Below are 57,671 nucleotides of genomic sequence, written 5' to 3' on the forward strand. Positions count from 1 at the left end.
GCAGGAAATCGCCGACAACGAAAAGGAACTGGAGGCCATCGGCAACGAACTGGCCAAGGCTACCCGGCAGCGGGAGCTTTCCACGCTCACGTCGCCGGTGCAGGCCATGGTTCTGGACATTCAGAAGTATCCGAGCTCCAGCGTGGTGAAATCCGGCGAGCCCATCCTCGTGCTTGCGCCCATGCAGTCGCCCCTTGAGGCGGAGGTGTACATCGAACCGCGCGACATCGGCTTCATCAGGGCCAACGACCCCGCCGCGATGAAACTGGAGGCTTTCCCGTACCACCGCTACGGCATCATGTACGGCAAGCTCAGGTCCGTGGGCGAGGATTCGCTCGTCAAGGACTCCGCCGGACACGGCCAGACCGCCTACTACCCCGCACGCCTGGAAATCAGCGACATCACGAAGCTCAGGAACCTTCCCGGCGACTTCAGGCTCATTCCGGGCATGACCTTGGAGGCCAACATCACCGTGGGGCAGCGCAAAGTGATCACCTACCTGCTCTACCCCATACTGCGAGCCATTGACGACTCGATCCGCGAACGCTAGCCGACACCCGAGGAGCGCATGATGGACACTTCCGCCAGCCACTCTCCGCACGCCCCAGGCCATCATACCCAACCCCGGCTCGTGCCGGAGTTGAACCTCATCCCCTTTCCGCAAGGGCGCTACCTCGTCTCCATCGCGCGTCTGGACCATCCCCCGAGGGAAATCGTCGGGGTCCAGTTCCCCAACGTGCTCGCGGCGTCCCTCCCCTCCCCCGGCAGCGCGACCGTGGACGGCAAGCCGTCGGCCTGGCTCGTCGGAACGGGCAACCCCGTCACGGTGGAGGTGAACTCGCCCGGCGCGGTCGTGGCCTTCATCACCCTGAGGCCCAGCGATTTCGCGACGAGCGGGGTGCACGTGAACGTCGTGAAGCTGGGGCCTGCCCAGGTCCATGAGCAGCCGATCCAGGCTCCCGGGCCTTTCGCGGCCAACGCGCAGGGCCACTCCGGCGGCCACTTCGCTCCCGGGCAGGGGCGTCCCTCGGCTTCAGCGAGCGAACGCCAGGCCCCCGCGCGTCCGCAGACCTCGCCATTCGACCCGGGCGTCGCCCCCCCCATGGCAGCCTGGGCAGGAAATCTCGCTCCGGGAGCCCCGCAGCAGCCCGCGGAACCGGAACCGCGCAGCACGGCACGGCTCCCCCAGGCCAAGCCCTTTGTCAGCCCTTACGCGCAGCAAGGCTTCAGGCCTGCCTTCGACGCCGCCTACGGAGCAGGCTCGCCCCCCTTGCGCCCGACAGGGGGCTTCCAGACGCCGCGCAACGCCCCGTTGGTCCAGGCGTGCGGACACATCCAGGAGCGGGGTGATCTGCTGGCCGAGACGGGGAAGGCCGTCGGCTCTCCTTTGTCGCGCCTGCGGCTCGAGGCCGTGGCCTTCAAGCCGGAAGGCCTCCCGGCCGGAGACCTTGAGTACGCGACCGTTGCCCACGACGGCGCCATGAGTCCCTGGACCTCGTTCCCGTACTTCTCCGGCTCCAAGGGCATGGGCCTGCCCCTTTCCGGATTTGTGGCGCGGCTTGGCGGGGAGTCCGCCGAGCGCTATGATGTGGTCTATTCCGGCACTTTCATTCAGGCCGGCCAGACAGCAGACTGCATGAACGGCCAATTTCTCCACTCCAACATCCGGGGGGACGCGCTGGAGTCCTTGTGGCTGCGGATTGTCCCAAAAGGTTGAAGAGCCCCGGCACGATGGAGCGTGAAGCGTGATCTCCGTGCTTTTCGTCCATCGGAGCTTTCCGGGCCAATTCATCGGTCTGGTTTCGCATTTTCTCAGGCGCGGAGACGCGCATGTCGCCGCGATCTGCGAACGCTCCGGCTCGGCGCCCGTGTTCGGCGTTCAGTACGCCGCTTACGATGCGCCACCCCGGTCCGGCGCGGGGGTCCATCCGTATGCGGAACACACAGACCACCATGTCCGGCGGGGCGCCGCCGCCTTCGATGCGGCGCTCGCTCTGAAGGATGGCGGATTCTACCCGGACGTCATCTATGTCCATCCCGGCTGGGGTGAGGCCTTGTTCCTTCGCGATGTCTTTCCGCTCGCGAAGAGCATCGTCTACTGTGAGCATTACTATAGAGTTGTCGGTACGGACGTGGGGTTCGACCCGGAGTTTCCCCTTCCCCTCATGCAGACGCCTCTGTTGGCGCTGCACAACCTGCCCACCCTGCATGCGCTCAATGCATGCGACGCCGCCGTAAGCCCGACCCGCTGGCAGCAACAGGGGTTCCCCGAGCATTGGGCCGAGAAGATCAAGGTGCTCCACGAGGGCGTGGACACGGACCTGATCAAGCCCGATCCCCAGGCGTGTTTCACGCTCCCCGACGGTCGCGTTCTGCGCGCCGGCGACGAGGTCGTCACCTACCTCTCGCGCACCCTCGAGCCCTATCGGGGGTTCCACAGCTTCATGCGCGCCCTGCCCCGACTCCTGGAGCTTCGTCCGAACGCACGGGTGCTCGTGGCCGGCGGCGAAGGCCGGGGATACGGACCCCGTCCGCCCGACGGCGCGAAAGGCTGGCTGGAAACGTGCCTCCGCGAGAATCCCGTCGACTTGGAGCGCGTGCACTTTCTCGGCCCCCTGGCCTATCCCGACTTCCTCAAAGCGCTCCAGGTTTCGGCCTGCCACGTCTACCTCACCTACCCCTTCGTGCTCTCCTGGTCGTTGATCGAGGCCCTCGCGGCGGGCTGCCTGGTGGTCGGCTCCTCCACCGCGCCGCTCCTGGAAGTCATCGAGCACGGCCGCAACGGTCTGCTCACGGACTTTTTCGATGCCCCCGCCCTGGCCGGTCTCATCGCAGCGGCTCTCTCGGACGTTGCGAGCGGGGCGGGGATACGCCGGGAAGCACGCCGGACGGCCGTCGAACGCTTCGACCGGAGCAGGGTCTGCCTTCCGGCGCATCTTGAACTCCTCGAGGGTCTGCTCGGAGAACGTGCGCGATGACGCCGCACCGCGCCCTCCCGCCCCAATCCGGGACCCTCGAACAGGATATGGCACAGATCGAGGCGCTTCTCGCCCAAGGGAAAGTTCAGGCCTCGCTCGACCGATCGCACAGGCTGCTCGGTAGCCAGGCGACGCATGCGGAAGCCTTGTTGCGCCTCTGCCTGCTCTACCGCTCGGCAGCCTTGCACGGCGAGGCGTTGAAATTCTCGGACCGCATGGCCAGGCTCGCCCCGAATGCTCCGGAGACGCGCAGCCTCAACGCCAGCTGCATGTTCGACGCCGGATTGCCGGACCAGGCCCACGGGGAAGCCCTCGCCGCCCTAGCCCTCGACCCCGAAAATCTTGAAGCCTTGCGCGTCCTCCTGAAATCCTCGCCCGCTGCCGAGCACGGATCAGGCCTGGAGGCGCATGCGGAGACGCTGCTGCGCGAAGGCGACCCGGAAAAGGATGCGGCCCTTGTGCTGGCATATCTGGCGAGCGTGAGCAAGGGTGAGCCGTTCGGGATCATCCATGCCTCGAACGGCGTGCTCACCGGGATCGCCCTTTCCCTCTCCAGCCCCGACGTGGCTCTGGAGGTGGAACTGTCGCTGGGGGCATTCCCCCTCGCACGCCTCAAGGTCGACCAGAACCATCCGCTGCTCAGCGTGGTCGGCCTGCCCCAGGGACACGCCTTCATGTTCCGCATTCCACCCGAGCTTCTCGACGTAATGATCGAGGCACGCCTCCCCTCCGGGAAGCCATGCGCCGGATCTCCGTTCCGGGCATACGTGGACCGGCGTCCTGAGGGCAGCGTCGGCGCGGATGTTCCGGGGGTGATCGCCGGGCACGCGTGGCTCCGGTCCAAGCCGGGCAAGCGCCTGATTGTGGAACTCGAAGGGGAGTCCGGAAGGCTTCGGCGTGTTACGGCTTCCGGTTTCGACAAGAAGTTGGTTGCCGCCGGTGTGCACGATGGCAGACACGGTTTTTCCGTGCACTGGCCCATCCCGGAAGGCGCTGCATGCGAGACCGTCAGGATTCGCGAAGCCTCGTCTGGCCAGGAACTGCCGGGCTCACCGGTGACCGTGTTCGACGCGGGCGTATTGGCCGACGCGGTGCAGGAATTGAACGGGTGGCTGCGGCTGGCTGGCGAAAGACCGAAGAACCCTCCGCAGCCGCCCCAAGCGTGCAATGCGGATGTCATGCGGATCGTGCGGAAGCGGCTGGCCCAGTGGATCCGGGAGCTTCGCTCCCTTGCAGCCGAGGCCGAAGAACGTTGAGGCGGACATGGACCAACCGATCGTTGACGTGATCATCCCGGTCTACAAAGACTACGGTGCGACGAGCGAATGCATCCATTCCGTTCTTTCGGCCAGGAATTCCATGCAAGCGAACCTCGTCGTCATTGACGACGCCAGCGAAGACGACGACATCGCCGCCCTGCTCTCCGCACTCCATGACCAAGGAATGATCCGGCTCATCTCCAATACGCGGAACAGGGGATACATTCACGCCATCAATCAAGGCATCGCTGCAAACAGATCTCACGACGTCGTGCTCTTGAACAGCGACACGATCGTCTTCGACGCATGGCTGGACCGACTTGCCAAAGCAGCATACTCCAGAGAGGACATCGGGACCGTCACGCCTTTTTCCAACAACGCGACGATATGTTCGTACCCAAAGACAAACGAAGACAATCCGTTCATGCCGCGCAACGTGAGTCAAGTGATAGACCGCATGTTTGCCGATGCGAATGCAGGAGAAACATGCACGCTTCCGACTGGCGTAGGATTCTGCATGTACATCAAACGATCATGTCTTAACGATACGGGTTTGTTCGATGAACATACTTTCGGAAGAGGATACGGGGAAGAAAACGATTTCTGCCGACGCGCGGAGGAAGGAGGCTGGACCAACGTGCTGGCGGCGGATGCATTCGTGCCGCACAGAGGAGCCGTGTCCTTCGCGAAAGATCGCAAACCGGCACTGGAAAAGAACCTTGCGCTGTTGAACGCGCGCCACCCCGGCTACCGACAGTCCATCGTGACATTCATCCTGGCTGACCCCCTGCTGAAATTCCGCAGGAGGATTGATGAAGCGGTCCTTCGTGCGGCAACCCACCGGCCATTGATTCTTCGAATCTGCCATGGTCGCGGCGGAGGAACGGCCAAAAGATTACGAGACGAAGCGATCGAATTGCAAAACCAGAACTATCGTGTCGCCACATTACTTCCAAAAAAAGATGCACCTGAAGGTCGCACGACCCTGACCATCGAAGACTTTCCAGACCTCGTCAACCTTGAGTACTCTCTGCCAGACGACCTCGAGAAATTGCTTTGCATTTTACGCGACATCAACACTGTCTCTGCCGCAGTCCATCACCACATCGATCTCCATCCATGCGTCCTGGACATCCCGCGACGACTGGACATCCCCTACAGCGTAATCGCCCATGATTACGGATGGTACTGTCCTGGAATCACACTCCTGGACAATCAGCATCGCTACTGCGGCGACCATTGCAACGAACAGTGCACTTCGTGCACAACAAGCAGCGAAGAAAACATCACCACGGAATGGTCCGCGGAGCACAAACAGAACCTGATGTGTTTTCTTGAAAATGCACAGGCAATCGTCGCGCCTTGCCATGACACGGCGCTGCGTTATCATAAACGCACAGCATTGAATAACATCATCACCAGGCGACATTCCGCCAACCAGCTTGAGAATCCTGGCACCACCCGACGCTTTCGCTCGCACGAACGAACACGAGTGGCGCTCTTTGGCTCCATCGGCATGCACAAAGGATACGACACGCTCCTGGAATGCGCCAAGGACGCGCAACGCCGCGACTTGCCGCTTGAATTCATCCTGATCGGCGAATCCTTGGACGACTATGCGCTGTTCGCGACAGGGCGTGTGTTTGTCACAGGCAGGTACGACGAGCGAGAAGTGCGCCGCATCATCATGCTCCATGCCCCTCCCCTCGCGCTCTATCCTTCCATATGGCCTGAAACATGGTGCTATGCCCTTGACATTGCATTTGAATGCAACATCTTCCCCTTGGCCTTCGCCATTGGGGCACCAATGGAAAGGATACGCGAATCAGGTTTTGGAGCTCTGCTGCCTCTCGACTCCCCACCAGCGACCATCAACGACACGCTGTTGGACATTGCCAGAGATCGCTTCGCACACAACGCCATTTGACTCATGGAACCAACTACTAGCCATACTCGAAAAAAGATATTCTAACTGCAACAACCATTCACCAACAATTGGGACACGCATTTTAACACACGCAAGCAACACAACCACAACACTGACAAACACTGAATTTCGCTTACAATCTCACAATCTACCAAACGAAAACCGTTCCAACAACACAATAGCACGAGCCGCACCAATGAACATGAGTCCATCGCGTAAAATCATGCAGCGCAACATCTCCACAGTGAACTTTTTCCTGTCACCAAAGTCAATATGAACGAGATCGACCAGCTTCCAAGGGAGTTACGATTCGCCTGGCTGTTACGGGACGACGTCCGGGCAATGTTTCACCCGACAGATCCCCACTGGAAGGCCAACCTGGACATATGGTGGCTTCTGAACGGGTCCAAGGACTACCCCTCTGCGGCAAGAAGGGTTGAAGCATTGCATTGTAGCCGCCTCTCCGAGGTCGTCATCGCCGCAAGCAGCGCTATGCCTTTTCCTGTAACGCTGCTGATGCATTACATATGGCGCAACCGCGAAGACATATCGACACGCTTCGATCTAAACAATACTACTGACACTGAAGATTTTGTGAAATGGTTCTATGTCTGCGGAGTTCCAGAACACAATCTGTTTGACATCATCACGCACACCTCCATTGCAAGCCTTCTTTCGCCAACGACACCCCACAACCAACACGCCCTGCTGACCCTCAACTATCTCGCGCTCTACACCTGGCAATCGCTTGCACACCTTCAGAACGAATTTGACATTGCCATTCCAAACGATGTGATTCGCTTTCTCGGCTGGTATTACTTCGAGGGGATCGAGAACCTTGGACACGCTCCGTACTGGGCACACCGCCCTCCGAGATGGCTCCTGGACCGGAACCCGCCCGGCCATGACCTGACGAACGCATGTGTCCTGGCATGGCTTTGGATGCACCCTGAAGCGAACATTGAAGCACTGAAGGCACCGGACAAAAGAGGCGAAATCGCCAGATGGTGGACCCAAAACCCAGACCATGCGGCATGCCTCGGGAAATTACTGTCCCAAAAGACACTCGTCCGGAAGGCAAACAGAACGCACGGTGCGCCGGAGAGGCGTCATCAAACCATAATGACCAAGCCCCGCCCCTTCGGGGTCAACATCGTCGGCTTCGCACGGGGCGAGTTAGGCATCGGCGAAGACTCGCGAATGGCCGCTCTGGCTCTGCGACAGGCAGGTGTACCGTTTAGCGTGGTCAACATCGCCTGCGGCCAAAACACCAGACAAAATGACAGGACCCTGGACGCCTTCCTGAATGACGAAGCGCCTTATGCCGTGAACCTCTTCTGTCTGACAGGGATGGACACGGCCAGGGTTTGGCTTGAAAGCGGAAGCGGACTCTTTGAGGACCGCTACAACATCGGATACTGGCCCTGGGAACTACCCGAATGGCCAGCCGAATGGCGGGACGCGTACAATATTGTGGACGAGATCTGGGCATCAAGCAACTACACAAAAGAATCCTATTTGCGATCATCAGACATCCCTGTCCACTTGATGCCCATGGCCGTTCATCTTGGGCCCTTTCCGCAACACGTTCGCCACGACTTCGGACTGCCCAAAACAGATTTTTTGTTTCTTTACGCGTTTGATTTCAACTCTTACCTGGCACGAAAGAATCCCTGGGCAGCCATCCGCGCATTCCGGAAAGCGTTTCCCAAAGGAACTGAACGCGTACGGCTCGTCTTGAAAACAATGAACACCCAACTCCAGTCGCCCTTGTGGCAGACGTTCGCGCATGAGGCCTCACACGACAATCGCATTCTGCTCTTGAACGCCACCCTGGAGAGACAACATGTGACAGGTCTCTTTTCTGTATGCGATGCATACATATCCCCCCATCGTGCAGAAGGCTTCGGGCGAACCCTTGCCGAAGCAATGCTCCTTGGAAAACCCGTGATTGCCACGAACTACTCTGGCAACACAGACTTCCTGAACGAATCGACCGGCTACCCCGTCGATTACGACATCACTCCCGTACAACCCGGGGAATACCCTTATGGCGCTGGAATGCATTGGGCTGATCCGGACATTGAGCATCTTGCCTGGCGCATGCTTGAGGTCGTCAACAACCGCAAAGAAGTAGCCAATAGAACAGCCCATGCTTTCAAGGCGATCTCCACCCGAAACAATTTCCAAACAATAGGTGCTGGTTACAGGGAAAGGATTTCGCAAATACTGCACAAACTCCACAGGAAGTTCAATCGATAACATCGCCACCTTTCTCATCATTACGATACAATCAGCTTGCCATGAGCAATAGCCATGAATTACACGTCTTGGCGACGACAACGACTGACAAAATGACGCAACAGCCAGCACGGCGAACATTCCGGGCGACTTGAAACAATCAGAACCGGAGCATATCGTGAAAGCAGATTCAACTCGTGGCGGAATCGGCACATCCACAGTATGGGCTGAATGGCAAAGCAGACTTCCCGACACCAACGACACCCGCACGGAAACACCGACGAACGTCTCGAACGACCATGCCGACGATCAGGAGCGAGAGGCGTACACAACCCTCCTGACAAAACTTGAACTGATTACTCGCGAAAACGACATTCTTAGACAACGCCTGTCCATCGCCGACAAGCAGATTGAGGTCAAAGACAGACAAATCAATGATTTCAAGGCTCTTTCGGAAGGTCTCTCGCAACAGAATCAAGTGCTTCTCATGCTTGCTCAGGGTGTGCCCATGAGTCGCATCCTGAAGCAGGATCCGTGCGACATAGAACAAGCACACAACATTCATCGCCTTGACGAGAAAGCCAACGATGCGCTCGACCCGCGTGTCAACCCTTTGGCCAAGAACAGACTCGCAATCCACGAGGCGATCAAAACATATAAAGCGAGCGGCATGACACACGGTCAGATTGCGAACAAACTGAACGAGGACGGCATTCCAACGCTCTCCATGTCAGGAGCATGGAACCGAAAAAAGGTTGGCAATGCGCTCAGACGGATACAGAATAACCGACCGGACAACATGCCGACCTGATACTTTTATAGTGTTCCGTTAAGTTTCGGCATTTCCTGAAGGCCCTCGGAACGAAAGGCCCGATCACGTCGGCCCGCCTCGCGCTGCCCTCAGGGATCCCGCCGAAGACACGCCCGGGGTTGCTTCACCAACCGGCAATAGTCGGGCTGCCCAGTCGCACCGCCCGCTCCCGGACAAAGAGGCCGACACGTTCACGAGCCCTCCTTGCGGGCCACGGCCACGGTAAAGTTGGGCACGCCCACGGGCACGGCCGTCACGGGCGTCTGGTCCGACCCCGTGAGCCTGCGGACCTCCTGGTCCACGTAGAGGTCCAGGGCCTTGAAGGTGATGGCTCCTTCGGCATCGCGCGGGGCCTTGCCCGAGAGACCTTCCACCAGAGCCTTGGTGAACGCGCCGTTGCCCCACTCGGGTCGCTCGTAGGAGAACTGCTGCCCCGTGGCGGCCGAGAAGACCACCACGCCCTTCTCCGAACTGGACAGGCGGTTGATCAGGCCGTTGACGTTCCACATGCCCTTGCCCAGGTTGCCCGAATGGCAGGTGTCCAGGAAAACGATGCGCTGCCCCCGGATGCGCTTGAGGGCACTGCCCACGGCCCCGTAGTCCACGGCGGTGGAGGACAGGCGTCTGATCTCCGCATCCACGGGGAGAAAGTAGTACTCGTCGATGTCGTCGTTCACGCCGTGCCCGGCCATGAAGAGGATGGCGGTGTCCTCGGCCCGTACGTTTTCACCCAGCCAGGCCAGCCCGTCCAGGATGGCCTCTCTCCTGGCCTCGCCGTCCTTGAGCAGCTTCACGGCCACATCCTTGTAGACCGTGCCTTTCTGGAGCTTCAGCACCCGGGCGAAGTCCTCGGCGTCCTTGCCCGGCAGGTTGAGCTTGGGCGTGACGCTGCGATAATCTCCAACGCCCACGCAAAGCGCGTAGAGCCTGCCAAGAGGCCCCTTGGCCTGCGGGGCGGCCCCTGCCCAGCGCAACTCGATCACGGCCGGAACGCCCGGCCCGTGACGGTTCTCCGCCACGATGGCCACCCTTGCGTCGCGCGAGGGCAGCGTGACCGTGCTCTCCTGCACCTGACCCTGCGCGGACTGGGCCAGCGCGCCGCGCGGCATCTCGGCGGCCCGTCGGCCGTCCACCTGGATGGACACGCCGGTGATTTCCTCCCCGCCGGGGGAGCGCACCTCGTATTTCACGGTGAGGGTGTTTTTGTCGAAGCTGTGGCCGCCTGCGGGCGAGAGAATGGTCACCACCGGCGGCAGGGAGCGGGCTATGTCCACGGAGCGCGCGACGCGGCCGGCGGTCTGGTCGGCCAGGGCCACGGCCTGCTCCACGTCCAACGTATCGAGGACGCGGTCGATCACGTCGGGGCGGTGGAACTGGTCGCGGAAGCGGCTGGCGGGAAAGAAGTCGGCGGCCTGATCCAGACCGTTGTTCACGTGCCAGCCGATGAGGTCTTCCCCGCCGGGGGAGGCGTCGTAGTGGCCCGATGGCGTCCAGAGCACCCAGCGTTTGCCGTCGGGATGGGGGAACAGGGCCAGGATCTCCCGGAGGTCCTGCAGGCGGTACCAGCGGATGGTTCCGTCTCCCAGCGCGGCCACGGCCACCTTGCCGGAGGGGGCGATGTTCAAGCCCCAGGCCGTACCGGGGATGGACAGCGGGGCCTCCTGCAGCTCGCCCGCGGCATTGTAGAGGCGCAGGCGCCAGTCCGTACCCAACAGGAAAGACTTGCCGTCAGGCGCCACGGCCAGGGACCGGCTTTTCTCGTAGTCTTTGAGCTTCAGGGGGTTTCCGCCCAGCTTGGGCGCGGTTTTATCTTCCCAATCCGTCACGCTCAGGCCAGGGGCCGCCGTGCGCGGCGGTTGCAGACCTTCGGGGGGGCGTCCAATCCGGTAGTCCCGGCCGGGGAGGGAGAAGGTGCAGGCAGAGTTTTGCGTCCTCCAGATGGTCCAGGAAACGGTTTTACCGTCCTGACCCAACCGGAAGCCCGCCAAGTTGCCTCGCAGGTCCGTGAGGGCCGGGGCTACGGAGAAGCGCGCCGTGCCGTTGGATTCTAGGACCCCGAGGGAGCGATCCATTGCGGCCCAGGCCAGGGCCGATCCTGGCAGGGCTTTCAACCCGCCGAGGGTGCTCCGGGCCAGGGCGATGTCCTGGAAGGCTCCCCGGCCGCCATCCTGCCAGATGCGCACGGGATATTGGCCCGCAGTGTCCCACATGCCGCCTGCCGCGAGGCGGTTGTCCGAGAGCCAGGCTACTTTTGACAGACTGTCATTGGTGCCGTCGGCATCCGGGGCGGGAAGCGCGTCCAGGTTCGGCACGGAGATGAGGCTTATCCTTGGGGCGTCGTTATGGCCCACGGCCAGGGTTTTGCCGTCCGAGGAGAAAGCGCAGCGAAAGGGCAGCTCGCCTCCGGGGGACTTGGCCTTGGCCAATAGCCGTAGCGTGCCGTGACCCACGTCGTAGAGCCGGACGAAGCCGTCGTAGCTGGTGACGGCCAACCGCCCCTTCCCGTCGAAAGCCACGCCGTAGACATTATCGTATCCGGCGTCCTGCCCGGCCAGGGTCCAGTCCTTCGTTCGCCAGAGGCGGATCCCGTTCGAGCCCCCCACCCCCGCGGCGAGAAGCGTGCCGTCGGGCGAGAAGGCTAGAGAATGGATGACATTGGGCAGACCCTCCAAACATCGCAGAAGTTTCCCCGAAACGCTGTCGAAAAGGAAGATCGCATGGCCGCCGCTGTCGCCGTACTCGGTCCAGCCGCCGCAGGCCACGGTGCTGCCGTCGGGCGAGACGGCGGCCGTGTAGAGCTTTCCTTCATTGGCATCCCGGCCCACGGGCGGACGCAGGGTGCGCAAGGGCTTGCCGGTGGCGGCGTCCCAGATCCGGCAGGTCTTGTCGTCCGAGGCCGTGACCAGGAAACGCCCACGGGCGTCGGCGTCGATGTATTTGATGACCGCGCCGTGCGTGCCCGTCTCGATGCGCAGAATGGGTTCCCTGGGCGGCTCCCCGGCCTGGGTTGGCGCGGCCAAGAGCAGGAGCAGCGCGGCGAGGAACGCCCCCAGCGCCTCTGCGCGGAAGCGGAACGGGGGCCCAAACTTTGCCGACCACATACGTGACAACCTCCAGGATCTGGACTTTCGATTTTCATACAAAGCGGCTCCATCCGTCAACCCATCGGGGTCGGGCCATCGGGGTCGGGCCGCTCGCCGGGGCCGACGGGTGGCATGGGCCCGACGCACCCTGGAACGCTCCGTCGGATGGACTACGCCGCCCGGGGAGACTGCCCAGCAACAAAACGACAATGGATACAAATTGTTACCGAATTTCATACGTCACATTGATTCATTTTCGTCAAAGAGCACGACGATTTCGCGCCATCCGTCCGTCGGGTGATTGTGTGTCGCGGGAAGGCCAAGCAGGCAACCGCGTGTTGCATAATCCCGGAGGAGTCTCATGCATCTTGTACGTCTTGGCGAACACAAACTCTACGATTGCTGGATGCCCATGATCTTTCAGGGCAGATACTTCGTGGTCGAACAGGCCTACAGAATGCGCTTCGTGAGCGTCTTCACGCTGCGCAACGGACGCATCAGCTTCGAGTTTCTGCGCAATGTCCCCCAGCAATCCAAACGTTCCCGCTGCCTCACCACGCCCGAAAAGATCGTGTCCCTGGCCGGGGGCCGCAAGGGCCTGCTTTACAGCGTAAGCCACCGGGGCCCTTTCCTCATGGAACTGCACCTGCCGGAGGGCGGCGTGGTGCAGGCCCACGGCCTGGACGGCTCGCTCCTTGTGAATGGCTTTCACATGGAATGCCCAACCTTTGACGGCACCAAGGCCTGCTGTCTGGTCACCGACCAGGGAGGCATTGCCTGCAACCCCCGCCTCCCCCTGGAGTTGGCCTGTCTGGTGAGCCTGGAGCCCATTTGAGGCCTCACCGCCAATTCCCCATGAGAATGAACGGGGCCCAGTAGAACGGATGGGAGTAGCCCGGGAAGTCTCCCGCCGGGGCGGCATCCCCGGCCCGGGATGGGGACTGGCCCTTGGCCTGGATCGCCTGGCCGCGCCCATCCCGGGCCTGCCCCGCCGTCCGAGCCGTGGTCGGGGCGGGAACCTGCGCCGTAGCGCCCGCCCCCGATCTCCCGATCAGGTTCAGTTGCGCCCTGCGCAGTGCCTCGGCCTTGGAAAGCCCCTGCTCTTGGCGTAATCGGTAGAAATCGCGCATCAAGCGCGCCGTGCTCTGGTCCGCCACGGGCCACAGGGAAGCCAGCACGCCCCTGGCCCCGCGACGCTGGGCCGTGATGCCCAAACCGTCCAGCTCGCGGCCGTCGGCATTCTGGGCCTGCACCGCCGTCTCGCAGGCCGAGAGGGTCAGGAGGTCCACGCCGGTCAGGTCGAAGTCGCCCTGGCGCAGGTCGGCCAGGGTCAGGTGGCCGCCGTCGCCCAAGAGCAGGAAGGAATCCCTCTCCGTGCCGCCGGGCGTGAAACTGAAGTGCGAGGCGATGTGCACCACCGGGTAGCGACGCTTGAGCGCGGCCGTCAGGGCCTGGGCCGTGAAGGCCTGGTCAAGGCGGGATTTTCCGGGCAGCACCCCCTCCCTGGCCTGGGGGCTCGCCTTGACCACGCCGCGCAGTTCCTCGGCCACTGCGGGCAGGGCCGCGAAGCCTCCGATGGCCTGGCTCGTGCCGAAGCCTGCGGCGCGCCACTTCGCTTCAAGCGGCTGTTTGAGCCCGCCGCGCCCCGCCGGAGTGAACACCGAAAGGGGATAGCGCTCCACGAGCCAGCGTGTGCCGTCGTGCAGGGCAGCCATGGGGATGTAGCGCAGGCTGCCGTCCAGGGAGAAGGTCAGCTGCCCGGCCCCCATCGCGTCCAGGTCGTCCCGGATCGGCGCGACGAGCAGGTCGTAAAGCTCCTTGCCGCCGGGCCTGGGGTCCTGACGCGGGTTCAGGAGGGCCTGGCGGAAACGGCCGATCTTGGTGTTCAGCTCGGCCGAGGAGACGGCCGATGTCCGGGCGACCTGCCGGTCCGCCCCGGTGACCAGGATGCGCAGGCCGTCCTTGAGCACCAGGTAGGAGACCAGCACGGGCTTGCCGGGCAGGCCCTCAAGCTCGGAGCGGGCGTCATCCGTGACGCGCTCTGCCTTGATGCGCTCGGCCTGCTCGCGCTGGAGCCCGGCGAAGGCCTGGGCGCAGTCTGCAAGCAGGGCGGCGACGTCGGCCTGTCCGGCCTGGAGCTTGTCCCGCAGTTCGGCAAGGCGGGCGTTCTCCTCCGGGGAGCGGGCGCGGTTGTTTTCCAGCACGCCCAGCTCCGCGCCGAGTCTGGCCAGCGCCGCAGCGGCTTGCTCGTGGCGTTCGACCCAGGCCTTTTCGAAGGAATTGTAGTCGGCCTGGGTCTGGCGCGGGTCCTCCCCGCCCTGGTCGCGCCGGGTGTAGTCGAAGTATTCCTCCTGCTTGAGCATGCGCAGCACCTGCTCGGCCTCGCTCAAGCGGCCCTCGGCCATGAGGAGATCGGCAAGGCGGCGGTAGACGACTTCCTTGCCTCCCATGAAGGATGACTGGAGCGTCTGGTCGAGGTTCAGGATGTCCCTGCGCATCGCCTGGATGGCGTTCACGGCCTGCTTGCCGTGGAAGATCGCGGCCCCCTTGTTGCCAAGACGCTCTTCGACCTGTGCGAGGCCGTTGTGGCAACGTCCCTGACTATTCGGGCCACCCTGCCCAGCAAGCATAACGAGTGCCGAACGGAAGGCCTCTCCCGCGCCGAGGGCGTCGCCCATGCGCAGACGGGTCCAGCCGATGTTGGCGCGTTCGCCTGACGCAAGGTGGCCTGAGCCGGCTGAAAGCCAGATTTCGTATGCCTGTTCGTGGCAGTGCAAGGCAGGTTCGTAACGTCCTTGGCTGCGGTGCACGCGACCCATGTGCGAGAGTGCCCTCGCCTCCTCATCCGGCACGCCGATATGTCTGCTCAGGGTCAGAGCCTGCTCGATGTTTTGAACCGCTTGATCCGGCTTGCCCAAGTCGATCAGTGCCCAACCAAGGGTCGTAAGGCAATTCGCTTCCAAACGCACATCGCCGATTTCTCGGAAAATGGTCAGGGCGATCTCAATCTGCTCGATCTGTTTTTCGTATTGCCCGAGGGCGGAATAGACGTTTCCAAGCCCCATCCGGCTTGAGGCTTCCTGGGACTTGCCGCCGGTTTCCCGGAGGATCGCCAGCGCCCCGGCATAGTTTTCGAGGGCCATGCCGTAGTTCCCGGTTTCATGCAGCAAGTCCGCGATGCTCAACAAGCTTACCGCCTCGCCGTTGCGGTCGGCGAGGGCGCGGCTGATGGCCAGGGTCTGCTCGAAACAGCGTTGAGCCTCGGCATGGTCGCCCATTCTCCTGCGGACGGAGCCGATGTTCATAAAGACTGTTGCCACCCCGTGCTTGTCTCCGAGTTCCCGCTTCACAGCCAGGGCTTGGGTGTAGAAGCCAAGGGCCGTGTCGTGATCGCTTCGGTAGTTGGCGATGTTGCCGAGGTTGATCAAAGCATTGCCTTCTCCGGATCTGTCCTTCAGCTCACGGGCAAGAGCCAGGGTCTGCTCCTGGCGCTCCTGGGCCTTCGCGTATTGTCCCAGGCTCCAATGGACATTGCCCATGCCGCCAAGATTGCGGATATTGTCTTTTATCCCGATCGTCTGCCTGATGGCAAATGAGCGTTGGTAATGTTCCAAGGCCTCGGAATATCGCCCAAGCTCGAAAAGCACATTTCCCGAGTTGGTCAGGAGCGACGATTCCCCGGATTTGTCTTCAAGTTCACGGTCGATCACCAAAGCCATGGCGTAATATTGCAGCGAACGTTCGAATCGGCCGAGGCTCTTGTTGACCACGCCAAGTTCCGTGAGCAGGGCGCTTTCCATACGCCTGTCCTTGAGTTCGCGGCTGAGGGTCAACGCCTGTTCAAAAGGCTCCAGGGACCCTTCTGGCTTGCCGGACTTGCGCCAGACTCGGCCAAGGGCTTGCTTCGTCTCCATGAGCCCCCGCGTGTCCCCGAGAACTTCCAAAAGGGCCAAAATCCGCCCGAGAGCCTCGATCTCCGCCTCGTAGCGGCTCGCTTCGGAATGAATCCTGACCATGCGCTTCAGAACGGAAATTTCTCCCCTTACGTCCCGGTCCTCCTGTCGGAGCAGGAGCGCCTGAGCGTAAGCATCCAGCGCTCCGACGTGGTCGCCGATTTTTCGAAGGGTCACCCCCGTGTTCAGCAGCCGGTCGGCAAGTTCTTTCCTCTCACCGCGTTTGCGAGCAATCGCCACGGACTGCCCGTAGAGTTCCAGCGCCTCCTGGTAGCGGCCCTGGTCGTCCAGAACGATCGCCACATTGGAAAGGAACATCCCCAAGCGCTCCTCATCGCCTTGCGCCCGGGCCAGTTCGAGCCCCTTGCTCCAGGCTGCCATGGCCGTGTCCCGATCGGAGGCTTCATAGGCTTTGGCCCCCTGTGCGTTCAGAAGGTCGAGCTCCTGCGGCGTGACTTGGCCGAAAGCCGGGGCTGCCACCGGCAGAAACAAGGCCGCAAGCCAAACAAGCAGCTTCGAGGAGAGCCACATGCTGCGGGGCGTGTGGCCATTGAAGCCCCTCACCGCCAATTCCCCATGAGAATGAACGGGGCCCAGTAGAACGGATGGGAGTAGCCCGGGAAGTCTCCCGCCGGGGGGGCGTCCCCGGCCCGGGATGGGGACTGGCCCTTGGCCTGGATCGCCTGGCCGCACCCGGCGTCCTCCCGGTCGGCGGCCGGGGCCTGGGCGGCCGCCTGCTCGCCCGTCGGGACAGCCGTCGGCTCCAGCGCCTGGACGGGAGCATGCACGGCGGCTTGCCCGCCTGCCGGGGCGGGAACCCGCGCCCCGGCGCCTTCCCCCGCTCCCTCGATGAACTCCAACTGCGCCCGGCGCAGGGCCTGGGCCTTGTCCAGGCCTTGTTTCTCCTTGAGGGCGTAGAAGCGGCTCATGAGCCTGCCCGTGCTCTCGTCCGCCACGCTCCAGAGCGTGGCCAGCACGCCCTTGGCCCCCTGGCGCTGGGCCATGGCCCCGAAGCTCTCCACCTCCCGGCCGTCGCCCATCTTGCCCGTGCCGCCCACCGCCGTCTCGCAGGCCGAGAGCGTGAGCACGTTCACCTCGTTGAAGTCCAGGAGGCGGAGGCGGTCCAGGGTCAGGCGGTTGCCGTCGCCCAGCAGCAGGAACGAGTCCTGCTCCGTGCCCGGCCGGAACTGGAAGTGGCTGGCGATATGCAGCACGGGCGAAGCGACCACGGCCTGGCCCAGGGCGGCCTCGGTGAACTGCTCGTCGAGCTTCACCTGCCCGGAGATGGCCCGGGACACGGCCTCCAACTCACCGCGCACCGCAGGGAGCGGGCTGAAGCCCTCCACGCCGCGCGTGAGGCCCAGGCCGGAGAGCGTCCACTCCTGGGAGGGGCGGTCCTTGAGGTTTTTGCTGGCCACCTCGGTGTAGACCACCGTGGCGTAGCGCTGGGCCAACCACTGCTCGCCGTCGTGCAGGGCCGCCATGGGGATGTAGCGCAGCGCGCCGTCCAGGGAGACCATGAGCGTCCTGGCCCCTGCCTGCTCCAGGTCCGCCCGCAGGGGTGCTATGAGGTGGCCGTAGAGTTCCCGGCCCAGGGGGCGCGGGTCCTGCCGGGGGTTGTCCAGGGTCTGGCGGAAGCGGCCCACCAGGGCGTTGAGGTCGGCGGCCTTGACGGGCGATTCCCGGGCGATCTGGGCGTCCGGGGTGGTGAGGATCAGCCAGAGCTTGTCCGGGGCCGCGATGGTGTGCAGGAGCACCGCGCCCTGGCCCAGCTCGCGCAGGGCGCCCTGGAGTGATTTGAGGTCCTTGAGCTGCATCTCGCCCAGTTCCCGGGCGCGCTCGGTCGAGACCTGGGCGAGGCCGGACTCGATCCCGGCCAGGGTTTTGAGGAAGACGGCGCGCCCGGCCTCCAGGTCCTTGGAGAGGGCGTCGTAACGGGCCTGCTCCTCGGGCGAGAGGCCCAGCTTGAGCTTCCTGCGCAGCTCGCCGTGCTCGCGGCCCAGGGAGGCCAGCTGGTCGGAGATTTCCTGGAAGCGCCGGGCGTACTGTTCCTCGGCCGGGGTGTAGGCGGCGGTGGTGGCGCGAACGTCCTGGGTGGAGTCGCGGCGCACGAAGCCGAAGTATTCGTCCTCCTTGAGCATGCGCTGCACCTGCTGGGCTTCGGGTATGCGCCCCTGGGACATCAGGAGGTCGGCAAGGTGGGTGTAGGAGAACTCGTTCTTGGTCAGAAAGGATTTCTGGAGGTCTTTGTCCAGGGAGGAGATGTTGCGGCGCATGGATTGGAGGATGTTCACGGCCTGCTTGCCGTGGAGGATGGCCGAGGCGAGGTTGCCCTGGCCGACTTGGAAGTGGGACATGGTGGAGAGGACGGTGTGCTTCGCCACCACGGCATCCGTGGGCAGGATAACGGCCAGGGCGCGCTCCTGGAGCAGCATGGCCTGTTCACGGTTCCCCGTGGTCCATTCCAGCCAAGCCAGCCTATTAAGGCTGGTGGCGGTGTCCGGGTGCTCTGGCCCCAGAGCCTTTTCACGGATGGCCAGCGCGCGCTCATGTAGAGGCTTCGCCTGGGCGTAGTCGCCCATGGACTCGAGCAGAGCGGCCAGGTTGTTCAGGCTGGTGGCTGTGGACGGGTGCTCAGGCCCCTGGACCTTCTCACGGATGGCCAGCACGCGCTCGAAGAGAGGCTTCGCATGGGCGTAGTCGCCCATGGACTTGAACAGAGCGGCCAGGTCGTTCAGGCTGGTGGCTGTGGACGGGTGCTCAGGCCCCAGGACCTTCTCAAGGACCGCCAGCGCACGCTCGTAGAGAGGCTTCGCATGGGCGTAGTCGCCCATGGACTTGAACAGACCGGCCAGGTCGTTCAGGCTGGTGGCTGTGGACGGGTGCTCAGGCCCCTGGACCTTCTCACGGATGGCCAGCGCACGCTCGTAGAGAGGCTTCGCATGGGCGTAGTCGCCCATGGACTTGAACAGACCGGCCAGGTTGTTCAGGCTTGTGGCGGTGTCCGGGTGTTCAGGCCCCTGGACCTTCTCACGGATCGCCAGCACGCGCTCGTAGAGAGGCTTCGCATTGGCGTAGTCGCCCATGGACTCGAGCAGAACGGCCAGGTTGTTCAGGCTGGTGGCGGTGTCCGGGTGCTCAGGCCCCTGGACCTTTTCAAGGACCGCCAGCGCACGCTCGTAGAGAGGCTTCGCATGGGCGTAATCGCCCATGGACTTGAACAGAGCGGCCAGGTTGTTCAGGCTGGTGGCGGTGTCCAGGTGCTCAGGCCCCAGGACCTTTTCACGGAGGGTCAGCGCCTCCCGGGCCAGGGGCAGCGTCTCGGCGTACTTGCCTTGGTCGTACAAGGCCACCACGCGGCGATTGAGGTCACTGGCCGCGGCGTTAAGAACACGGGCCTCGGCCTCGGCCCGGTCCTCGCCCCTGGCCTGGGCCTTTCTTCCGGCCCACCGGGCCTCCTCCTGGTGGTCGCCCGATCTTCCGGCCAGGGTGACCATGCCGTCCAGCGCGTCCACGCCGTCCGGGTTGAGCTTCAGGGCCGCCTCGAATTCCCGTGCGATGGCCGCGTTGTCGCCGTATCGCCAGAGCCCCCAGCCCAGCCAGTTGCGCGCCAGATAGGACTCCGGCGCAAGGCGCGCGGCCTCCTTGTAGGGAGCAAGATCGGGCTTGGCGTCCTTGTCCCGAAAGCCATGAACGGCGTAATGCTCCATGGTGGCCGCGCCCAGGGCCTCCAGGGCCTTAGGGCTGGTCTTCTCGGTCCACAGGGTCCTGGATCGCTGTCCCTCGGCAAGTGGCAGGCCGTTGGACGCCAGGAAGTCCAAAAGCCCCGCGCGCAGACCCTGAAGGCCCGTGTCCGGGTCCAGCGGCAGCACGGCCCGGGCCATGTTGCCGCCCTGCACGTCAAAGAGCCATGCATCGACCGTGCGCCGTTTGGCGTCCGTGAAGCGCCCGCCCAGCACGTAGCGGACTTCGGCCTTCCTGGCGGCCTCGCCAGGATCGATCGCCGGTCCGCGCCCGACGGCGTATTCCCGGAAGTCCTTCTCCGAGGCGAAGAGCTTGCCCAAATGCCAGATCAGGGCGTTCTGCTCCAGTCCGTCGTGCGCGAAGAGGGTCATCTCCAGGGCGTTCTGCACGCCCATGCCCAGGCTGCCGTCCACCTGCCCCTGGGCCGGGAGCACGGGCAGCACCAGGAGCTTCGGCCGCCCGGCGGCGGTGGCAATGGCCGCACCGGCAAGAACGAACAGGGACAACAGCAGAAACCTGGCGATACGTGCGAGCATGGAGAACCTCCTGCCCAGCGGGCGGACGCGCGGCCGTTCTTCGTCGCGCGCCTGCCTTGGGCGTTCCCGCGTTCACTCCGCGCGGGACGGCACACCGGCTACTTCGCCTGAGACAGGGGAAAATCGACGTGCCCGGTGCTCAGGAGCACGGGCGTCTGCTTCATCCCCAGGGCCTTCAGGCGCTGTCCGGCGTAGGCTCCGACGTCCAGGAAAGTCACTTGTTCAGCGCCCGGGCGGACCGCCTTGCCGGAGAGCCCTTCCAGAAGCACGGCCGTGAACGCCCCGTTGACGCTGGGCGTCTTTGTTTCCACGGCCATTTGATCCGAGGTGCTGGCCAGGAGCGCCGCGAAACCCTGCTCGCGACCGCCGCAGACCCGGGCGACCTGCCGCGCGAAGTCTCCGGCGTGGCAGACGTCGGCCACCAGCAGCACGTCGCTTTTGACGCCGCACAGCGCGCGCACGATTTCCTCGAAGGAGAGGCCGGTGGTCCTGGCCTCTTTCATGGTCCCCCCCGAAGGAAGAAACCAGGCCGTGCCGTCGGAGGCGCGCGCTGCGTATCCGGCTAGAAAGACCACCGCAAGGTCCCCAGGAGCGGGGGCCTGGGCGATCCAGCGCAGGCCGTCCAGTACGGCGGCCTTGTCGCCGCCCAGCACGGCGCGCCCGTCCACATTGGCGAACACGCCGCCGCGCTGCGCCTCCAGGAGGGTCAGCATGGCCCGGGCGTCATTCTCGGCGGCTTCAAGGGAGGCTTCGCCGCTCTTGTCCACGCCAACGCTCAGAACGTAGAGAGCCCGCCCTGGCGTGTCCCCGATCTTGACGGCCTTTCCCGCCAGCGCGGGACGAATGGTGAGAGCGCAAAGCATCAACAGGACAGATACAAGCAGATTGACCCTACGCATGCGAAGACTCCTTCACAGCACCGTCCATGCTGCGCTGACGGTTTCATTCCATGATCAACGCGCCTTCTTCAGGATCTCCTTCACTTGCTCCACGGGCACGGCGAAGCCCAGGCCGATGGAGAACCCCTGTTCGCCCTTGCGCGCGGCGCTGCGGATGGCATGGCTTACGCCCACCACCTGGCCCTGCATGTCCACGATGGGGCCGCCGGAGTTGCCCGGGTTCAGGGGGGCGTCCGTCTGGATCATGCCGGGGCCGTTTTGATCGAGCCTGCGGCCCTTGGCGCTCACGATGCCCGAGGTGACGGTGAAGGTGAACCCGAAGGGGTTGCCCATGGCCAGCACGGGCTCGCCCACCTCGATGTCCAGGCTGTCCCCCAGGGCGAGGCCCCTGAAGGCCTTGTCGGTCTCCACGCGCAGCACGGCCAGGTCGGTGCGCTCGTCGAAAACGGCCACGGCGGCGGGGAGCACGGTCTGGTCCTGGGTGACCACATAGAGGCGCTTGAACTCTCCGGCCACGTGGGCAGCCGTGACGACGAGGTTGGTGTCTGCCACGAAGAAGCCGGAACCGAAGACGCGTAGATCCTTGGGGTCCACCTTTCCGGGCTTGGCCTGGGGCGAGTTCATTCCTTCCGGGGCCTGGGGCGAGTTCTTTCCTTCCGGGGCCTGGGGCTTGGCCTTGCGAGCGAAAAGGTCGCGCTCTTCGGGAAAGCTGTCGCCGAACTCCTCAAAAAAGCGCTTCAGGGCTTGATCCTTTTCCTGGTCCTGCCCGCCCCTGGATCGGGGGCGCTCCTCCGAGAGGTTGGCGGCAATGCCCACCACCGAGGGCAGGGCTTGGCGCGAAACGGTGACCGAACCCGGGGGGGCGGGTTGGGCGCTCGAAGCGATGTTTGGAGAAAGGCCGATCGAGGCGGCGCTCAAGAACGCGGCGAACAGAAGATGACGCATGAAAACTCCGGGATGAGGCGCGGGCGCGGCCTTGTGGCCGCGCCCGCCAACGGGATTACGGAATGTACATCAGGTAGTTGGAAGAGACATTACCGAGGTTCCTGATCTTGATGGTGAAGGGTCCCTGCCAGCGGGGCGACCATTCCACAAGGCAGCGGGAGGTCCTGTCGATGTCCTTGCCGATGAGGTTGCCGTTCTGGTCGTAGACGAAGAGGTCGATGTCGGCGTCGCCGTCACCGATCACCAGGACCCCGGCGCGTTCGTTGCCCTTGAAGACAAACTCCTTGTAGATGTCGGAATAGCCGGCCTTCACGTTTTCCAAAATGCGGATGGGGCCGTTCACGACCTGGCGGGTGGAGCCCTGTTTCATCTCCTGCTCGATCACCTCGATCAGCTTGGCGTTGCCCTTGGCCAGGGTCTTGGCTTCGGCCAGAAGCTTCTCGGGGGTGTCCAGTTCGCCTTTGCCCTTGGCGTCGCCCTTACCCTCGCCTTCGGTGGTCTTGGCCTTCGTGGCCTCGGTGACGGGAGTGTTCTTCATGATCTGCGCGGCGGTAAGCAGCGCCACCGCGGACTGGTTGGCCCGGCCATACTCCGCGAGCTGCGCGGCCATGGCCAGGGCTTCCAGGCGCTTGGCCTCGTCGGAGACCTTGGCGGTTTTATCTTCGGAAGCGTTGGGATTCTTGTCCTGGGCCATGGCGGCCGGGGCCGCCAGGACCAGGGCCAACATCAGAGACACCACGATACGAGACACACGGAATTGCATTAACGATACTCCATGGGTTGATGTTGATTGGGGCCGATCCCTACTCCGCCACGAACTCTCCAAGCATGGTGGACCACTCCGCGGCCCCCGTGCCGCCCGCAGGCAACCCGCGCGTGCTTTGCTTGCCGGAGCTGACCTCGAACAGGGTTTCCAGCGGATTGGGGACAGCCCTCTTTGCCGAGCGGAGCGCGCCCTGTTCCAGCAGACGCACGTCCACGGGTTCCCTGCTCGTGAGCACGCGCACGTATTCCTTTGCCTCGGTGAGATACAGGCCGCCACGGCAAAACATCTTGGTCTGGCCCGGCTGGATCTGATGGATGGTGTCGGTGGGATTCATCGCACCGCGGTCAAAGGGCACGGCGAGCACCTGCCCGCTCTTGCTGATGTTGATCACATAGAAATGCAGCGGGAGCTCCGTGAGGTTTTCGGCCTCGAAGAGCAGTGCCGTCTTGCCCGCCGGGCGCCGGACGGCCGCCAGATCGGCCAGGTTCACGGTCATGGTCCGTTTCCAGATGGCGCCGTCCAATTCCACGAACTCCGTGCAATCCCGCGACACCGCGGCAGGGCCGAGGTGCGGCACGAACACGTGCACCTTCACGTTCACCGAGGCGGGCATTCCGGGCGCTCCCTGAAGGCTCAACAAGCCGCGCATGCGCACGATCTTGCCCAGGGACTCCACAAGATCGGCCTGCCCTTTTCCGTCCAGGGCGTAGTGCAGCTTCCCCTGGTCGGCGCTGAACATCTCGTCGGGGCTCAGAACCCAGCACTGGGGTTGGGCGTCCTCGAAGGACTGGGGCAGGCTGTCGCCCTCCCGGGCGTAGACGGGCTTGCCGGACGCGTCCTGTTTGGGGCGCAGGATCCACAGCACAACATCGGCGGCCGCCTGGCTCTCCACAACTTCCACGGCCGGCATGTTCCGTTCAAGATGTTTGCGCAGGGCGTCCAGGGCGGATTTGTCCTGGGGCAGATCGGCGCGAAGGTACACTGCCAGAGGTTTGGCGGAGGGCATGTAGCGGTCGATCTCGAGGAGGTCGCCCGGCTTGAACGCCCCTTGGACGGTTCCGTCGGCCCCGGTTGCATCCAATTCCGTGATGGTCAGCGTGCCCTGGGACGGGTCCTGCCCGGCCTTGCGCAGCACGCTGCCCCTGGTCATGCCGAGCAGGGCGCCCGCGTCGATGGTGGCGGTGGTCCCGTCCGAGGAGACGGACAGCACGCAGTAGCGAGGCTTTCCCTGTGCGGCGCTCCCGCCGCCGACCGGTCGGGAGCCGTCGCCGTCCATCCGGGGCTGCTGCCGGAGGCCGTCGTTGGCCATCATGGCCGAGGCGCGCCGGAAGGCGTCCCTCCAGGTGTCCGTTGGGGAGGCTGTCTCCAGGGCCTTGGCCCAGAACCAGGTGAACGCACCCTGTTGGCGGCCGGTTTCGCGGTCGTGATATTCGGAGGCAGCCTCCTTGTCCCGGGCGGAGCCGATGGCCACCCAGGAGGCCTTGGCCTGGTTGTAGCTGCGGGCGCCCAGGGGGTGCGGCCTTGCGTCCATGGCCACGCCGCGCGTGCGCAGGGACTCCGCCCCCCGGGTGATGGTTCCCGAGTGGCAGGAATCGGAGACGAAGACCACATTGGGACAGCGGGCCGCGATCAGGCCGAGCAGTTCGTTGAGTTCGTCGTCGAGCAGGTCGTAGGCGTCCATGGAGGCGTTGGGGTCCACCTTGGCGTCGGCGGCGGACGCGGGGTCGCACTGCTGCTTCGCCGACGGCGGCGAGGTGGCGGGCGGCCGGGAACCGTATGTGACCAGGGTGGAATCGAGCCCTTCGCGTCCTGCCTCGTCGCCGTTGAGGTCGCAGGTGCGCGAGCCGTGACCCGCGTAGTGGATGTACACGCGGTCGTCCGGCCCGACCTTGGCCGCAAGTTCTTCCAGAGCCTTGCGGATGGCGGTGTGGGTGGCCTGGCTGTCGCGCAGGACGGTCACTTCCTCGGGCTTGAAGCCCAGACGCGGCGTGAGCAGCACCGCGCGCATGAGGGCCACGTCGTTGCCAGCCCCTTTGAGATCGGAGAACCCCGTCCCTTGGTACGAATCAATGCCGATGAGCAGCGCGTGGCCGCGCGCGTGGGCAAGGTCCGTCACCGCGAGGAAGCCCGCCAGGAGCAGGGCCGCAACGATCAGACCGGCCTCGCGGTTTCTCGTGACGTTCTTCATGGCTTCGTCTCTCCCTGGTGGTGTCTCCTGTCTGCGTGGACGGACACCGGATCAAAGATTGTCGCTGTCACTTCGCAAAAAGCTTGCCCTCAAGTTCTTCCGAACAGCGATTCAGGGATATGCAATCGACGGGGCCCGCCCCGACGCAGGCGGACAACGCGCCCAGCGCGGCCTTGTCCAGGTCCGAAGCCGGACGCCTTCGTTCCACGCGGGCAAGTATGCGCGCCAGGGCGGAAAGCGCCTCCTGGCTTTCCCCGGCGCTCAGGTGCACCCGGCCCTCGCAGCCCAGGCGGCGCAGTGCCAGCCACTGTCCCAGCTCGAAATAGTCCGCATAGCCCGCCGAGGCCCAGGCCTGCAGGTCCGCCCTGCCGTCCGGAGCGCGCAGCCACGCTCTGGGAGCGCCCTCCCCGCCTTCCGGAGGACTGGCCGACACGCTCCACTGTCCGGCCGCAAAAGCCCGGGAGCGCTCGGGGAGGGCCGCAGCCGCCGCATCGTCCCGGAGCCCCCGGAGGTATGGCGGCCCGGGTTCCGCGCCCCGGCTGGCCACCATCCGTCCGGAGGCGGTCGTCAGGAAGGCTTGGAATGCAGGGTCCGGCTCGCCCCCCGCCTGGGGCCAGAACAGCAGGAAGGCCGCCAGCCCCGCCGCCCCCGCGGCGGCTGGCATGGCCAGCCAGCGCAGGGGCCGGAAAGTCGCCGCTTCATGGATCGCGGACTCTGCGCTAGGCGCGTGCGCCCCGGACGCAAGCGCGATCCAGAGCCCTCGGCAGTCGGGACACCCCTCAAGGTGTTCCAGAAGCGCATCCCTCGGGGCTCCGTGCAGCTTCCCTTCCGCCAGGGCCGCCAGACTTCCCGCGTCGGGACAGGGCGTGCCGCATGCCTGGGGCCTTGCGGCCAGCAGGGCCAGACCGGCCAGGGCGGCTTCCTCCCGGGAGACGGGCGCCTGCGCCGGGGAGCGCCCGGCGAGGCGCAGCAGACGGTTCCAGAGGGTGTAGAGCATGGTGTTCATCGCTTCCATGATCCCAGACGGACTGGGCGTGCGGGATTTGTCGTCACGGCACCCCCAGGATGCGCAGAAACTCGATGGAATGTTCAGACACGCCGAGGGATTCCAGGACTTCCCGCACCTTGACCTTGATCCGGCCCAACAGCCGCCGCATGCGTCCGTGGGCCTGGTCCTGCCCGAGGCCCAGCATCCTCCCGGCCTCGCTGACGCCCAGCCCGTCCTGGTGGACCAGGCGCAGGAAGAGGCGCTCCTCGGCGGTCAGTTCCAGGCGCGGGCGCATGGTTTCCAGCACGCGGCGCGCAAACTCCGGGTCAGGGTCGGGGCCGTCCTCTCCGGGCAGATCCAGGCAGAGCCGGAAGGCCTGGAGGAAGGCTACGCGCTCGCGGATGGCCAGGATGTCCTCGGGGTCATGCTGGTGGGCGCAAGGTTCCGAAGGCGCGGGAGGTTCCGGAGCGTCGTCCAGGGAGGTTTCGCGCGGGGCCGACGAACCGCAGTCCGGGATGTTCTCGAGGATGGCCGTGCAGGCATCCAGGAGCGCTCGGCGGCCGGGTGCGCCGGGCGAGAGGGCGTCGTAGGTTTCGACGGCGGCTTGGCGGCCCAGGCCTTCCAGGCAAAGCAGACGGAAGAGCCGCTCCCAGAAACCGCCCTTCAGGAGAAGCCATTTGGGCGGACGGCGGCGACCGAAGCGCGCGCGGGCGAAGTCTTCCAGAAGGCGGACGGCCACGGCGCGCAGGAAGGTCTTGAAGGAACAGTTGCCCTGAAATTCTTTAAGCCGCCGCCAGTCGTTCTCGGAGCATTTTTCGTGGAGGTAGGTGAGGGCGAGATCAGCCAGGGCTTCCTGACGCGGAAAGCGCCGCCGCGCTTCCTGCTGCAGGAGCGCCCAGTGCGCGTAGAATTGCCCGGAAAGGCCGGAGGCTTGCTGATGCGGCATGGAATCCATACTTCACGAATCGAAAGTCCAAAGCATTGTGAAATATCTATCCGGCAAGCGCAAATAAATCAAGAGGCATGCGCACTTAGGCGGGCCGTGCGACCTGAAGGCGGAACATGCATACCGAAACAGTATGCATATGTTGACCGTCGCGGAAGGTCTAATCGCTGTTCGCGCCGCGACCAACAACTTCAACCAGACTGCTCTCCTTCGCGGACCAGAGCGCTTCCGTCACGTCTTCGCCAAACCGGCTTTTCAGGGATGACAGGTCCACGTAGAGACGCATGAATGTGTTGCCGTTCTCATCCCACCCCCATGTCCTGTTGGGAGCGTGAATGTCGAAGTCTCGCATGTGAATACCCAGAACGTAAGGGGGGATGCGCGCGCCGGAAACCATTTTGTTAATGTCGCGCATGGCATCCCAGTAGGAACCATAGGCCGTTTGTTGCTCCTTCAAGACCTCCTCCAGCGCCCCATGGCCTCGGTAACAGAGATCAGGCCGGGCATCGAGCGTCAATCCGAAACAGGCCGCAATATAAAGCGAGCGCAATTCCTTCCAAGACTCACCTGGGACGACCTGAAACCTTCCAAGATTTTGGGCGATATCGTTGAGCAGGTTCGACTTTTCGTCGAATACTGGTGCGGAATGGTCTAGCCAGTAAAAATTAGCATTGATCTTTCCGACAGCTTCCAGCGCCTCCCAATAGGCGCCCTGAACAGCAACCTTCATCGCATTGATCTTGTACATCATCTCCGTTCTGGCAGTACCTAACCCGATGCCGTCCACTCGGCCGTCCTTGTAGTTGTGGCCGATTTTGTCCGGCAGCACCACATGGCCGCTGCAGTACGCCACCCCTTTCTCGGGGTCGTAGATCAACTGATCCCTGACGAATCCTTTGAGGTTGAAGGCGGCGCGCGCCATCTCACCGAAATCGGACTCCGGCTCGAAAAGATAGTCCTTGTGCCATCTGTCGAATCCGTAGATGAGCCCGGCGATCATCCACTTGCAGTTATAAATCGCCAGTTGTTCTGCCTGGCGCTGGAGGAATTCCCTGTAGTATTTCTTTTGTTGTTCAACCTGGCCGCGCAAAGACTCCGGGGCGAAGACGAACTCGCCCTCGTCGAAATCGGGGTCCTGCAGTTTGCCGTATTGCGGTGTTTGTCCCCGGAAGGCCTCCGGCACTTCTTTCTGCAGATAGATGCCCAATTCCGCTGCCGTGACGTAGCCGTCCTTGTCCAGGTCCGCCGCGCCGTCGATGCCGCGCACGAAGAAAGGCGTGAACACGCTCTTGCCCGGAACGGTCTCCGAGGCAGAGCCCGCCGTGATGAACTGGCGCACGGGCCTGGACACCTTCTGGGAGATGACGTCCCGCATCAATCCGCTGGCGCGCGACTTGAAAATGGTCCCCGAGAAACAGCTGTCGAACACGAAGAGCACGTGCCGCGCCTCCATCTCCCGGCACCACGTCTGCACCTGGTTCATGGAGACGGCCTTGCTCAGGAAGCCCCGCTCGTCCTTCTCGGGCAGCGGCGCGTCCACGGGAACGATGTAGCCCATCTGGTTGTTGTTGCGGCTGTAGCCGTGGCCGGAATAGTAGAGGAGGAGACGGTTGTCCTTGGTGTAGCCGTTGCGGTCGATGAAGTCCTTGATCTTCGCGCGCAGCGTGGCGGCGTCGGCGTCCTTGAGTGTTTCCACCTGGAAGTCCTGGCGCTTCAGGGCCTCGCCCACCTGCTCGAGCTCGGCGGCCACGGAGTCCAACCGCGCCCAGCCGCCCTTGTACGCCGCCTGCCCGATGAGCAGCGCGTGGCTGCCCGCGTAGGTGACGGCGTCGCTGCCGTCCTTGGACTGGATGATTACCCCGGCGTGGGCGGCGAGAGGCGTGAGCAGCACGAGGGCCAGGACGGCAAAACAGGCCATACGGTTGAGGCGAACGAGGCTACGACAGGACGTACGGCGCATGGCAAACTCCCCCCAGGCATTGCCGAACCGTTTTCCTGAAAGGTAGCCGCCCTGTCAATCGCCAACCGAAGTGTCGCCCCCATGAGTGCGGCAACAAGGGCGGCCCTCCCGCGCGGACTGCAAGAACAAAGAGGATGGCCCCACGGAACCGGGACGCGGCCCGCGCGGCCATCGCCGGAATCCGGACGTGGCCGCGCAAGCCTCAAGAACGCCTAGAGCCCGCCCGCCTGCCGCCGGGCCTTCATCTCCCGCACGAATGGCTGCCATTCGCCCAGCGAGAGCTTGCCGTCGCGGTCGGCGTCGGCCTGGGCGAACATGGCGTTGGTGAAGGAGGGGAATTGCTTCTGGATTTCCGACTTGGTCAGGTAGCCGTCCTTGTCGGCGTCCAGGCGGTCGAAGAGGGGGTGCTTTCCCGTGGATTGGGCCTGAACGGGCGGCGAAAAGACGACGAATGTGCAGACCGCGACAACGAGGGCGAAGAGGGAACGCATCGGTGTGACTCCTTGGGGTTTGCGCCGCGAGATGCGGCGCTCTGCCGGGAGTCGGGCGCGCGGAGGATGCGGTTACGTCGTCGCGGAACCGCCTCTTGCGTCGCGCTGCCCTGCCCACGGTCCCGGACGGAAGGCCTCCTGTGACCGCGAGTCCAACGAGGCCTCGTCCCAGGGGCAGAGGCCAAGCCGCCCGGCGGACGCTGTTGCGTTACGGCCGTGCCGCCAGGTTGGACTGGCCCTGTCGCAGCACTCGAAGCGCGCGAAAAAGCGCCGGACGGCCACGGCCGCCCGGCGCTTTCGATGGTTTGCCCCGAAAGGCGTCGTCGTTTCGGGCGCAGGGCCCGGGTCTAGCTTTCGTAGTAGCTGCGCAGGTGCTGGCTGCGCACTGGGTGGCGCAGCTTGCGCAGGGCCTTGGCCTCGATCTGGCGGATGCGCTCGCGCGTGACGTTGAAGAGCTTGCCCACCTCTTCGAGGGTGTGGTCGCTCTTCTCGCCGATGCCGAAGCGTTTGCGCAGCACCTGCTCCTCGCGGGGGGTGAGGTCCGAGAGCACGCGGGCGATCTGCTCCATGAGCTTGGTGTTCACCACCTCTTCGGCCGGGGCCAGGGCCTTCTTGTCCTCGATGAAATCGCCCAGGCTGGAATCCTCTTCGTCGCCGATGGGCGTTTCGAGGGAGATGGGCTCCTTGGCGATCTTGAGGACTTTCTTCACCTTCTCCAGCGGATAGTCCATGCGCTCGGCGATCTCCTCGGGGGTGGGGTCGCGCCCGAGTTCCTGCACGAGGTAGCGGGAGGTGCGGATGAGCTTGTTGATGGTTTCGATCATGTGCACGGGGATGCGGATGGTGCGGGCTTGGTCCGCGATGGCGCGGGTGATGGCCTGGCGGATCCACCACGTGGCGTAGGTGGAGAACTTGTAGCCCCGCTGGTACTCGAACTTGTCCACGGCCTTCATCAGGCCGATGTTGCCCTCCTGGATGAGGTCCAGGAACTGCAGGCCGCGGTTGGTGTACTTCTTGGCGATGGAGACCACCAGGCGCAGGTTGGCGCGGATGAGCTCCTGCTTGGCGCGCGAGGCGGCGTTGTTGCCGCGCTTGATGCGCCAGAGCACTTCCTCCAGGTCCGAGACGTGGTGACAGCACTTGTCCTGGAGCCGGTGGAGGATCTCCATCTTGGCCATGATCATTTCCTTGAAGGAGAAGACCTCCTCCACGGTCATGGACAGGGATTCGGCGGCCACCATGGGGTTGATGTCGCGGGCTTCGAGCTGCTGGAAGAGGCTCTGAATTTCCGACTGGGTGCGCCCGGTGGAGAGGATGTAGGCCGAGAGGTCGCGCTGGCAGTTGTGCATCTGGCGCACGTAGTCCTCGACGGTCTCGATGACGCGGTCGATGAGGGTCTTTTCCAGCTTGATGTCTCGCAGCCGGTTCACCACCTCGTCCTTGAAGGCCATGATCTCGCGCTGCACACCCGCCACGCGGCGCTCCAGGCAGGCGCAGGAATCGAGCTTGCAGTACACCTTGCGGCGCTTCTTGAAGATGGCCTTGAGCTCGTCCAGAAGCAGGATGACGCGCGAACGCTGGTTCATCTCGTCTTCGGAGGGGTCGTCCTCCTCGATGGTCTTCACCACGTCCTTGAGCTTGATGCGGCCGAGCTTGAGGTCCTCGCCCACCTGGATGAGTTCTTCCAGGGCCACGGGCACCTCGACGAGGGCGTAGAGCACGTCCATCTCGCCGTTTTCGATCTTCTTGGCGATGTTCACCTCGCCGTCGCGGTCGAGCAGCGGCACCGCGCCCATCTCGCGCAGGTACATGCGCACGGGGTCGGTGGAGCGCGAGGAGTAGTCCAGCGCGTCCTCGCTCTCGGTGAGTTCCAGGCCGCCCTCCTCGGGGGCCTCCTCGCCCTCGGCGGGCATGACCTCGATCTTGCGCATCTCCTTTTCGGAATCGACGATGGCGATGTCCATGGAGTCGAAAATGGAGATCACTTCCTCGATCTGGTCCGGATTGGCGGACAACTCCGTGGGCAAGGCCTTGTTGACTTCCTCGAAGGTGAGAAAGCCCTTCTCCTTGCCCTTGGCGATGAGGGTTTTGATCTGCTGGATGTCCTTGATGTTGCTCACTGATTCCTCCCCACAAGCTCGCTGAATGCAGCCATGAGGCGCTTCTCCTCTTCGGAGTCGCCCCTGTCGCGCGCCACCCGCATGGCCTCGATAAGCTCCCGCCTGCGCTCTTCGGCCCGCACCTTGTCGGCGTGGGCCGTTATGTCTTCCCACCAGCGCCGGGCCTCCTCCTCGGGGAGGGGGTCCTTGCTGGCGCATAGTCCCCAGAAACGCTTCTGGCGCTCGTCCAGGTAGGGCAGCACGTCGCTTTGCCCGTACCTGGCCAGAAGACGCCAGAAAGCCCTGGCCCTCTGCGTGGCCAGGGTCTCGAACACTCCAAACCGCTCCATTTCCGGAAGGAAATCCGGACAACGGATGGCGAATTCCAACACCTGGGCGTCGGCGCGGGCCTCGACGCTCGGGGCGCGCTCCTTGCCGCCTGCGGGCGCTCCTTTGGGCCCTTCGCCCCCTCTGCCCTGTTCGCCGCCCTGCTCGCGGCCCTGACGAGGGCGCGCGCCGCGCCGCGCCGCCAGGTTGCGCAGTTCGTGCTCGCCCACGCCCAGGCCATGGGCCAGACGCGTGAGCATGGCCGCACGCACGGCGTCGGAGGCAAGTTCCTCCAGAAATTCCAAGGCCCAGTCCACCACCTCTTTCGATGAGCGCGACGCGCGCACCGTGGAGAGGCAAAAATCAATCCCGTCGCGGGCCTCGTCCAGGCAGGCCTGGAAAGCCCGCGCGCCCCCGGCCTTGAGCAGGCTGTCGGCGTCCTCGCCCTGGGGCATGAGCGCCACCCGGCACTCGGCGCCCTGGGCGAGAAGCATCCGGGCGCTGCGCAGACCGGCCTTGAGCCCTGCCGCGTCGCCGTCGAACACCAGCGCCACATGGCGCACGAAGCCCGTGAGCCGCTTCACCTGCTGGGGCGTCAGCGCCGTGCCCAGTACCCCGCAGGCCTCCCGGAAGCCGTGCTGGTGCAGGGCGATCACGTCCAGGTAGCCCTCGGTCAAGAGCGCCCGGCCAGCCTTGGTGAAGTGGGGCCTGGCCTGATGCAGGCCGTAGAGGTGCTCCCCCTTCTTGTAGACCGTCGAATCCGAACTGTTGAGGTATTTGGGCTCCCCTTCGCCCATCACCCGGCCGCCGAAGGCCACGACCTTGCCCGAAACCTCGTGGATGGGGAACATGAGCCGGTCACGGAAGCGGTCCCAGACGCGGCCGTCGTCGCCCCGGACCAGCAGCCCCGCCTCCACGGCGTCCTGTTCCCGATATCCTTTGCGCCGCAGAAGTCCCTCCAGGCCGTGGTAGTCCGCCGGGGCGTAGCCCAGTTGGAAGAGTTCCGCCATTTCGGGGCTCACGCCGCGCCGGTCCAGATATTCCCGGGCAGAAGCGCCTTCGGGGCCGTGCAGGCGTTCTCGGTAGTGGTCGCGGGCCAGGGAGTGCATGAGCGCGCCGGCCTGGCGTTGCCTGCGGCGCTGCTCCTCCTTGGGGTCCGGTTTGTAGTCCGCCAGGGCCACGCCCGCCTCACGGGCCAATTGCTCCAAACCCTCCCGAAAGTCCAGGCCGTTGATACGGCAGTAGAAATCGATCACGTCGCCCGAGGCTTGGCACCCGAAACAGTAGAAGACGCCCTTGTCCGGATTCACGGAGAAGGACGGCGTCTTCTCGTTGTGAAAAGGGCACAGTCCCACAAGCCGCGACCCCGCGGGCTTGAGCGCCATGTACCGCCTGATCACATCGGCGATGCCCATTCTGGACTTGAGGGCCTGGATGGCCCGCGGGTCGCTTTTCATGCTCCGCCGTGGTTTGGGTTGGGCTCAAGCTAAGTCCGTTTCCGCCGGGGGCAAGCCCCGGGCGCGTCTATTTCAGTTCCACCATGGTCATGCCGTCTCCGCCGCGCTCCTCGTTGGCCAGGGCGAAGGAGGCCACGGCGGGAAAGTCCTTCAGGAAGGCGTGCACCTCGCGGCGCAAGGCGCCCGTGCCCCGGCCGTGCACCACCTCCAGCGAGCCCACGCCGCGCAGGATGGCCTTGTCCAGGGCGCTGCCGAGTTCCGAGAGGGCCGCGTCGGCGCGCAGCCCGCGCAGGTCCACCACCATGGCCGGACCGGACGGGCCGGAGGGGGCCTCCTGGCGTCCGGCCTCCTGGGTCTGCGCCGAGGCGGCGCGGGGCTTCGCGGCGGCCGGGGGCGCGGAGGCGGCGGCCTGGGGCGAAACGTCCTCGAAGGCGGCCCAGAGGCTCACGCCGCCCATGTCCACCTTGAGCGCGCGGCGCTTGTCATCCTTTTCGCGCACAACGCCCGCCTTGTCCCAGCCCTTGAGGCGCACGCGCGCCCCGGGGAGGGCGTCCTCCCAGCTCCAGGCCGGGGCGGCCGGGGCCTGGACGGCGGCCTCTTCGCGTCCCAGGGATTCCACGGCCCGGCGGGTCTCGGCCAGGTCCTTCAGGGCCTGCTTGCGGCCGATCTTCTCCTGCTCGGCCTGGCGCAGGATGACGCGAGCCTGCTGGCGAAGCTCTTCAAGAAGCCTTCCCCGCTCCTTCTCGAAGGTCTCTGCCAGCTTGCGACGGCGCTCCTCCAGCTTGAGCTTCTCCTTGGCCAGCGTCTGGATCTCTCGCTCGCGCTCCAGAGCCAGCTCGTTGAGCCGCTCGAAGAGGCGTCCCGAGTCCTCGCCGCCCAGGAGCAGGTACTTCTGGGCCTGCTCCAGCACGGCGTCGTCCAGGCCGCAGTCGCGGGCCACGTCCAGGGCCACGGAAGCGCCCACCTGGTCGTAGGCCAGCACGTAGAGGGGTTTCTTGCTGGAGGGGTCGAAGAGCATGGAGGCGGAGCGCGCCCCGGGCTTGGTGAGCCCATAGGCCTTGAGCGCCGGGAAGTGGGTGGCGGCGGCGGCGAACGCGCCCTTTTCCAGAAGCTTGTCCACCACGGCCTGGGCCAGGGCCGCGCCCTGGGCCGGGTCCGTGCCGGCGCCGAACTCGTCCAGGAGCACCAGGCAATGGGAGCCCAGTTCGCCCCAAACGGCGCTCAGATGGCTGATCTGGGCCGTGAAGGTGGAGAGGTGGTCCTCCAGGCTCTGTTCGTCGCCCATGAAAACGTGCACGGCGCTCCAGAAAGGGATGCGGCTGCCTTCGCGGCAGGCCGCGGGCAGACCGGCCAGGGCCATGAGGGCCGTGAGGCCCAGGGTCTTCAGGCACACGGTCTTGCCCGCCGCGTTGGCTCCGCTGATGATCAGGGCGCGCTGCTCGGGCTTGAGCAGGATGTCCACGGGCCGGGCCTTGCGCGGGTCGGCCAGGGCAAGCAGGGGGTGGCGCGCGGCGAAGAGTTCCACGGAGCCCTCGCCCCCCACCTCGGGGGCGTGGCCGTCCAGGAGCGAGGCCAGCTCGGCCTTGGCCAGGAGCACGTCGAACTCCACGGCCAGGGAGTATGCGGCGCGCAGGGCGTCCTCCTCCTGTCGCGCCAAATCCGTGAGGAAGGCCAGGACCTTCTGCTCCTCCTCGCGCTCCTCGCGCTTGAGCTCCTGGAGGCGGTTGTTCACCTCCACGAGGAAGAGGGGCTCCACGTAGCAGGTCTCCCCGGTCTGGGAGTAGTCGTGGATGATGCCCTGGACGCGGCCCTTGAAGTTGGTCTTGAGGGGCAGCACGTAGCGGTCGGACGAGATGGTCATGAAGTCGTCCTGGAGGTAGACCGTGAGGCCCTCCTTGGAGACGAAATCCTTGACCTGGCTGGTGCAGCGCTGGTGGATGCGCCGGATTTCCTGACGCACCGAGAAGAGTTCGGGGCTGGCCTCGTCGCGCAGGCCGCCGTCGCGGGCCAGGCAGCGCTTGAGGGCCTGGTGCAGGCGTTGGGGCCAGGGGGCTTCCAGGGCGGTTTCGGCCAGGAGCTGCCAACGGACGGGGTCCTGACTGCCGGAGAAGTGCTCGCGCAGGGCGTGGGCGGCGTCCAGGGCCTCGCGCACGGCCCAGAGGCCGTCGGCGTCCAGGACGCGGTGGGCCTGGCCCAGATAGCGCAGCACGCCTTCCAGGGAGGGGAAGGCCCTGGAGCGCAGGCCCGTCTCCTGGGCGCAGGCCCGGGCCTGGCGCAGGAGTTCCTGGGCGCGGAACAGTTCGGCCGGGTCCTCCATGGGGGCCACGGCGAGACAGGCGTCCGCCCCGGGCTCGCTGACGGCAAGCCGGGCGAGATGGGCCAGAACCTTGTTGAATTCCAACTGGATGAGTGCGCGGGAGTGCATGTGGGATCAGCTCGCGGAGGGACGCCCTGGACGCTGGGATTCGTCGCGGCGCAAAGGACGAGGATTCATGCGAGGCCCCGAATGGATGACGGTCCGACCGGTTGCGCCGCAGCGTGCGGCGCGGCTTCGCGTGGGGACGACGCTCCCGAAGGCCAGGGCCTCAGGAGGAGAGCCTGGCTTTGACGAGTTCGCCGGTGGCCTTGCCGTCGATGCGGCCCTTGTGCCGGGCCATGAGCGCCTGCATCACCTTGCCCATGTCCTTCATGGAGGCGGCCCCGGTCTGGGCCACGGCCTCCTCGACGGCGGCCGCCAGGGCATCGGCGGAGAGCTGCTCGGGGAGATAGCCTTTGAGCACGACCATTTCGGCCTCTTCGCGATCGGCCATCTCGGCGCGTCCGGCCTTGCGGAACTGCTCCACGGACTCCAGGCGCTGCTTCACCTGCCGCGCCACGACCTCGAGCACCTCCTCATCGGAAAGGGGGCGCAGGAGTTCCACCTGACGATTCTTGGCGGCCGTCTTGAGCATCCTCAAGACGGCCACCTTGATTTCGTCATGGGCCTTGTAGGCGGTCAGGCAGTCCTGTTCGATCCGCTGGAGCAGGCTCATGATGGGGTTCTCTACATCTGGTTGATCTTGCGCATTTTCTTGAGCAGACGCTTGCGGGCGGCCGCCTTCTTCTTCTTGCGCATGACGCTCGGCTTTTCGTAGTGCTGACGTTTCTTCAGCTCCGAGAGGATGCCGGCCTTCTCCACCTGCTTTTTGAAACGGCGCAGGGAGATGTCGAAGTTGTCGGATTCTTCAAGATAGACACCGGGCAAAGAGATCACCCCCTCGTTCGGTCCGGCCGTGCCGGACACCCAATATATTCCAGGCAAAGATGGGTTGATACCCCACACGCCCCGGCATTTCAAGTGTTAATTGTCACGCCGGACGAAAAACCGCCCGGCCTTGCGACCGGGCGGCGATCTGGCGTATCCCAGCAGTAAGGCCCCGTTGCTCAAATCTCTTCGCGCCGCCACCCCCCGAACGGCCGGCGGTTTTCCGCGCCTGCCGGCGTTCCGTGCGGCTGCGCTTTGGAGAAGCGCCGAGCCCCGGACGGCGATGCCGTCCGCAGAACTACTTCACGGAATCCTTGAGCAGCTTGCCGGGGCGGAACTTCACCACCTTGGAGGCGGGAATCTTGATCTCGGCGCCGGTACGGGGGTTGCGGCCGGTGCGGGCCTGGCGCTCTTCCACCAGGAAGGTGCCGAAGCCGGTCAGGGTCAGCTTCCCATCGGAAACCAGCGTACCCTCCACGGCGTCCAGGAAAGCATTCAGGGCGCGTTCGGCGTTGGCTTTGGTGATGCCGGCCTTCTCAGCGATTTTGACTACCAGGTCAGCCTTCGTCATCGGTCCTCTCCTCCTCGGGTTCTGTTGCGATACGCCCTCGGCGCATCGGGGCTAGCAGGCGAAAACATGTATCCTGACCGACCATCCGGCCGCAAAGCCAGACGAACGGAAGACGGGTCAGGCTTATAGCAATCACGGGGTGTTGTCCAGCGGGAATGCCCTGTTTTTGCGGCCTCCTGGGCTTTTGGGGGGCCCTTTGCCCCCCCTTTGCGCGGTTTTGGGAATCAAGCGTCGCCCATGGCGTTCATGAGCAGAAGGATCTGGCCCGGCGTGAGTTCCTCGGGGCGACAGCGGGGCGAAAGCCCCTGGGACTCCAGGAAGTCTCCCGCCCCGGGGGTGAGGTCCGCCCCCAGGATGCGTCCCAACTGCTTGCGCCGCATGGAAAAAATGCGCTTGATGAACCGCGCCAGCCGTCCGGGCTCGCGGGGCCGTTCACTGACGGGGCGCGGAGTGAAGGCCACCACGGCCGAGTCCACCTTGGGCCTGGGCGTGAAGACGTTGGGCCCCACCTTGAAGAGCTTCGCGGGCGTGACGAAGCTCTGCAGCCATACCGAGAGCCCACCGTAGTCCCCCGTCCGCGGAACCGCCACGATGCGCTCGGCCACCTCCAGCTGCACCATGAACACGGCCCGCGCGAAGCGCTGCGCGAGCCAGGCCAGGTCCCACATGATGGGCGAGGCCACGTTGTAGGGGAGGTTGCCCACCACGCGCACGCGGGGCAGGCGGTCCAGGCGGTCCCAGGCGAAGCGCATGGCGTCGGCGTTCACCACGCAGAGCCCCGGGAAGCGCAGGGGCAGCTCCGGGGCCAGGTCGCGGTCCTTTTCCAGGGCCATCACCCGCCCTGCCCCGGACACCATGAGAAACCCCGTGAGCGCGCCGCGACCGGGGCCGATCTCCAGCACCGCGTCGCCGGGCTCCACGCCGAGCGAAGCCACGATCCGCCGGGCCACGTTGGGGTCCGTGAGGAAGTTCTGCCCGAGGCTCTTCTTGGGCCGCCCCCCGAAGCTCCCGGAGGCGGCCCCTCCTCGAACGCCCTGGGCGGTCTTTTCCTTGCGCGGCCTCACGACTGGCTCGCCGCCAGGGCCTGGTCCAGGTCCGCCATGATGTCGCCCGCCGTCTCCAGGCCCACGGAGATGCGCACAAGGTCCGGCGTGACCCCCGCGTCCAGCTGTTCCTGGGGCGTGAGCTGCGAATGCGTGGTGGAGGCGGGATGGATCACCAAGGTCTTGGCGTCCAGGATGTTGGCCAGATGCGAGCAGAGCTTCACCGAATCGATGAATTTGCGTCCGGCTTCGATGCCGCCCTTCACCCCGAAGCCGAACACCGCGCCCGGCCCCATGGGGAAGAAGCGCCTGGCGCGCTCGAAATCCTGGTGGCCGGAGAGCCCGGCGTAGTTGACGAAGCTCACGGCCGGGTGGGTCGCCAGGAACGAGGCCACCTTCATGGCGTTTTCGCAGTGGGTGCGGGCGCGCAGGGGCAGGGTCTCCACGCCCTGGAGGATCAGGAAGGCGTTGAGGGGCGCAAGGCAGGCCCCGGTGTCGCGCAGGAGCCCGCAGCGGATCTTGAGGGTGTAGGCCATGCAGCGCAGCTGGTCCTCCTCGAGCCCGCAGAAGCTCTTGAAGAAATTCACGCCGTGGTAGGTGGGGTCGGGCTCGGTGATCTCGGGGTAGCGTCCGCCAGCGACCCAGTCGAACCCGCCCTTCTCCACGATGGCCCCGCCGATGGAATTGCCGTGGCCGCCGATCATTTTGGTGAGCGAGTAGACGCACACGTCGGCCCCGAGGTCGAAGGGGTTGAGGATGGGCGGCGGGGAGACGGTGTTGTCCACGATGAGCGGCAGTCCCCGGGAGTGGGCCACGCGGGCGATGGCCTCCAGGTCGTCCACGTTGCAGCGGGGGTTGCCGATGGACTCGGTGAACACCAGGCGAGTGTTATCATCGATGGCCTGGGCGAAGTTTGCGGGATCGGCGGACTCCACGAAGCGCGTCTCGATGCCGAAGCGCTTGAGGGTGTGGGCGAAGAGCGTCACCGTGCCGCCGTAGAGGTTGGACCCCGCCACGATGTTCTGCCCCGCCTGGGCGATGGACGTGACGGCGTAGAATATGGCGGCCATGCCCGAGGCCACGGCCAGGGCGGCAGTGCCGCCGTGCATGGCCGCCAGGCGCGTCTCCAGCACCTCGTTGGTGGGGTTCATGATGCGCGAATAGATGTAGCCCGCCTCCTTGAGGGCGAAGAGGTCGGCCGCGTGGTCGGAATCGCGGAAGGTGTAGGAGGTGGTCTGGTAGATGGGCACGGCCCGGGACCGGGTCTGGCTGTCCGGGGTCTGCCCGGCGTGCAGGGCCAGGGTCTCGATGCCGGGTTTCCTGGTGTTCATGGCTGGCTCCTTGATGGTCGTGACCCATTCTCTACCCGCCGCGCGGGGAAAAGAAAAGAGTGTTGAACCCCGATGCCGTCCTCGGCTAGTGTTCCGTTCCATGGGCATCTTCAGGAAACTCATCTCCGCCATGGCGGGCAAGGACGCAAGCATGGACAACCACGCCCGGGACGAGGGCTGGCATCTTCCCGAGCGCAGCCGCGACGAGCTGCGCCACCTCTTCCAGCAACTCGACAAGCCCGTGAACCTCCACGCCTTCACCCGCGAAGGCGAAAACGACGTGTTCAACCACTTCCTGCTGGGTTTCCTGCGCGACCTGGCCCGGCTTTCCGAGCGCATCCTGGTGCATGAGCACGTCCTGGGCGGCGAGGAGGCCCTGCGCCACGGCGTCACCCACTCCCCCACCGTGCTCGTGGCGCCGGAGCGCCTGCGCGCGCGCTTCGTGGGCGCGCCCCTGGGCGAGGAGGGCCGCACGTTCCTGGCGGTCCTTCTCATGGTCTCGCGGGGCGATTCGGGTCTCACCGAGACCACGCGGGAAATCCTGGCGGGGCTCACGGAAGAGCGCGTGGCCAAGGTGTTCGTCACGCCCACCTGCCCCTACTGCCCCGGCCAGGCCGTGCACGCCTTCCGCTGCGCCCTGGAGCGGCCGGACCTTGTGGAGGCCTGGTGCGTGGAGATCGGCCAGGCCCCGGACCTGGGCGAGCGCCACCGCGTGGGCAGCGTGCCCCAGACCAACTTCAACGGAGTGCTCGACGTGCTGGGCCTTGAACCCGAGGAGCGCTTCGCGGCGGAGCTCGTCTCGCTCAAGGAGCAGCGCGAGGCCCCCCGCCCCGCCCGCTACAAGCCCGGCGAGACGGTGCGCGTGGACCTCTTGATCCTCGGGGCCGGCCCGGCGGGGCTCACGGCGGGGATTTACGCGGGACGCGCGGGCCTGAGCTCCCTGCTGCTGGAGCAGGGGGTGATCGGCGGGCAGGTGTCGCTCACGCCCGTGGTGGAGAACTACCCGGGTTTCGCTAACATCGCGGGGCTGGCCCTGGTGGAGATCATGGCCGCCCAGGCCAGGCTCTACTGCGAGATCGTGCACGGCGAGGCCACGGAGTTTGCCCTGGAGGACGGCGTGGTCCGCGCGCGGGCGGCCGGACTCCAGATCGAGGCCCGGGCGCTGCTGGTGGCCACGGGGGCCACGTGGCGAAAGCTGGAGGTCCCCGGCGAGGCGGAGTTGTTCGGGCGCGGGGTGAGCCACTGCGCCACCTGCGACGGCTACTTCTACAAGGGACGCCGCGCTCTGGTGGTGGGCGGGGGCAACACGGCCGCCACCGACGCCCTGCACCTGAAGAACCTGGGGGTGGACGTGGCCCTGGTGCACCGGCGCGGCGAACTGCGCGCGGAAAAGCACCTCCAGGACTCACTGGCCCGCGAAAACGTGCCCCAGCTCCTGCACCGCACCGTGGAGGCCGTGATCGGCCAGGACCGGGTGCGTGCGGTGCGTCTGCGCGACGCACTGACCGGCGAGACCTCCGAGGAACCGGCCGACGCGCTCTTCGTGGCCGTGGGCCAGACGCCCAACACCGGAGCGGCCGTGCGCCTGGGCTGCGCCCTGGACGCCGACGGCTGCATCGTGGTGGACAAGGCCATGCGCACCAGCGTGGAGGGGGTCTACGCGGCAGGCGACGTGACCGGAGGCGTGCGCCAGATCGTCACCGCCGTGGGCCAGGGGGCCACGGCCGCGCTCACGGTCTTCGAGGATCTCAAGCGGCGCGAGGCCCAGGCCAAGGCCTGATCCAGCGGAGCGTGCGGCGCGCACGGGGGAACCAGCCGCCGGGCGCGCCGTGAAGGACCGCAAAGGGCCTTCCGGCAGGCCGGGCGCGCTCCATCGCCAACGCGCCGCTCAAACTGTCCCTGCCTTCAGCACTAGTGGGGGCTGCGATGGGCATGCGCGCACGCGCGCAGGGCGTCCAGGGCCTCGCCCACGGTGAGCGCGGCGAGAAGCGTCCAGCAGAGGGCAACGGCTGCAGCGCTGCCCAGCCTGTCCCAAATGTGCATGTCATTCATGATAGGTACTCCCTAGATCGGGCGGGGCCGCAAACCGTGCGGCCCGCCCTAGTTAGCCATCTAACAAACCTTCCCGGACCTGTCGAGGCTCATCGATCGCGCTCCGGCCATGACTACTTCGTCACGGTGGTGGACTTTTCCCAGCTTTTGCTCGTGCCGCCGGGGCCGGTGACTGACTTGTCCTTGGTCCAGGTGTTGGTGTTGCTGTCCCAGTTGCCCGAGGACTGGGTCTGCACGGAATTGTCGCGCGGCCCGGTGGTGGTGGACGAGCGCTGGTAGCCGGTGGCGGTCCGGTTGGCGTTCACGTCCTGTGTGACGCTGCGACCGCCCTGCCCCGTCACCGACGACTTGCGCTTGTAGGCCCATGCGTCGCCTCCCGACAGGACGGCTATGCTCAAGAGCAAAAGGGCGGTGGCGGCCAGGCTTTTCATGACGCGTTTCATGGTGGTCTCCTTTCCCTTGAGGGGGATTGTTTCCCTGAAGGCAACGAACGGGCCAGGGGCGCAACTCGCAAAAAGGATCAGCAATGCCGGAGAGCTAAGGCGGCGGCAGTCCCAAAAGGTTCAATCGCCGGATATGACGGGACGTCAAATCGACGATATACCACCACGGGCGGCTTGCTTTTCAAGTCTCGGAACGGAGGCGTGCGGTTACATCTTTCCGTCGGGAAGCGAACAAATCGTTCCCGAACGACTTCAGATCTTGGAAATCCCCAGTTTTTTCAGGCGGGAATCAAATGTGGAGCGGTTGAGCCCGGCCTGTTTGGCGGCCTTGCTCACGTTCCAGCGGTGGCGCTCAAGCAGGCTCGCGGCGTAGGCGCGCTCCATCTCCTCCCAAGTACAGGCAGCGAGATCCGGCGTCTCGGCGTCCCTGGGCATCTGGGTCTCCGGCGAAGCGGCGCTCACGTGGGCGGGCAGGTCCGTGGCCTCGACCACCTCGCCCTCCACCACGGTGAGGATGTATTTCACCACGTTCTCCATCTCGCGGATGTTGCCGGGCCAGCAGTAGTCCAGGAGCAGCTCCCTGGCCGAGGCGGCGAGGCGCTTGGCCGGGATTCCCATGCGGCGGCAGTCGGCCTTGAGGAAGTAGTCGAGCAGTTCGCCCAGGTCCTCCCTGCGCTCGCGCAGGGGGGGCAGGTGCAGGGGGAGCACGTTGAGGCGGTAGAAGAGGTCTTCGCGGAATTCGCTCTCGGCCATGGCCTGCTGAAGGTTCTTGTTGGTGGCCGAGATGATGCGCACGTCCACTGTGCGCGCGGCCGCCCCGCCCAGGGGCTTGATCTCGCTGTTCTGGATGAGCCGCAGGATCTTGGCCTGGAGCGAGGGCGCCATGTCGCCGATCTCGTCGAGAAACACCGTGCCCCCCGAGGCGGCTTCGAAGAGGCCGGTTTTGTCGCGGTCGGCGCCGGTGAAGGCCCCTTTCTTGTAGCCGAAGAGTTCGCTCTCCAGGAGCGTTTCGGGGATGGCCGAACAGTTCTGCACGTGGAAGGGCTTGTCGCGGCGGGGGCTGGACTGGTGGATGGCCTGTGCGAACAGCTCCTTGCCCGTGCCCGATTCGCCGGTGATGAGCACGGGGAAGTCGGTCCTGGCGTAGGAGTGCACTTTTTTCATGGCCTCCTGCACGGCCGGGGAGCGCCCCACGATGGGAGGAGCGCCCTTGAAGCGCTCCAGGGCGGTCTTGAGGCCCCGGCATTCGCGCTCCTTGTGCTCGAAGGCCAGGGCTTGGCCAAGGGCGATGGAGCCGATGCCCACCAGGTGTTCGAGCACCTCCAGGAAGTCCTTGCGCAGGTTGAGGCGGCTGCCCTGGGCCGAGGTGTCGATGAGCTCCAGCGCCCCGTAGACCGTGCCGTCGCGCAGGATGAGCGGGTAGCACAGGATGAGCGTGCTCTTGGCCGCGAGGCCCTGCTCCAGATCCTTGTAATGGCGGGGGTCCTTGAGGGGTTCGGAGATGGTCATGCGGGCGTTCTCGATAACCCAGCCCACCACGCTGGCGCGGCCCGTGGGAATCTCCACGCCGAGAATCCGCTCGCTCTGCTCCCCGGCGGCCTCAATGCACGCGATGGTCTCGCCGCGCTTGACCCAGAGCGAGCCGCGCTCCACGTTCTGCACGGCCAGCAGCGCCTCCAAGAAACGGCGCTGGAAGGCCCCGGGGGCCATGTCCTCGAAGATGGAGCGGGTGAAATCCAGAACCTTGGCGAACATGGGGTCTCCGGATCGGACGGGGATGCGGTCGTGTTCTTAGTCCTTCGTGTCCGATACCAACCGGAAGCGCCAGGAGCAATACGTGTCCTGCGGGATCGGGTCCGGCGGGCAGGCGATGCATTCACAGCGGATGCGGGGGTCCACGAAGCGGGCGAAGCCGGAATACTCCGTCACGCCCGCCGAGCGGCAGGGATAGTCGGCCAGGCCTTTGCGCCGCCTGGCGGCCTGCACGCGGCAGGTGACCGTGCGCAGCACCAGGGCCTCGGGCTCGCGCTCGAAGGCCACCTCGTTGACGATGCTGCCGAAGCGCATGCGCAGGGCGGCCTCCAGGGCGTCCAGGCCGCCGCCAGGGACGAGCTTCAAGAGGGCCGACCAGCGGCGGGCCTCCAGGGGGGCGAAGCGCGCCCAGCAGGTGTCGTTGACGCGCTTGGCCGCGTCCATGCCCTCCAGGGACTCCACGGCCTGGAACCACACGCCGTCCATGCCCAGCCAGAGCTTGGCCAGGGTTTCGCGCAGGGCCGCAAGCTGGGCCTCGTCCAGGGTCGCGAAGGGGTTGCCCTGGTGTCCCAGGCGCTTGAGGGCCATCTCCGACACCAGGCCGCCCGCGTGCTCCTCGGCCTTGAGGGCCTGTTCGATGCCGTGCTGGTGGACGGTTTCCGCGAACCAGAGGCCGTGGTGGGCGGCCATGAGCCGGATGGTTTCGAGGATGGAGGCGGCGAGAAGGTCTTTGTTTTCCGACATGGGCGCTCCTGGGGTGGTCCGGGGAACGCCTGCCGCGCGCGACGGTCGATGCGCTGGCCCCGCGCGCAAGCCCATACACCGGAGCGCCGCCGAAGGCCAGGACAGGCTCCGACGGCCGCGGGCTTCCTGGAAGCTCCGCCCAGCGCCCCCCCATCCGCTCCGGACGGACGGGCCAAATCCGCCTGCTGTGCGGCCCGGTCCGCATGGTCGCCCGCCCAGCCGTCTCCCGCAGGGCGCGCACCGTTGAAACGCGGAGCCGCTGCCGCCTACTGCACGGCGCTTCCCGCGTGGACGGCCTGGCGGTGGGCGAATTCGGCATGGGCGAGGAGCGCGTCCTCCACTTCGCCGCGCGGAAGCTTGGTGCATCGGCAGAGGCTGTCGATGCAGCCTCCCAGGGTGTGCTCGTCCACGGCCTGCCGGAAGGTGAGCCCGGCCACGGCCATCCAAAAGCTCAGCAGGTGGCCCCGCTGGGCCACGCAGGTGCAGTCCCAGACCTTGCGCAGGAGCCCCTGGAGCAGGCGGTTGGCCCGGGGTGATGTGACATGAAGCCTCGTGCGCACCAGCACCTCGATCCACCTGCCGTAGGCCACCATGCCAGAGGCGGCGAAGGCGTCGATGTCCTCCAGGGGGACGCGGGCGAAGATGGTGTCCATGGCCCTGGCCGCCTCCTGCCAGCGCTGTCCGTCCAGGGCCACTTCCAGTTCGAGAAGTCTCAGCGTGATGTCATGATCCGGCATGATGTCCCCGTGCACGCAGGGTGCTTCGTGCGCAATGCCGCGCCATCGGCCCACGGTCATCGTCGCGGAACGTGCCGTCGATTGCGGCTGAGAAGACGTTCGGGACGAAGGGGCAGACGCGAGTGCACCAGGATTACGCCCAATCGCGGAGGGGGCGAAGGTAGGAACCCCCTACTTCCGCATACTTAAAAACCCAAACCTCCTCTTGGGGATGCACGGTCATGGATTCGCACGCACCACGATACGCAACACACTGCCATGAGAACACGAAAGCGCCCCGTCCGAAGGCGGACGGGGCGCAGTAGAGGTCAACCATACGCTGTCTTGATCTGTTGATGCGAAATTCGGCTTTGCCTTGCCTGTAGGGCTGTGCGGATTCTCCGCTGAGTGTGCCTGGACTGCGTTTGCGTCCTTCGGCTTCTTGGTGCCCTACCCTGGTTTCTGCTGTTCTTCGTCAGACTGGCCCAATGGACTTCCCTCCGTTCGGGTTGATCCGTCTGTCGCCTTCGTACGATTTCAAAATAATCCTCGTCCCCATGGTTGTCCAGTGCGTTTGAAAAAAAATTCTTGAATTGGTGAACAACGCGAAAAAAAGCGCCCCGGCCGTTTCCGGCCGGGGCGCTGCATGTCTCAGGTTATCGAAACGTTTCGTTTGGTCTGTTGTTTGAAAACTGAGCGTGCCTCATCTGTAGAGCAGTGCGGTTACTCCGCTTAGTTTGCCCGGATCAATCGTTTTTCGTATCCTGGGCCGAGGCTGCTCTACCTGGTGAAATGCTGCTGTTCATCCGACTGGCCCAACGGTCTTCCCTCCGTTCGGGTGAATCCAACAGTCGCCTGGGACACGATTACTTTATAGGCCCCTGCGGGCCGATTGTCCAGTGGGGCGTCTCGAAAAAAACACGGCCCCCTGCCGCGTTGCGGACAGGGGGCCGAAAGAATTAAGGAATTTTTCCTGGAAAGGATCAGCCCCGCGCGAATTTGCGGTACTTGATACGGTGGGGCTGTTCGGCCTCCTTGCCCAGGCGGGCTTTGCGGTCGGCCTCGTACTCCGAATAGTTGCCGTCGAACCACACGGCCTTGGAGTCGCCCTCGAAGGCCAGAATGTGCGTGGCCACGCGGTCCAGGAACCAGCGGTCGTGGCTCACGATGAGGGCGCACCCCGCGAAGTTCAGCAGGGCCTCCTCCAGGGCGCGCATGGTGTTCACGTCCAGGTCGTTGGTGGGTTCGTCCAGGAGCAGCACGTTGGCCCCGCTCTTGAGCATGCGCGCAAGGAACACCCGGTTGCGCTCGCCGCCCGAGAGCACGCTCACCTTCTTCTGCTGGTCCGGCCCCGTGAGCCCGAAGCGCGCCACGTAGGCCCTGGAGTTCACCTCGCGCCGCCCCAGGGGGAAGGAGTCCTTGCCTTCGCTCACGGCCTCCCAGACGGTCATGTCGTCCTTGAGGGCGTCGCGGGACTGGTCCACGTGGGCCACGCTCACGGTGTCTCCCAGTTTGATCTCGCCGGAATCGGGCTTCTCCACGCCCGTGAGCATGCGGAACAGGGTGGTCTTGCCCGCGCCGTTGGGGCCGATGATGCCCACGATGGCCCCGGGGGGGATGAGGAAGTTCAGGTCCTCCACCAGGAGCCTCTCGCCGAAGGCCTTGGCCACGCCCAGGGCCTCGATCACCTTGTTGCCCAGGCGGGGTCCGGGCGGGATGAAGATTTCGAGGTCCTTGGCGGCCTTTTCGGATTCCTGGGCGGCCATGGCCTCGTAGGCGCTGATGCGCGCCTTGCCCTTGGCGTGGCGGCCCTTGGGGCTCATGCGGATCCACTCCAGCTCGCGTTCCAGGGTTTTCTGGCGCTCGTGCTCGGCCTTTTCCTCGCTCTTCAGGCGCTCCTGCTTCTGCTCGAGCCAGGAGGAGTAGTTGCCCTTCCAGGGGATGCCCCGGCCGCGGTCCAGTTCCAGGATCCAGCCGGCCACGTTGTCCAGGAAGTAGCGGTCGTGGGTGACGGCGATGATGGTGCCGGGGTAGTCGTGCAGGTGGTGTTCGAGCCAGGCCACGGTCTCGGCGTCCAGGTGGTTGGTGGGCTCGTCCAAGAGCAGGATGTCGGGCTTCTTGAGCAGGAGGCGGCAGAGCGCCACGCGGCGCTTCTCGCCGCCGGAGATCACCTTCACGGGGGTGTCGGGCGGGGGGCAGCGCAGGGCGTCCATGGCCATTTCCAGGCGCGAGTCGATGTCCCAGGCGTCCAGGGCGTCGAGCTTCTCCTGCACCTGGCCCTGGCGTTCGATGAGCGCGTTCATGGCGTCGTCGTCCATGGGCTCGGCGAACTGGGCGTTGATCTCCTCGAACTCGCGCACCAGGGCCATGGTTTCCGCCACGCCCTCCTCCACCACCTCGCGCACGGTGCGCTCCTCGTTGAGCAGGGGCTCCTGCTCCAGGTAGCCGATGGTGTAGCCGGGGGCCAGCACGGTCTCGCCCTGGAAGTCCTTGTCCACTCCGGCCAGGATGCGCAGGAGCGAGGACTTGCCCGAGCCGTTGAGGCCCAGGACGCCGATCTTGGCCCCGTAGAAGTAGGACAGCGAGATGTTCTGCAGGATGGGTTTCTTCTCGTGGAATTTGGAAACCCGGATCATGGAATAGATGATCTTGTTCGGTTCGTTGCTCATGGTCTGGTCACGTCCGTGGTTGGAGCCCCCGGTCCGGCGCGCGGCCCGGGGGACGTTCATTTTCGTTGCGTTGTCGAGGCGGCCCCGGTCAGGGCCTCGGGAAGGCCAGGCGCGCCGCCGCCAGGTCCAGGGCGGCGTGGCCCACGCCCTTGTAGAGCACGGGGCCGGACAGTTCAAGACGCGCCTCCACGGCCTCCAGGGGCGTCACCCGGGAGAAGTCGATGTCGGCGCGGAGCAGGTCTCCCGCCTCGGCGCGCGCGGCGGCGAGGTCGTCCACGAAGAGGCTGCAGCGGCGCACCAGGGCTTCGGGGATTTCGGCCCGCTCCGGCTGGAAGGAGCCCACGGCCGCCAGGAAGACATCATCGCGGACGCCCTCTCCGATCACGGGCTCCGGGCTCGATGTGGCCGTGACCACCAGCGCGGCCCGCTCCAGCACGGCCGAGGGCGAGGCCACGGCCTGGGCCTCGGCCCCCAGGGCGCGCAGCCGGTCGGCCAGCGCCTCGGCCCTGGGCAGCGAGCGCGCGGCCACGTAGACCTCGCGCACGCCCAGCACCGCGGTGAAGGCCATGGCGTGGGCCAGGGCCTGCACGCCCGCCCCCACCACCAGGAGCGGACCTTCCGGGTCCGGTGCCAGAAGCTGCGCCGCCAGGAGCGAGGCCGCCGCCGTGCGCCGCGCGGTCACCTCCGGGCCGTCCAGCACGCCCAGGCGCACGCCCGTGGCGGCGTCCAGGGCCACCACCTCGCCCTGGATGAGCGGAAGGCCCCGGGCTGGGTTGCCAGGGGAGACGCTCACGAGCTTGGTCACGGCCAGTTCGGGGTCGGAGGCGGGCATCACCAGGAGCGTGCCGCCTCCGGGCAGGGGCAGGGCCAGGCGTTCGGGGGCGTGCACCAGGCCCCGGGCCTTGCGGGCCAGGACGGCGGCGACGGCGTCGGCCAGGGGCGCCCAGGGGAGCAGGCGCGCCGTGGCGGCGGCGTCGTGGACGGTGAGGGTCATGGGGCTCCTCGGCCGGAGGCTCCGGCGCGGCTGCCCGGCGCGCGGCCGGGGCTCAGAGTGATTCGCCGGAGGCGGCCACCACGCGGTCGCGCCCCTGGCGCTTGGCCTCGTAGAGGGCGTCGTCGGCGAGGCGGAAGGCGGTGTCCAGGCTCATGCCCGGGCGCAGCTGGACCACGCCGAAGCTGATGGTCACCTTGATCTTCGAGCCCTCCCACTCCGGCTCCAGGCCGCGCACCACGTCCAGGATTTTTCCGGCGGCGGCAAGGGCGTCTTCCTGGGGGGTGTCGGAGAAGAGCAGCATGAACTCCTCTCCGCCCCAGCGGGCGCAAAGGTCTTCGGCGCGCAGGTTGGCGCGCATGGCCCCCGCCACGGAACGCAACACGTGGTCGCCCGCCGCGTGGCCCCGGGAGTCGTTGATACGCTTGAAAGTATCCAGGTCGCCCAGGGCGATGGAGAAGGGAACCCCGCGGCGCATCATGCGGGCGTACTCCACGTCCAGGCGGTGGGTCATCTCCCAGCGGTTCACCAGGCCCGTGAGCACGTCGGTGCGGGCCAGAAGCTCCAGGCGCAGGGAGAGATCCTTGAGCTGGGACTGGTAGGAGTCGCTGATGCTCACGGTTTTGGCGAAGCGCCGGGCCAGCTTGGCGTGGAGCTGCGCGAAGCGTTCCAGGCGTTCGCCCTGCTCGGGGTCGCTGGCGGCGGCCTTCGCGGCCAGGGCGCGCATCTCGCGCACGGTCTCCTCCTCGGCGGGCGTCAGGCGCGCCGGGGGCTTCGCGCCGACCGGCGCGGGCGTGCCGAAGGAGGGACGGCTCTCGCTCCCGGCGCGCAGGGCGTCGTGCCCTGCCTGGACGCACTCGGGGCACAGGGCCTGGGCGAAGAGGGTGTCCACGTTGTCGCGCAGGAAGGTTTCGATCTGACGCCAGTAGTCGTCGTCAAGTCGTATCTTGCGGCACTGCACGCAGATGGGCAGCGTGAGTTCCTGGAGATGGCGGACCTTGGCGGCCATGCGCTCCATGTTGGAGGCCATCTCGCGGATCTGGAGCTGGTAGGTGTCGCTGATGCGCAGGGTCTTCTCGAAGCGGCGCACAAGTTCCCCGTGGGCGTCGGCCAGTGCGGCCAGGCCCCGGGCAAGTTCCTCGCGGGAGGCTTCGCCCTTGAGGAGCGCGCGGGCGCAGACTGCCGGCGCGTCGCCTTTGGCGGGCTTGCTGCGTCTGGCGGCCATGGCCCCTAGGACTCCACGGCGACTATGGCGAAGGGGAAGGTGACTTCCTCCTCGAATTCGTGGGCCAGGTCCAGGGCGCGGGGATTGGCGGCGTCGTAGCGCCATTCCACGCGCACGGGCGCGCCCTGCCCGTGGGCTTCCTCCAGCAGGTCCAGGATGTCCAGCATGCACTTGGTGCTGCTGCTGTTCATGTAGCTGATGTCGATGACCACCGAAAGGCCATGGCCCGCGCCCAGGCGTTCCTTGAGCCAGATCATGACCGGTTGGTAGAATTCGAAGGAATATTCCGGGTAGGACTCCCCCTCCATGCGCAGGACGGCCTCTTCGGGCTCGAAGCGGATGAGCGGAGAGGTGTGTGTTGCCGGGATGTCCAGAGACTGCATGCCCCTACTCCTTGCAGGATACGTAGGCGGTGAGGCTGAAGAAGGCCATGGCCCCGTCCATGTCGCTGACCGCGTACGTCATTTTTTCGGTGGAACGCCTGGCCATTTCCAGGATGCCGAGCCCTGCTCCCAGGGCCTCGGGGGGCGTCGCGCGGCGCATTTGCTCCTTGTAGAGCTTGCGCAGGCCCGCGGCGTCAAGGCTGTTGACGGAATCGATGGTCTCCGTGAGGGCGGCCACGTCTTCGCGGTGCACCACGTTGCCCGAGGTGACGGCGTAACGGCCGTCCTTGCGGGCGATGGTGATGATGGCCGAACTGGCCTCGTCGGAGGGAATATCGCGCACCTTGTTGTAGTTCTTCACGTTCTGCGCCAACTCGATGAAGATGGCGAACACGTCCAGCACGGCGGCCTTGGTGAGATTCTGCGCCGTGAGGTGGTTGCGCACGGCGATGCCGATCTCGTCGATGATGCTGTGGGAGAACGGCCCGTTGAAGCAGATCATGATGCCTGCCTTGCCGAACGCGTCGCGAATCCTGAACAGATCCATGCCTTGCTCCGCCGCGCGGCCCGGGCCGCGCCACTTCTGATGATGTCTCCCGAACCGTCGTCACGCGCCCGTGCGGTCCAAGCTGAAACCGACGACGGTGATGTCGTCACGCTGCTTGCGCGAGCCCCGATACCTTTTCAGGGTCTCTTTGAAAAGCTCCGCCTGGGCCTCCAGGGGCGTGGCGGCGTTCGCCAGGAGCATTTCCCTGAAACGCTCGGCCCCGAACCCGTAGCCCTGCTCACCGCCGCCCTCGTCCAGAAAGCCGTCGGTGGTGGCGTAGAAGCGCATGCCTGGTTCAAGGGGGATCACGTGGTTCACGTGCTCGCTGCGGGGCTTGCGGCCCCTGTAGCCCAGGTTCTGCCGGTCCCCGCGCACTTCTTCCAGCGCGGCGCCCCGCAGCACGTGGAGCGAGATGCCCGCCCCCGCGAAAACCACCCTCCCCCTGGCGGGCTGGCACAGGCACAGGGCCATCTCCAGCCCGCAGTCCAGGGCCTCCCCGCCCTGGCGGTCCATGCCCATGGTGGCGCGCAGTTCCCGGTCGGTCTCGGCCAGGATGCGCGCCGGGTCGTCGGAGCAGACCACGCTGACCACGTGCCCCAGAACCGCATGCACCGACATGGACATGAACGCCCCGGGCACGCCGTGGCCGGTGCAGTCCATGACGCCGATGAGGCAGCCCTCCTCCACCTCGCGGAAATAGTAGAGGTCGCCGCCCACGATGTCGCGGGGCAGGTAGAGGGCCATGTGTCCGGGGAAGGCCCTGTCCAGGGCCTCCCTGGGCGGCAGGATGGAGCGCTGGATGGCCTGGGCGTAGCGCAGGCTTTCGAGCATGCGCTGGCGGGAGCGGTCGAGGTGCTCGTAGGCCGCCGTGAGTTCGGCGGTGCGCTCCTGGACCTTGCGTTCGAGGTTGCGCGTGTGGTCGAGCACTTCCCCGGCCATGCGGTTGAAGCTGGCCGAGAGCCTGCCGATCTCGTCCTGGCGGGTTACGGGGAGGGTCTGGCCGTAGTTGCCCCGGGCCATCTCGGCCGAGGCCTCGGTGAGGGCCGCCAGGGGCTTGATGACCATGCGCCCCAGCAGGAACGTCACCGCGCCCAGCACCACCACCAACGAAAGCACCGTGAGCGCCGCCAGGGGCCTGAAGAAGCCGCTGCCCGCCGCGCGCGAGATGTCCACCAGCACCAGGCTGTACCAGCCCAGGTCCGGCAGGGCCGTCATGGCCGCGAGGCGCTCCGTCCCGTCCAGGACCAGGGGGAAGCGCTCCACCACGGAGGCCCCGGCGTCCAGGCGCTGCAGGGCCGCCTCCACGGCGTTGCCCCCCGGGCCGTGGCCCAGCAGACCCTGAATGGTGATCTTGCCCGCGTCGGAGGTGGCGCGGGCGTTGTGCGTGACGATCTCCAGGTCCGGGTGGGCCTGGATGGCCCCGGCGCGGTCCACCACGATGGTGGAGATCTCGGATTCGCTCTGGCTGACGATCTCCCGGAAGAACTCGGTGATGTCGATGCCGCTGCCAGCGATGCCGACCTTGGCGCCGTCCGGCCCGCGCAGGACGACATTGATCCAGACCTTGATGGAGTTGAAGGCGCGGTCGTAGTCCAGGTTGAGGGCGTAGTCCTCCACCTGGGCCATGGAATAGAAGAACCAGCGGTCCTTGGGGTCTTCGCGGTTGAGGGTGATCATGGCGAGGCCCTGGTCTGGTTTGGTACCGTCGAAGAACCAGTAGTGTTTGGTGCGCTCGACAGCCAGGAAGTAGCTTTTGTCGCGCAGCAAGGTCCGGTAGTTTTCCAGTTGCGCGCGGGCGGCCTCCTTGACGGCGGGGTCGGCTTCGTTCAGGACGAAGCGCCCCACCAGGGCGTCCCGGGCCAGGGCTCGGGCCAGCGCCACCTCGCGGTCGATGACGGAGGCGATCTTGTTGCGCTCCAGCAGGGCCTGCTTCACGGCCAGGCTTCCCGCGAACCCGGTGACCACCTCCCTGGACGTCACGGCCAGAAAGGCAAGCACCACGCAGAGCGTGGCCAGAAACAGGCCTGCCACGGCCAGGTTGAGCCTGGACCTCAGGGACGTGCGGACGGAGACTGACGACATGCTGCACCCCGGTGGCTGTTCGTGACGGCCCGGAGTAATCCCTACCGGGCGCGGAGCATAGTGCCCGCGCCTCGGGGCCTTGTCCAGACTTGGCGGGATACGGCTGGAGCGATCGCGCCGGGACGGACGCGCGGCCCCTCGCCCTGCCGACGCGCCCGAGCCTCCAGGGGCTCCCGCCGTGCCCCCTTGAAGACGCTCCGGACGCAGGTCCGGGACGAACGCCCCGGACCTGCACGGGTGCCGTCTAACACGTTTCCGCCGTGGGTGCACTACCCTCCGAACGAACCGCCCATGCGGCGCTTGAACCATCCCTGGAGGTCGTCCAGGTAGGTGTAGGCCACGGGGGTGAGGTAGAGCGTCACCACCTGGGAGATGGCCAGGCCCCCGGCCACGGCCAGGCCCAGGGGCTGGCGGGCGTCGCCGCCCGCGCCGTAGGCCATGGCGATGGGCATGATGCCCGCGACGGCGGCCACGGTGGTCATCATGATGGGCCGGAAGCGCGTCACGCAGCCCTGGAAGGCCGCCTCGCGCGAGGTCTTGCCGGTCTTTTCGGCCTCGATGGCGAAGTCGATGACCATGATGGCGTTCTTCTTCACGATGCCCATGAGCATGATCACGCCCACGAAGCCGTAGAGGTCCAGTTCGCGGCCGAAGGCCAGCAGTGCCAAAAGCCCGCCCAGGGCCGCCGAGGGCAGGCCCGAGAGGATGGTCACGGGGTGGACGAAGCTCTCGTAGAGCACGCCCAGGATGATGTAGATCACCACCACCGCCAGGAGCATCAGGAAGGGCACGCTGGAGGCCGATTCCTTGAAGGCCGTGGCCTGGCCCTCGAAGGTGCGGCTCACGGCCCCGGGCAGCTCGCGGTCGGCCAGGGTCTCGATGGCGGCCACGGCGTGGGAGAGCGAATAGCCCGGCGCGGTGTTGAAGGAGATGGTCACGCTGGTGAGCTGTCCGGTGTGGTTCACGGTGATGGGCCCCACGCCTTCGTCCATGGCCACGAGCCCGGCCAGGGGCACGAGCTTGTCCTTGTTCTTGTCCTTGTTGTTCTCAAGGTCGGGCTGCACGTAGAGCTTGGAGAGCAGGTCCGGGGAGCGCTGGTACTCGGGCTCCACCTCGATGACCACGCGGTAGGTGTCGGTGCTGGCGTAGATGTTGGAAATCTGGCGCGCGCCGTAGGCGCTCCAGAGAGCCGTTTCGATGGCCTTGGCCGAGACGCCGTAGCTTGCGGCCTTGTCGCGGTCGATGCGCATGAACACCTGCGGTCCGTCGATCTGCATATCGGAGTTCACGTCGCGCAGTTCGGGCAGGCCGCGCATGAGTTCCTCCATGCGCCGGGCCGCCGCGTAGAGGCTCTGGGTGTCGGGCGAGAGCAGCGTGAACTGGTAGAGCGCCCGTGTGGAGCGCCCGCCGATCTGGATGGCCGGGGGATTGAACATGAAGAGCCGCAGGTTGGTCACCTGGGAGAGCGCGCCGCGCAGCTGGCCCAGCACGGCGTCGATGTCGTCCTTGCGCTGGGAGGCGGGTTTGGTGAGCGTGAAGAAGGCCGCGTTGTTCATGGAGGTGTTGGGGCCGCCCACGCCCACGATGCCCACCACCTTGTGCACGTTGGGATTCTCCGCCACGATCTTCGTGACGTTGAGCACGCGCTCCTTCATGGTCTCGAAGGAGGCCGACTGTTCCGCCTGGGCGTAGCCGTAGATGAAGCCCGTGTCCGTGGTGGGGATGAAGCCCGTGGGCACCCTGGTGAAGAGCCACAGGGTGAGCCCCAGCACCGCGAAGCTGGCCAGGAGCACGGCGAAGCGGTGTTCCAGGGCCAAGCGCAGGCTCTTCTCGTAGGCCGCCTCCAGGGCCTTGAAGATGCGCCCCGAGTGCCCCACCCTGCCCTCGCGCAGGAACCGCGAGCAGAGCATGGGCGTGAACGAGAGCGTCACGAAGCCCGAGACGAAGATGGCGATGGTGATGGTGACGGCCAGCTCGTTGAGCACGCGGCCCAGGATGCCCGCCATGAACATGATGGGCACGAAGACCACGGCCAGCGAGAGCGTCATGGAGACGATGGTGAAGCCGATCTGGCCAGCGCCGTCCAGGGCCGCCTCCATGGGCTTCTTGCCCATCTCCATGTGGCGCACGATGTTTTCGAGCATCACGATGGCGTCGTCCACGATGAAGCCGATGGCCAGCGTGAGGGCCATGAGCGAGAGGTTGTCCAGGGAGAAGCCGAACTGCTTCATCACCGCGAACGTGCCGACCACGGCCACCGGCAAGGCCAGGCAGGCGATGAGCGTGGCCCGCACGTTCTTGAGGAAGGCGAACACCACCAGCACCACCAGGGACACCGAGAGGGCCATGGTGAACTTCACGTCCTCCACGGACTCCTTGATGGTCTGGGAGCGGTCGTACATCACCTCGAATTCGATGGACTGCGGCAGGGTGGCCTGGATGGCCGGGAGCTGGTCGCGGATGCTCTCCACGAGCTTGATGGTGTTGGTGCCGGGCTGTCGGCGCACGGCGATGGTCAGGGAGGGCGACTGGTTGTGGTAGGAGGCGTTCTTGTCGTTGAGGGTGGAGTCCACGGCCGTGCCCACGTCGCCCAGACGGATGGGCTTGCCCGCGCGCCAGGCCACGATCTGGTCGATATAATGGCGGGCGTTCATGAGCATGCCCTTCACCTTGATGGTGAAGAGCCTGGCCTGCCCGTAGAGCGAACCGGTGGGCAGGTTCACGTTCTCGGCCTGGATGGCGTCGGCCACCTGGGAGATGGAAAGGTTGTAGGCGGCGAGCTTGTCGGGGTCCAGGCGCAGGCGCGGGGAGTAGGTCTGGTCGCCGTAGATGGCCACCTGGGCCACGCCCGAGACCATGGAGATGCGTTGGGAGACGTAGGTTTTGGCGTAGTCTGTGAGCTTGTGCAGGGGCAGCGTGGCCGAGCGCATGCCGATGAAGAGCACCGGGGCGTCGGCGGGGTTCACCTTCTGGTAGGTGGGCGGGTTGGGCAGGTTGGGCGGCAGGTAGCCCGAGGCGGCGCTGATGGCGGTCTGCACGTCGGAGCCCGCGCCGTCCATGTTGCGGCCCAGCTCGAACTGGAGAACGATGGTGGTCTGGCCCAGGGTGTTCACCGAGTTCATGGAGGTGACGCCCGCGATGGTGGCGAACTGCTTCTCCAGGGGCGTGGCCACGGAGGAGGCCATGGTTTCGGGATCGGCCCCGGGCAGGTTGGCCGAGACCTGGATGGTGGGGAAGTCGATGGCGGGCATCTCCGACACGGGCAGGGCGAAATAGGCCGTGAGCCCAAGGAACACCAGCCCCAGCGTGACGAGCGCCGTGGCCACCGGGCGTGTGATGAAGAGCCGTGTCACTGCCCGCCGCCCTTGCCCTGCCCCGCGCCAGCGGGCTTGTCCGGCGCCTGCCCCGCTTCGGAGGGCTTGTCCAGTCCGGAGCCCCCCTGCCCCGCCCCGCCCTGCACGAGCACCGCGCCGCCCGGGGCCACGCGCACCACGCCCTCGCTGATCACCGTCTCGCCCGGCGAGAGGCCCTCCTCCACGACGATGCGCGTGCGCTCCACCATGCGCCCGGTCTTCACGCGGCGCAGCTCCGCCGTGGACTTCTCCGTGACCACATAGACGAACGAGCCGTCCTGGCGGTTCATCACGGCGTCGAAGGGCAGCACGATGCGGCCCTGCTCCACGTCCAGGGTGGCCGTCACGTTGACGAACTGTCCCGGCCAGAGGGCCAGGTCTTTGTTGTCGAAGCGGGCCTGGAGGCTGATCATCCCTGTCTGCACGTCCACGGCGTTGTCGATGGCCGTGAGCGTGCCGAATTCCTTGAGGTCCTGCTCCTCCTTGGGCACGCGGGCCGACACGGGCACGGGGCGCGCCCCGAAGTGGCGGCGCACCTGGGCCAGGTCGCCCTCGGTGACGGAGAAGCGCACAAACACCGGCCGCACCTGGTTGACCGTGAAGAGCGAGGTGGTGTTGGCGGTGACGATGTTGCCGGGCTTCACCTGCTGGTAGCCCGCCACGCCTTCCAGGGGCGAAAGGATGCGGCAGTAGCCCAGGTCGATGCGGGCCGAGGCCAGGGTGGCCTGGTCGGCCTTCACCTGCTGCCAGGCGGCCTCGAAGTCGGCCTTGCGCTGGTCGAAGTCCTCCTGGCTGACCACCTGTTTGCGGATGAGCTCCCGATAGCGCAGGTAGTCGCGGGTGGACTGGTCGGCCTTGGCCCAGTCGCGCCCGAGGGTCCCCACGGCCTCGTCCACGCGGGCCTGGAAGGGCTGCGGATCGATGGAG

General features: G+C 65.7%; 41 protein-coding genes (2 of these 41 only partly in view). 9 read left to right on the forward strand and 32 right to left on the reverse strand.

Translation table 11 applies throughout. The annotated features are described in order from the left end of the window. From NNJEOMEG_RS00280 to NNJEOMEG_RS00310, 7 genes are all read left to right on the forward strand, one after another. Window positions 1-550 carry the end of an HlyD family type I secretion periplasmic adaptor subunit gene (locus NNJEOMEG_RS00280; protein WP_173080186.1) on the forward strand. Its footprint begins 821 nt before the window's first position, so 550 of the gene's 1,371 nt are visible here — the last part of the coding sequence; its start codon lies beyond the left edge, outside the window; its stop codon occupies window positions 548-550. Between the two features lie 18 nt (window positions 551-568). Continuing rightward, window positions 569-1,717, forward strand: coding sequence for a hypothetical protein (locus NNJEOMEG_RS00285; RefSeq protein WP_173080188.1), 1,149 nt, complete (start codon window positions 569-571; stop codon window positions 1,715-1,717). A 28-nt stretch (window positions 1,718-1,745) separates the two neighbouring features. Continuing rightward, a complete protein-coding gene (locus NNJEOMEG_RS00290) occupies window positions 1,746-2,978 on the forward strand; it encodes a glycosyltransferase (protein ID WP_173080190.1) in 1,233 nt (410 codons plus the stop codon). Window positions 2,979-3,025: 47 nt separating this feature from the next. Continuing rightward, a complete protein-coding gene (locus tag NNJEOMEG_RS00295) occupies window positions 3,026-4,234 on the forward strand; it encodes a tetratricopeptide repeat protein (RefSeq protein ID WP_173080192.1) in 1,209 nt (402 codons plus the stop codon). A gap of 7 nt (window positions 4,235-4,241) precedes the next feature. Further along, window positions 4,242-6,164: a glycosyltransferase gene (locus NNJEOMEG_RS00300; RefSeq protein ID WP_173080194.1), complete on the forward strand. Its 1,923-nt coding sequence runs from the start codon at window positions 4,242-4,244 to the stop codon at window positions 6,162-6,164. Between the two features lie 273 nt (window positions 6,165-6,437). Beyond that, a complete protein-coding gene (locus tag NNJEOMEG_RS00305; RefSeq protein WP_173080196.1) occupies window positions 6,438-8,426 on the forward strand; it encodes a glycosyltransferase family 4 protein in 1,989 nt (662 codons plus the stop codon). A gap of 157 nt (window positions 8,427-8,583) precedes the next feature. Then, a complete protein-coding gene (locus NNJEOMEG_RS00310) occupies window positions 8,584-9,216 on the forward strand; it encodes a recombinase family protein (protein WP_173080198.1) in 633 nt (210 codons plus the stop codon). Between the two features lie 191 nt (window positions 9,217-9,407). Here the strand turns inward: NNJEOMEG_RS00310 and NNJEOMEG_RS00315 are convergent, their stop codons facing one another. Beyond that, a complete protein-coding gene (locus tag NNJEOMEG_RS00315) occupies window positions 9,408-12,317 on the reverse strand; it encodes a caspase family protein (RefSeq protein ID WP_173080199.1) in 2,910 nt (969 codons plus the stop codon). A 343-nt stretch (window positions 12,318-12,660) separates the two neighbouring features. On the opposite strand from NNJEOMEG_RS00315, the gene NNJEOMEG_RS00320 reads away from it, so the two are divergent. Next, on the forward strand, window positions 12,661-13,134 hold the full coding sequence (locus tag NNJEOMEG_RS00320) for a hypothetical protein (protein WP_173080201.1): 474 nt from the start codon (window positions 12,661-12,663) through the stop codon (window positions 13,132-13,134). Between the two features lie 4 nt (window positions 13,135-13,138). Here NNJEOMEG_RS00320 and NNJEOMEG_RS00325 read toward each other — a convergent pair whose 3' ends face one another. The 18 genes from NNJEOMEG_RS00325 to NNJEOMEG_RS00410 form a co-directional block, all read right to left on the reverse strand. After that, window positions 13,139-16,783, reverse strand: a complete 3,645-nt coding sequence (locus NNJEOMEG_RS00325) for a CHAT domain-containing tetratricopeptide repeat protein (RefSeq protein WP_173080203.1) — start codon at window positions 16,781-16,783, stop codon at window positions 13,139-13,141. Window positions 16,784-16,812: 29 nt separating this feature from the next. Then, on the reverse strand, window positions 16,813-20,532 hold the full coding sequence (locus NNJEOMEG_RS20835) for a CHAT domain-containing protein (RefSeq protein ID WP_173080205.1): 3,720 nt from the start codon (window positions 20,530-20,532) through the stop codon (window positions 16,813-16,815). 98 nt (window positions 20,533-20,630) lie between these two features. Next, a complete protein-coding gene (locus NNJEOMEG_RS00335) occupies window positions 20,631-21,431 on the reverse strand; it encodes a caspase family protein (protein WP_173080207.1) in 801 nt (266 codons plus the stop codon). A 54-nt stretch (window positions 21,432-21,485) separates the two neighbouring features. Beyond that, window positions 21,486-22,376 (reverse strand): S1C family serine protease, encoded by an 891-nt coding sequence (locus NNJEOMEG_RS00340; protein WP_173080209.1) that lies wholly within the window; start codon window positions 22,374-22,376, stop codon window positions 21,486-21,488. A gap of 55 nt (window positions 22,377-22,431) precedes the next feature. Next, window positions 22,432-23,103: a hypothetical protein gene (locus NNJEOMEG_RS00345; protein WP_173080211.1), complete on the reverse strand. Its 672-nt coding sequence runs from the start codon at window positions 23,101-23,103 to the stop codon at window positions 22,432-22,434. 76 nt (window positions 23,104-23,179) lie between these two features. Beyond that, window positions 23,180-25,330: a caspase family protein gene (locus tag NNJEOMEG_RS00350; protein WP_173080213.1), complete on the reverse strand. Its 2,151-nt coding sequence runs from the start codon at window positions 25,328-25,330 to the stop codon at window positions 23,180-23,182. Between the two features lie 67 nt (window positions 25,331-25,397). Then, window positions 25,398-26,345 (reverse strand): zf-HC2 domain-containing protein, encoded by a 948-nt coding sequence (locus NNJEOMEG_RS00355; RefSeq protein WP_173080215.1) that lies wholly within the window; start codon window positions 26,343-26,345, stop codon window positions 25,398-25,400. Window positions 26,346-26,379: 34 nt separating this feature from the next. Then, complete coding sequence (locus NNJEOMEG_RS00360; protein ID WP_173080217.1) at window positions 26,380-27,264, reverse strand: hypothetical protein; 885 nt, start codon at window positions 27,262-27,264, stop codon at window positions 26,380-26,382. A gap of 160 nt (window positions 27,265-27,424) precedes the next feature. After that, window positions 27,425-29,224, reverse strand: coding sequence for a caspase family protein (locus NNJEOMEG_RS00365; RefSeq protein ID WP_173080219.1), 1,800 nt, complete (start codon window positions 29,222-29,224; stop codon window positions 27,425-27,427). A gap of 212 nt (window positions 29,225-29,436) precedes the next feature. Next, window positions 29,437-29,715 (reverse strand): EF-hand domain-containing protein, encoded by a 279-nt coding sequence (locus NNJEOMEG_RS00370; RefSeq protein WP_173080221.1) that lies wholly within the window; start codon window positions 29,713-29,715, stop codon window positions 29,437-29,439. Window positions 29,716-30,062: 347 nt separating this feature from the next. Then, complete coding sequence (rpoD, locus tag NNJEOMEG_RS00375; protein ID WP_173080223.1) at window positions 30,063-31,835, reverse strand: RNA polymerase sigma factor RpoD; 1,773 nt, start codon at window positions 31,833-31,835, stop codon at window positions 30,063-30,065. Further along, window positions 31,832-33,598, reverse strand: a complete 1,767-nt coding sequence (dnaG, locus tag NNJEOMEG_RS00380; protein ID WP_173080225.1) for a DNA primase — start codon at window positions 33,596-33,598, stop codon at window positions 31,832-31,834. The genes rpoD and dnaG overlap by 4 nt, the downstream gene beginning before the upstream one ends. A 67-nt stretch (window positions 33,599-33,665) precedes the next feature. Continuing rightward, window positions 33,666-36,023: an endonuclease MutS2 gene (locus NNJEOMEG_RS00385; protein ID WP_173080227.1), complete on the reverse strand. Its 2,358-nt coding sequence runs from the start codon at window positions 36,021-36,023 to the stop codon at window positions 33,666-33,668. Window positions 36,024-36,183: 160 nt separating this feature from the next. Next, a complete protein-coding gene (locus NNJEOMEG_RS00390; RefSeq protein WP_173080229.1) occupies window positions 36,184-36,630 on the reverse strand; it encodes a GatB/YqeY domain-containing protein in 447 nt (148 codons plus the stop codon). A gap of 11 nt (window positions 36,631-36,641) precedes the next feature. Next, window positions 36,642-36,842: a 30S ribosomal protein S21 gene (gene rpsU, locus NNJEOMEG_RS00395; protein WP_173081155.1), complete on the reverse strand. Its 201-nt coding sequence runs from the start codon at window positions 36,840-36,842 to the stop codon at window positions 36,642-36,644. A 298-nt stretch (window positions 36,843-37,140) separates the two neighbouring features. Further along, complete coding sequence (locus NNJEOMEG_RS00400) at window positions 37,141-37,413, reverse strand: HU family DNA-binding protein (protein ID WP_173080231.1); 273 nt, start codon at window positions 37,411-37,413, stop codon at window positions 37,141-37,143. 224 nt (window positions 37,414-37,637) lie between these two features. After that, window positions 37,638-38,477 (reverse strand): 16S rRNA (adenine(1518)-N(6)/adenine(1519)-N(6))-dimethyltransferase RsmA, encoded by an 840-nt coding sequence (gene rsmA, locus NNJEOMEG_RS00405; RefSeq protein ID WP_173080232.1) that lies wholly within the window; start codon window positions 38,475-38,477, stop codon window positions 37,638-37,640. After that, on the reverse strand, window positions 38,474-39,787 hold the full coding sequence (locus tag NNJEOMEG_RS00410; RefSeq protein WP_173080233.1) for an O-acetylhomoserine aminocarboxypropyltransferase/cysteine synthase family protein: 1,314 nt from the start codon (window positions 39,785-39,787) through the stop codon (window positions 38,474-38,476). Before NNJEOMEG_RS00410 ends, rsmA begins: the two co-directional genes overlap by 4 nt. A 100-nt stretch (window positions 39,788-39,887) precedes the next feature. On the opposite strand from NNJEOMEG_RS00410, the gene NNJEOMEG_RS00415 reads away from it, so the two are divergent. After that, window positions 39,888-41,567: an FAD-dependent oxidoreductase gene (locus NNJEOMEG_RS00415; protein WP_235956778.1), complete on the forward strand. Its 1,680-nt coding sequence runs from the start codon at window positions 39,888-39,890 to the stop codon at window positions 41,565-41,567. A gap of 131 nt (window positions 41,568-41,698) precedes the next feature. On the opposite strand, the gene NNJEOMEG_RS00420 is transcribed toward NNJEOMEG_RS00415, so the two are convergent. From NNJEOMEG_RS00420 to NNJEOMEG_RS00480, 13 genes are all read right to left on the reverse strand, one after another. Beyond that, window positions 41,699-41,839, reverse strand: a complete 141-nt coding sequence (locus NNJEOMEG_RS00420; protein WP_173080234.1) for a hypothetical protein — start codon at window positions 41,837-41,839, stop codon at window positions 41,699-41,701. A gap of 113 nt (window positions 41,840-41,952) precedes the next feature. Further along, a complete protein-coding gene (locus NNJEOMEG_RS00425; protein WP_173080235.1) occupies window positions 41,953-42,282 on the reverse strand; it encodes a hypothetical protein in 330 nt (109 codons plus the stop codon). Window positions 42,283-42,534: 252 nt separating this feature from the next. Then, the gene (locus tag NNJEOMEG_RS00430; RefSeq protein WP_173080236.1) at window positions 42,535-44,037 is read right to left on the reverse strand and encodes a sigma-54 interaction domain-containing protein; all 1,503 of its coding nucleotides are present in this window, start codon (window positions 44,035-44,037) and stop codon (window positions 42,535-42,537) included. Window positions 44,038-44,073: 36 nt separating this feature from the next. Next, the gene (locus NNJEOMEG_RS00435; RefSeq protein WP_173080237.1) at window positions 44,074-44,778 is read right to left on the reverse strand and encodes a DUF6125 family protein; all 705 of its coding nucleotides are present in this window, start codon (window positions 44,776-44,778) and stop codon (window positions 44,074-44,076) included. 266 nt (window positions 44,779-45,044) lie between these two features. Beyond that, window positions 45,045-45,515: a hypothetical protein gene (locus NNJEOMEG_RS00440; protein WP_173080239.1), complete on the reverse strand. Its 471-nt coding sequence runs from the start codon at window positions 45,513-45,515 to the stop codon at window positions 45,045-45,047. 962 nt (window positions 45,516-46,477) lie between these two features. Next, the gene (ettA, locus tag NNJEOMEG_RS00445; protein ID WP_173080241.1) at window positions 46,478-48,163 is read right to left on the reverse strand and encodes an energy-dependent translational throttle protein EttA; all 1,686 of its coding nucleotides are present in this window, start codon (window positions 48,161-48,163) and stop codon (window positions 46,478-46,480) included. 88 nt (window positions 48,164-48,251) lie between these two features. Continuing rightward, window positions 48,252-49,157 carry a delta(1)-pyrroline-2-carboxylate reductase family protein gene (locus NNJEOMEG_RS00450; RefSeq protein WP_173080243.1) on the reverse strand — a complete coding sequence of 302 codons (906 nt, stop codon included), beginning with the start codon at window positions 49,155-49,157 and terminating at the stop codon, window positions 48,252-48,254. Between the two features lie 52 nt (window positions 49,158-49,209). Next, a complete protein-coding gene (locus NNJEOMEG_RS00455) occupies window positions 49,210-50,379 on the reverse strand; it encodes a diguanylate cyclase (protein ID WP_173080245.1) in 1,170 nt (389 codons plus the stop codon). A 5-nt stretch (window positions 50,380-50,384) separates the two neighbouring features. Then, a complete protein-coding gene (locus tag NNJEOMEG_RS00460; RefSeq protein WP_173080247.1) occupies window positions 50,385-50,762 on the reverse strand; it encodes a SiaC family regulatory phosphoprotein in 378 nt (125 codons plus the stop codon). 4 nt (window positions 50,763-50,766) lie between these two features. Beyond that, window positions 50,767-51,309 carry a SiaB family protein kinase gene (locus tag NNJEOMEG_RS00465; protein ID WP_173080249.1) on the reverse strand — a complete coding sequence of 181 codons (543 nt, stop codon included), beginning with the start codon at window positions 51,307-51,309 and terminating at the stop codon, window positions 50,767-50,769. Window positions 51,310-51,369: 60 nt separating this feature from the next. Beyond that, window positions 51,370-53,391: a SpoIIE family protein phosphatase gene (locus NNJEOMEG_RS00470; protein ID WP_173080251.1), complete on the reverse strand. Its 2,022-nt coding sequence runs from the start codon at window positions 53,389-53,391 to the stop codon at window positions 51,370-51,372. Window positions 53,392-53,660: 269 nt separating this feature from the next. Beyond that, entirely contained in the window at window positions 53,661-56,744 is a 3,084-nt protein-coding gene (locus NNJEOMEG_RS00475) for an efflux RND transporter permease subunit (protein ID WP_173080254.1), read from the reverse strand. Next, on the reverse strand, window positions 56,741-57,671 hold the 3' portion of the coding sequence (locus NNJEOMEG_RS00480) for an efflux RND transporter periplasmic adaptor subunit (protein ID WP_173080256.1). The gene runs 269 nt beyond the window's last position; only the last 931 of its 1,200 coding nucleotides appear in the window; its start codon lies beyond the right edge, outside the window; it ends in the stop codon at window positions 56,741-56,743. The genes NNJEOMEG_RS00475 and NNJEOMEG_RS00480 overlap by 4 nt, the downstream gene beginning before the upstream one ends.

Origin of the sequence: Fundidesulfovibrio magnetotacticus (assembly GCF_013019105.1) — a bacterium.
GTDB classification, from domain to species: Bacteria; Desulfobacterota; Desulfovibrionia; order Desulfovibrionales; family Desulfovibrionaceae; genus Fundidesulfovibrio; species Fundidesulfovibrio magnetotacticus.

Excerpts from the sequence above, each read along its gene's own strand:
- NNJEOMEG_RS00285 (WP_173080188.1), top strand. The coding sequence starts at position 569 with ATGATGGACACTTCCGCCAGCCACTCTCCGCACGCCCCAGGCCATCAT.
- NNJEOMEG_RS00295 (WP_173080192.1), top strand. The coding sequence starts at position 3,026 with ATGGCACAGATCGAGGCGCTTCTCGCCCAAGGGAAAGTTCAGGCCTCG.
- NNJEOMEG_RS00300 (WP_173080194.1), top strand. The coding sequence starts at position 4,242 with ATGGACCAACCGATCGTTGACGTGATCATCCCGGTCTACAAAGACTAC.
- NNJEOMEG_RS00305 (WP_173080196.1), top strand. The coding sequence starts at position 6,438 with ATGAACGAGATCGACCAGCTTCCAAGGGAGTTACGATTCGCCTGGCTG.
- NNJEOMEG_RS00315 (WP_173080199.1), bottom strand. The coding sequence starts at position 12,317 with ATGTGGTCGGCAAAGTTTGGGCCCCCGTTCCGCTTCCGCGCAGAGGCG.
- NNJEOMEG_RS00320 (WP_173080201.1), top strand. The coding sequence starts at position 12,661 with ATGCATCTTGTACGTCTTGGCGAACACAAACTCTACGATTGCTGGATG.
- NNJEOMEG_RS00325 (WP_173080203.1), bottom strand. The coding sequence starts at position 16,783 with ATGTGGCTCTCCTCGAAGCTGCTTGTTTGGCTTGCGGCCTTGTTTCTG.
- NNJEOMEG_RS20835 (WP_173080205.1), bottom strand. The coding sequence starts at position 20,532 with ATGCTCGCACGTATCGCCAGGTTTCTGCTGTTGTCCCTGTTCGTTCTT.
- NNJEOMEG_RS00335 (WP_173080207.1), bottom strand. The coding sequence starts at position 21,431 with ATGCGTAGGGTCAATCTGCTTGTATCTGTCCTGTTGATGCTTTGCGCT.
- NNJEOMEG_RS00340 (WP_173080209.1), bottom strand. The coding sequence starts at position 22,376 with ATGCGTCATCTTCTGTTCGCCGCGTTCTTGAGCGCCGCCTCGATCGGC.
- NNJEOMEG_RS00345 (WP_173080211.1), bottom strand. The coding sequence starts at position 23,103 with ATGTTGGCCCTGGTCCTGGCGGCCCCGGCCGCCATGGCCCAGGACAAG.
- NNJEOMEG_RS00350 (WP_173080213.1), bottom strand. The coding sequence starts at position 25,330 with ATGAAGAACGTCACGAGAAACCGCGAGGCCGGTCTGATCGTTGCGGCC.
- NNJEOMEG_RS00355 (WP_173080215.1), bottom strand. The coding sequence starts at position 26,345 with ATGGAAGCGATGAACACCATGCTCTACACCCTCTGGAACCGTCTGCTG.
- NNJEOMEG_RS00360 (WP_173080217.1), bottom strand. The coding sequence starts at position 27,264 with ATGCCGCATCAGCAAGCCTCCGGCCTTTCCGGGCAATTCTACGCGCAC.
- NNJEOMEG_RS00365 (WP_173080219.1), bottom strand. The coding sequence starts at position 29,224 with ATGCGCCGTACGTCCTGTCGTAGCCTCGTTCGCCTCAACCGTATGGCC.
- NNJEOMEG_RS00370 (WP_173080221.1), bottom strand. The coding sequence starts at position 29,715 with ATGCGTTCCCTCTTCGCCCTCGTTGTCGCGGTCTGCACATTCGTCGTC.
- dnaG (WP_173080225.1), bottom strand. The coding sequence starts at position 33,598 with ATGAAAAGCGACCCGCGGGCCATCCAGGCCCTCAAGTCCAGAATGGGC.
- NNJEOMEG_RS00385 (WP_173080227.1), bottom strand. The coding sequence starts at position 36,023 with ATGCACTCCCGCGCACTCATCCAGTTGGAATTCAACAAGGTTCTGGCC.
- NNJEOMEG_RS00390 (WP_173080229.1), bottom strand. The coding sequence starts at position 36,630 with ATGAGCCTGCTCCAGCGGATCGAACAGGACTGCCTGACCGCCTACAAG.
- NNJEOMEG_RS00400 (WP_173080231.1), bottom strand. The coding sequence starts at position 37,413 with ATGACGAAGGCTGACCTGGTAGTCAAAATCGCTGAGAAGGCCGGCATC.
- NNJEOMEG_RS00410 (WP_173080233.1), bottom strand. The coding sequence starts at position 39,787 with ATGAACACCAGGAAACCCGGCATCGAGACCCTGGCCCTGCACGCCGGG.
- NNJEOMEG_RS00415 (WP_235956778.1), top strand. The coding sequence starts at position 39,888 with ATGGGCATCTTCAGGAAACTCATCTCCGCCATGGCGGGCAAGGACGCA.
- NNJEOMEG_RS00420 (WP_173080234.1), bottom strand. The coding sequence starts at position 41,839 with ATGAATGACATGCACATTTGGGACAGGCTGGGCAGCGCTGCAGCCGTT.
- NNJEOMEG_RS00425 (WP_173080235.1), bottom strand. The coding sequence starts at position 42,282 with ATGAAACGCGTCATGAAAAGCCTGGCCGCCACCGCCCTTTTGCTCTTG.
- NNJEOMEG_RS00430 (WP_173080236.1), bottom strand. The coding sequence starts at position 44,037 with ATGTTCGCCAAGGTTCTGGATTTCACCCGCTCCATCTTCGAGGACATG.
- NNJEOMEG_RS00435 (WP_173080237.1), bottom strand. The coding sequence starts at position 44,778 with ATGTCGGAAAACAAAGACCTTCTCGCCGCCTCCATCCTCGAAACCATC.
- NNJEOMEG_RS00440 (WP_173080239.1), bottom strand. The coding sequence starts at position 45,515 with ATGCCGGATCATGACATCACGCTGAGACTTCTCGAACTGGAAGTGGCC.
- ettA (WP_173080241.1), bottom strand. The coding sequence starts at position 48,163 with ATGAGCAACGAACCGAACAAGATCATCTATTCCATGATCCGGGTTTCC.
- NNJEOMEG_RS00450 (WP_173080243.1), bottom strand. The coding sequence starts at position 49,157 with ATGACCCTCACCGTCCACGACGCCGCCGCCACGGCGCGCCTGCTCCCC.
- NNJEOMEG_RS00455 (WP_173080245.1), bottom strand. The coding sequence starts at position 50,379 with ATGGCCGCCAGACGCAGCAAGCCCGCCAAAGGCGACGCGCCGGCAGTC.
- NNJEOMEG_RS00460 (WP_173080247.1), bottom strand. The coding sequence starts at position 50,762 with ATGCAGTCTCTGGACATCCCGGCAACACACACCTCTCCGCTCATCCGC.
- NNJEOMEG_RS00465 (WP_173080249.1), bottom strand. The coding sequence starts at position 51,309 with ATGGATCTGTTCAGGATTCGCGACGCGTTCGGCAAGGCAGGCATCATG.
- NNJEOMEG_RS00470 (WP_173080251.1), bottom strand. The coding sequence starts at position 53,391 with ATGTCGTCAGTCTCCGTCCGCACGTCCCTGAGGTCCAGGCTCAACCTG.